This window comes from Kitasatospora sp. NPDC056446 (assembly GCF_042796115.1).
GTDB lineage: Bacteria > Actinomycetota > Actinomycetes > Streptomycetales > Streptomycetaceae > Kitasatospora.
Window position 1 is genome coordinate 1 of the sequence record NZ_JBHTRF010000051.1, and the last position, 55663, is coordinate 55663.

Consider the following 55663-nt stretch of genomic DNA (forward strand, 5'->3'; position numbering starts at 1 on the left):
ATGGTACTGCAGGGGGGACCCTGTGGGAGAGTAGGACGCCGCCGAACAATCATTCAGAAAAACCCCCATCCGGTATCCGGATGGGGGTTTTTCGCGTTTCCGGGCGGATTACGGGAGCGCGAGCATCGCCGCGGCGACCTCCTCGGCGGCCGCGTCGGGGATCGCGGTCGCGGCCTGTTCGAGCACCAGCAGCCGTGCGCCGGGGATCTCGCGCGCGAGCGCCTCGCCGTTGCCGACCGGGAAGAAGCGGTTGTGGCGACCGTGCACCACGAGCGCCGGCAGCGCGAGCTCGGGCAGGCGCTCACGCCACCGCGGCTCACAGTCGAGCTTGGCGAACGCCATGCCCATCTGGTTGGCCGTCTGGAGCGCGGGGTCCGTGCCCGGTGTGCGGTCGAAGACGCGCTCGGCGGTGGCGCGTGCGGCAGCCGGATCGTCACCGAGGAGCTGTGCCCTGGCGGCGGCGAACTCCGCCACGGCGGCGCGGTCGGACCAGTCGGGCATCGGGAGCGCGAACCGCTGCTTCAGGACCGCCTCGTCGTGGTCGGGCAGGTCGTCGTCGACCGGGCCGGGGGCGACGGGCCGCGTCCCGGCCAGGGTGAGCGCCGAGAACGCGTCCGGATGGTCGAGCGCGGCGACCTGCCCGACCATCCCGCCGACGCCGATGCCCGCCAGGTGCGCCGGCCGGTCGGCGAGTCCGCGGGCGAGCGCGGCCGCGTCGGCGGCGAGGTCCCGGAGCGTGTACGCGGGAGCCCCGGGGTCGACGGTCGTCGACGCGCCGGAGTCGCGCAGGTCGTAGCGGACGACGTGGCGTCCGCCGCGCGCGAGCGCCTCGCAGAGCGCGTCGGGCCACGACAGCATCGTCGTGCCGCCCGCGAGCAGGATGAGGGGCGCCGCCGCGTCGCCGAAGTGCTCGACCCCGAGCGTGACGCCTCCGGGTGTGCGGAACGAATGGACCGTCGAACGCATCGTCAACCTTCCGGGCAGGTGCGTGGGCGAGGCCACGCTACTCCGCACCGCCGACACCGCCCGCCGGCGCTGCACCCGCAACGGCGAGGAACCCGCAAGGAGCCCGACAGGCGTCAGGCGGGCGGTGCGGGTGCCGGGTCCGGGCCGACCCGGTGGCCGTACCGCCCCACGAGGGCGGCGGCGAGCAGGGCCACGGCGCCGCCGAGCAGCATGACGGTGGCGGGGGAGCCGTGGTCCACCACGACGCCTCCGGCCAGGGCGCCGATCGACATGGTGGCCTGGAACCCCGAGGTGAACACCACGCCGGCCGCTTCCGGGGCGTCCGGGGCGGCGGCGAGGAACCAGCTCAGGGAGCAGACCGGGACGGCGCCGTACGCCAGGCCCCAGAGCGTCAGCAGGACGGCGGCGCCCGGACCGCCGGCACCGAGCAGGGGCAGCAGGAGGGTCGCGGTGGCGAGCAGCACGGTGACCGTGGCGAACACCGGGCGCAGCGCCCGTGCCGCGCGGCCGCCGGCGAGGAGGTTGCCGAGCAGTCCGGCGGCGCCGTAGGCGAGCAGGAGGCCGGTGACCAGGCCCGGTCCGGCGTGGGTGGTGGTCATGAGGAACGGGGTCACGTAGGTGTAGCTGCCGAAATGGGCCAGGACGATCAGGAAGGTCACGGCGAGGCCGGTGCGGGTACCCCGGCGGGCCAGCAGCCCGCGCAGCGCGTCCGGGCCGGTGGTGGTCAGCGGGGGGAGCGGCGGCAGGGACCGGAGGAGGGCGGCCAGGGCGATCAGGGTCAGCGCGGTCATCGCGTGGAAGGCCGTCCGCCAGCCGGCGAGGGAGGCCAGGAACACGCCCGCCGGGACGCCGAGGACCGAGCCGAGCGGGACGGCGGAGAAGATCACGGTGTTGGCCAGGGCCCGCCGGTGCTCCGGGACGAGGCGCGGGGCCAGCCCGGAGCCGATCGACCAGAACGCCCCGATGACCAGGCCGAGCGCGATCCGGGCGGTCAGGACGGCCCAGTAGGCGGGGGCGAGCGCGTTGAGGAGGTCCGCCAGTGCCAGGAGCAGCAGCAGTGCGCAGAGCATGGTCCGCCGGTCGGCGCGCCGGGTCGCGACGGTCACCGCGGGCGCGGCGACGGCGGCGACGATGCCGGGCAGCGTCATCATGAGCCCGGCCGTGCCGTCGGAGATCCGGAAGGCGGCACCGATCGGGGTCAGCAGTCCGATCGGCAGGATCTCGGTGGTGACGATGGCGAACACGCCCGTCGTCACCGCGGCGACCGCGAGCCAACCACCCTTCCCTGGAGGGGAGTCGGGCCGGGGTGGTGTGGGGCCGGGCGGGCGGGGGGAGGAGCGGAGGGCTGTGGTGTCGGCCATGCCGGCGGGTCCTGTCCGTGAGTGCGTGCGGTAGGACGAAGTCCACCAATCCGCCGGGGTCCGGGTCTGGCGTGAATCCGACCTCGACGTCCGGCCTCGACGCCCGGGCCGCGCGGTCGGGCGGCCCGGTGCGCCGGGCATCGGCTGCCGGGCCGGGCGGCTGTCCTGACGGGTTTCGGACAAGGTGATCCCGGGGGCGGAATTCTTGGAATCTCCACTGAATTCTCATCTCATCCGCCCATAGGGTGATTCTCGTTCCGCCCGCCGGGAACCCGGTCGGCGGGACGCTTCCTCGCACCCCGATCCGACTGGAGTGGTTCGACTATGAATGTCCGTCAGCTGTGGAAGCGTGCGGCGGCCGCGGTCGCCGGCAGGGGGATCGGTGCCGTCGCGGCGGCGTTCGCGCTGGTCGCGGCCGTCGTGCTGGGCGGCACGGTCGCCGGTGCGTCGACGGCGGAGGCCAAGGCCTCGTGGGGCGGGTGGTCGGGCCGGTGGGCCTGCTCCGGGCAGCCCGTCGACGCCGGGAACGTCATCACGGACCACGACAGCTCGGGTTGCGGCGGCTACGGCTCCTGGTACCAGCAGCCGGCGAAGGACGGGATCTGGACCTGTTCCGGCTCCCCGGTGGTGGCCGGCTACGTGATCACCGACCATGTGACGACCGGTTGCCGGGGCATGGGCGCGTGGCGCCACAGCCTGGTCCGGGACGGCATATGGACCTGCTCCGGCTCGCCCGTCGTGCCCGGCTACGTCATCACCAACCACCTGCGGGCCGGCTGCGGCGGCATCGGCTCCTGGCAGCACGGCCTCCCGCACGACGGGATCTGGACCTGTTCCGGCTCCCCGGTGGTGGCCGGCTACGTGATCACCGGCCACATGACGGCGGGCTGTGACGGCGCCGGCGCCTGGTACCACAACACCGCCCGCGCCGGCCTGTGGACCTGCCCCGGTTCGCCCGTCCCGGCGGGCTTCCGCGCCAGCAGCTACTCGGCGGCGGGCTGCAACGGCCTCGGCGCCTGGATGCTCGTCCGCGCCTGAGGTTCTGAACGCCTGAGGTACTGACGGCCTTGGGTTCTGAAAATCCAACGGCCCGTCCCTGTCCCCGCGTCCGCTTCCGGGCGCGGGGACCGGCCGTCGGCGGGGCCGTCAGGGCAGCGCGTCGTAGGACCAGTCCGGGTCGCGGCCGGTGAGCGCCAGCAGCCGGTTCTGGACGTCGGCGCCCGGTACGGCGGTGAGCGGCGGGTCGAACATGCCGGTGCCGGCCAGGTTGCGGTAGCCCCGGAACTCGTCGAGCGCGTACCGGGCGGCGCCCGGCGGGATCCGGCCGTCCTCGCCCAGTGCCCGGGCCAGGTCCCAGCCGTGCACGACGGTCTCGGCGGTCAGCTCGCGGGCGTACCCGCCGGCGTCGCGCACCCCGTACGGCAGGTGCACCAGCAGGTCCGGCGCGCCCTGCTGGTGGAGTGCGCGGACCGCGGTGTCGGCGGCCATCGTCCAGACGCCGACGGGGTTGCGGCCCAGCACGTCGCCGCCGAAACGGTGGCCGATCGCCTCCGGGGTGTAGCCGGCCACCGCCTGGCAGACCCAGAGGTGTTGCGCCGCGAGGTGGTTCACCAGCGTGCGGACGTCCCAGTCCCGGCACGGCGTGGGTGCGGTCCAGCCGTCTTCGGGAACGGCCTTCACCATGCGGGTCACCTCCGCCACGGCGGCGACGTAGCGTTCACGGACCTCGACGTGGAACCCGGGTGGATGCGGACATTCCATCGGAGGGCCTCCCTCCTGCCCTGCTTACTCTCAGTAAACCGCCACCGGGAGTGACCTGCCAGACGTGGGACCGCACCGCTGCCCCGGGTGTCCGGGCCGTTCCGCCGGGTGCCCGCCCCGCTGCCCCCGGTGCCCGGACGGCTCCTCCCCGTCAGCGCCCGGCCGGGGGCGACGGACCGGGGGCTCCGCTGTCGGAGCCTGATGGGAGCATGGGGCCGCCGGGCGGCGTCGCGCGGGGCAGCCGAGACAGGAGTCGACAGGTGGGGGATACCCGGCGGGGCGTCCGGAAGGCCAGGGCGGTCCTCGCCGCCGCCGACCGGCTGCGGCAGGCGGCCGACGCGGTCCTCGACGACCACCGCAACGCCGTCGACCAGGTGCGTCGCCCCTTCGTCGACCTGCGGAACCGGCTGGTCGGCGACGAGCTGGCGGCCATCCCGGTCGCCCGGCTCAACGACGTGACCGAGGGGCGGCTGAGGGTCGGCGCCCTGGAGGCCGCCGGACTGGCCAACGTGCGGCAGGTGGTCGAGGCCTCGGCCTACGCCCTGCGCCTGATCCCGGGCGTCGGGGCCCGGACGGCCGCTCAGACGGTCGCCGCCGCCGGGCAGATCGCCAGGGCCGTCGAGCAGTCGGTGGCCGTGCGGCTGGACGTCGACCGGCCGGACCCGCTGAGCACCGCGCTCGTCGTCGCGCTCCACCGGCTGGTGGCCGCCGGGCTCGACGCCCGGCGCGCCCGGGACCTCGCGGAGCGGGTCAGCGCCGAGACCGGGCCCCTGGTGGCCGCCGCGCGGCCGGCCCGGGGCAGGCTGCACGGGCTGCTCGCCGGGCGGCAGCGCAGGACCGAGGCGCACGAGGCGGTCGAGCGGCTCGACGTGCTGTCGGCGGCGTACGAGGAGCAGGCCGTCCTCGTGCTCTTCGCCCAGACGTCCGTCGACCTGCTGCGCCCGTCGGCCGGTGACGCCGAGGCGTGGACGGACTTCGAGCTCCGCTCGGCCGAGTACTACGGAGTCCTCGGCGGGATCGCCGAGGACGGCGCCGCCCCGCCCGCCGCCGCCGAGGGCTTCCTACCGGAGGGAATGTCCGAGCGGATCCGGGCCGAGCCGCTGGACGACACCCACTGCCGGGTTTCCCTGCGCGGCTACCAGGCGTTCGGGGCGCGGTTCGCGCTGGCACGGAAGCGGGTGATCATCGGGGACGAGATGGGTCTCGGGAAAACGGTGCAGGCGATCGCCGCGCTGGCCCACCTCCGGGCGCGCGGGAGCACGCACTTCCTGGTCGTCTGCCCGGCCGGCGTCCTGGTCAACTGGCTCAGGGAGGTCGAGGCGCGCAGCACGCTGCGGGCGTACCGGGTGCACGGCGCGGAACGGGAGGCGGCGTTCGCCGAGTGGCTGCGGCACGGCGGCGTGGCCGTCGTGACCTTCGACGGCCTGCGCCGGCTGGACGTCCCGCAGGAGGCCGCCGTCGCCATGGTCGTGGTCGACGAGGCCCACTACGTCAAGAACCACGACGCGCAGCGCTCCCGGGCGGTGGCCTCCTGGACGGACCGGGTCGAGCGGGTGCTGTTCCTGACCGGGACCCCGATGGAGAACCGGGTGGAGGAGTTCCGCAACCTGGTGGGCTACCTCCAGCCCGAGCTGCTGCGGGGGCTCGACGGCGGTACGGCCGCCGCCGGACCGGTGGCGTTCCGCAAGGCGGTGGCCCCGGCGTACCTGCGCCGCAACCAGCAGGACGTGCTCCCCGAACTGCCCGAGGCCGTCCACGTCGACGAGTGGGAGGAGTTCACGCCGGCCGACCTCGCCGCGTACCGGGCGGCCGTCGCCGCCGGGAACTTCCCGGCGATGCGCCGTGCCGCGTACGCGGATCCGGAGCGGTCGGCGAAGTTGAGGCGGCTGGTGGAGATCGTCCGGGAGGCGGCCGACGAGGGGCTGAAGGTCGTCGTCTTCTCGCAGTTCCGCGACGTGCTGGCGGCCGTGCGGGCGGCCCTGGGCCCGGGCGCCTTCGGGCCGATCGACGGCGCCCTGGGGGCCGCCCGGCGCCAGGAGGTGGTGGACGGGTTCGGCGCGGTGCCCGGTCACGCGGTCCTGCTGAGCCAGATCCAGGCCGGGGGCGTGGGCCTCAACATCCAGGCGGCCTCGGTGGTGATCCTGTGCGAGCCGCAGGTCAAGCCGACCGTGGAGGCCCAGGCGATAGCCAGGGCCCACCGGATGGGGCAGGTCCGGCGGGTGCGGGTGCACCGCCTGCTGGCCGCCGACAGCGTCGACCAGCGGATGCTGGACATCCTGCGGGCGAAGGACCGGCTGTTCGACGACTACGCGCGCCGCAGCGAGGTGGCGGAGTCGACCCCGGAGGCCGTCGACGTCTCGGACCAGTCGCTCGCGGCACTGATCGTCGAGGAGGAGCAGGCGCGCCTGGCCTCCGACCGGCCCGGCTGACGGCCCGCCGGTCCTGCGTCCTGAGTCCCGGTCCCGGTCCCGGTCCCGGTCCCGCGTCCTGGTCGTGGTCCCGCGTCCCGGCGCCGGTCCGCGGCGTGCGGTCGCGGATCCGGCCCACCCGTCGGACCGGTCGGAGGCGATCACCTAGGCTGGCGCGGTGACTGATGAGCAGGAGCGGGTGCAGCCGTCGGGAGTGTGGGCCACGGCGGTGGGGGTGGCCAGGGTGCGGGCGCTGGAGACCGAGCGGGCGGACGCGCTGTTCCGTGACCCGCTGGCCCGGGCCTTCGCCGCCGCCGGCGGACTGTGGCCCTCCTCGCCGCCACCCGCTGACGAGGCCGCGCGCCGCCGCAGACTCGCCGTGTCGTTCTCCGTCGTCATCAGGACGAAGTTCCTCGACGACCTCTTGCTACGGGCCGCCGCGTCCGGGGTCCGGCAGGTCGTGCTGCTCGGCGCCGGCATGGACAGCCGGGCCTTCCGGATGGACTGGCCCGAGGGCACCCGGCTGTTCGAGGTCGACACCGCCGAGCCCCTGGACTTCAAGGCCTCGGTGCTGCGCCAGGAGCGGGCCGTCGCACGCTGCGAGCGGATCACCGTCGCGGCTGACCTGCGCGAGGACTGGCCGGCCGCGCTGGCCGCCGCAGGGCACGACCCGGCCGAGCCGACCGTGTGGATCGCCGAAGGGCTGCTGATCTACCTGCCCGAGGAGGCGGTGGAACTGCTGCTGGCCCGGATCGGCGCGCAGTCGGCGGCAGGCAGCCGGATGGGGCTGACGCTGGGTTCGCGCGGCGTGATCGAGCGCTTCGGCGCGGACGCCGTGCCGGGATCGGCGGCGGCCATGTGGGTCTCGGAGATGCCCGACGACCCGGTGGACTGGCTGGCCGGGCACGGCTGGGAGGCCGACAGCCACACCCTGCGCGAACGCGCCGCCGCCTACGGCCGCCCGGTCACCACCCCTCCGCAGCGCGAGGAGCGCCCCGGCGGGCTGATCTCGGCGGTCCGCCGGTAGCGCGCCCCGCCGGTCCGCCGGCCGTCCGCTGTCGGCCTCGCTACCCGTTCGCGAGGGTGCGCAGGTAGGTGAGGACGGCGAGGACGCGGCGGTGTCCGGTGTCGGGGGTGGGCATGCCGAGCTTGGCGAAGATGCTGCCGATGTGCTTGTTCACGGAGCTCTCGGCGAGGAAGAGGAGGGCCGCGATGGTCGGGTTGTTGTGGCCCTCGGCCATCAGGGCGAGGACCTCGCGCTCGCGCGGGGTCAGTGCGGCGAGCGGGTCGTCGGCGGTGCGGCGGGCCATGAGGTGGGTGATGACCTCGGGGTCCATGGCGGTGCCGCCGTCGGCGACCCGCCGCAGGGCCTGGAGGAACTCGTCGGCGCGGCCGACCCGGTCCTTGAGGAGGTAGCCGACGCCGCTGGCGCTCTGGGCCAGCAGCTCGGTGGCGTAGGCGCGTTCGACGTACTGGGAGAGGATCAGGACGGGCAGCGAGGGCAGCCGGCGGCGCGCCTCGACGGCGGCCCGCAGGCCCTCGTCGCGGAAGCCGGGCGGCAGCCGGACGTCGACCACCGCGACGTCGGGGCGGTGGTCGAGCAGGGCGGGCAGCAGGGCGTCCCCGTGCTCGACGGTCGCGCACACCTCGTGGCCCTCGCTGGTCAGCAGCAGGACCAGGCCCTCGCGGAGCAGGGCGTTGTCCTCGGCGATCAGGATCCGCATGGGATGTCCACTTCCAGTACGGTCGGGCCCCCGGGCGGGCTGGACAGGTGGGTGGTCCCGTCGAAGGCGGCGACCCGCTGACGGAGGCCGGGCAGGCCGCTTCCGGCGCCCTCGGCGGCTCCGCCCCGGCCGTCGTCCTCGATCCGGACGGCGATCGCGTCGGCGGTGACCCGCAGCCGGACCAGGGCACTGCGGGCGCCGCTGTGCCGGGCGACGTTGGTGAGCGCCTCGGCGACCACGAAGTAGGCCGCGGCCTCGGCGGCGGCGGGTGCGCGGGGCGGCGGGCCCGGGGTGTCGTCGAGGTCGGTGCGGGTGGGCACGGCGCAGTGGGCGGCGAGCGAGCGGACGGCCTCGGCGAGGCCCCGGTCGGCGAGTACGGGAGGGTGGATGCCGCGGACGAGCGAACGCAGCGACTCCAGGGCCTGCTCGGCGACGAGTTGGGTGCTGTCCAGCAACTCCGCGACCTGGTCGGGGCGATGGGCGAGCGCCCGCCGGATCACGCCGAGCCGGAGCGAGACGGCCACCAGGTCGGCCTGCGCGCCGTCGTGCAGGTCCCGTTCTATGCGCCGCAGTTCGGCGGCATGCGCGTCCAGCGCCGCGGACCGGCTCACCGTCAGCTCGTGGACGCGCCGCGCGAGCGAGGCGCGGCGGCGGGCGACCAGCAGCGGGCGGGACGCCCGGGCGTGCAGGTCGGCGAGCCGCGGCAGGGCGGCCAGCGCGACGGCGGCGTAGCCGAGGCCACCGGCCGCGGCCGTGCCGGCCACCGCCCAGGAGTCGACGTCCAGGAGGATGATCGAGTCCCGTTCGGCCGGCAGCAGCCGCCACCACACCGGCGCCGTCAGCCAGTTGAAGGCGTGGCTGCACAGGGTGAGGGCGGCGGCGCACAGGACGGTACCGGCGGTGCCGTGGGCGAGGAGCCAGAGCAGGTCCTTGCGGACGGCGGGGTCGCGCGGGGACGGCCGGTCGCCGGGACGGTTCCGGTCGCCGGGACGGCTCGGGTCGCGATACGGCGTGCGCACCCCGGCGCCCAGCCGGCGGCCGACCAGCCTGCGGTGGAACTCGGCGTAGCGGCGCAGCAGTCGCAGCGCGGGGCACAGCAGCGGGAGGCCCGCTCCCACCAGGCAGAGGGCGAGGACGGCGGCCAGGAGGGACAGTGCGACCAGTGCACCCAGGCCCGTACCGAGGCAGAGCAGCAGGTAGCCGGCGGCGGAGGGGAAACGGCGGACCGTGGAGCGGGCGGCCGCGGCGGCGGAGGCGGCTGCCCGTACGGGAATTCCGGGCGCCCACACGATCGTTCAGTGCCTCCGGGCCTCCGAGTCGACTTTTCGGTCACCCTAGCACCGGCTCCGGCGCCGAACCTGGCTGCGGCCCTTTCCCCGGGCGTCCGGCGACCCCACAATGGGGCGGGCAGATCATGAAGGTGGGGGACGCGCGGTGGAGTGGCTGCTGGGGATCGGCGGAGCGCTGTTGCTCGGCGTGGTGACCAACCTGGTGTACGACTTCGCCAAGTACGGCGGCTCGCGCCTCGGTTCACGGGTGCCGGCGCCGCACGTCCGGCGGACCAGCCTGACGGCGGCGGCGCGGGCGCACGACGTGCGGGCGGACGGACTGGCGCCGCTGGTGACCTGGTCGGCGGCCCGGCCGCTGAAACCCGGCACGCTGGTCACGGGGTACCGGGGGCGGGTCGTCCGGCCGCACGTGCTCGACGGGGCGGGGTGGGCCGACGAGGTGGCGCGTCAGCGGGCGGCGGGAGCGGCGGGCCGAACGGCGTATGTCTCGCGGCTGACGGTCGATCACGGCGAGCACGGCGCCGCCCGGGTGTGCGAGGTGGACATCGCCGAGAGCGACTACGCGGAGTGCATGGCCACCACCCGGCTGGGCCGGGAGGAACCGGCGGCGACCCGGCTGCTGCGCGAGGCGCTGGACGAGGGCCTGACGAGCTTCGTGGCCGTCGCGCCGCCCACGATGATGAGCGCCTGCGTCGCGGTGCGGGACCGCGCCGGCCGACTGCTGCTGCTCCGCCGCTCACTGGCGGTCACGACGTTTCCGGCGCAGTGGACGGTCGGGATCAACGAGACGATGAAGTACCGCGACGAGCCGGGCGCCGCGGAGGACTTCTACGCGCTGGTCCACCGGGCGCTGGAGGAGGAGCTGGGGCTGCTGCCGGCCGATGTCGGGCCGACGGTGATCACCTGGCTCGGCTGGAGCGAGCCGGCCTCCTGCTACACGCTGGTCGCCACCGTCCGGTCGCGGCTCGACGCGGCGGAGATCGACCGCCGCCGGGAGGCCTGCCACAGCACCTTCGAGCACGACATGGCGGTCTGGGTGCCGTTCACCCGCCGCTCGGTGTCCGAGCTGATCGAGGGCGGCACCTGCCCGGACGGCTCGCGGCGCTGGTCGTACCTGGCGCTGGTGGCCTGGGAGGCCTGGCGGGCGGCCCAGCAGGAACGGGCGTAGGCCGCCGGGTGAGGTTGCGTCATGAGCAGGTCTCATGACCGAGCCTCATGAGCGGGTCTCATAACCGAGCCTCATGAGCAGGTCTCATGAGCGCGGCCCATGAGGTTCTCTCATGAGGACAGCCGGATGAGTGCGCTTCATGGGCCGCGTCATGAGGTTGTCTCATGGGCCGCGTCATGAGTCCGTCTCATGAGTTGCGGTCATGAGGCGCGCTCATGACCGCAGCTCATGAGGGTCTCTCATGACCACCGCCCCGCCACCCTGCATGAGTCCTCCTCATCACGTCGCCGTCAGCGGACGGCGGCCTGCCAGTCCGCGGGGCCGCCGGCCGGGAGGTGGCCGGGCAGGCCGGAGGTCCAGCGTTTGCTGCCGTCCGGCAGGACGGCGAGTGCCTCGATGCCGGGTTGCCGGGCGGCCCAGGTGAGGGCGCGGTCGGGGCCCATGGCGAAGGCGGCGGTCGTCCAGGCGTCGGTGCGGGCGATGCCGGTGCCCGGAGCGCCGACCAGGGTGAGGGAGGCCAGTGCGGTGGCTGGGCGCCCGGTGTACGGGTCGAGGATGTGGGCGCCGCGCTCGGCGGTGCCGGAGGTGGCCACGGCGAGGTCGCGGCCGGCCAGGACGGCGGCGAGCAGGCCGGGCCGGCGGGGGTCGGCGACACCGATCCGCCACGGTCCGCCGCTCGTCTGGACGTCCCCGCCGCCGCTGACGCAGTACTGCCGGGCGCCCGAGGACCGCAGCAGATCAGCCGACTCCTCGACCGCCCATCCCTTGACCCAGCCGCTGGGGTCGAGCCGGCCGCCGGGCCGTTCGGTGAACCAGCCGTCGGTCTCGGCGGCCACCTCCCGGCAGGCGGCCAGGACGACGGGGACGTCCGGGTCGCAGCCGTCCGGGGTGAGTTCGCCCCGGCCGAGGCGGCTGATGTCGCTGTCCGGCCGGTAGGTCGAGAAGACCGCGTCGATCCGGTGCAGCCGTCGGACGATCCGGTCGAGGGCGGCGGCGGTGCGCGGGCCCGGGTCGCGGACGGTGATCGAGAAGACGGTGCCCATCACGGGTTCGGCGTGGCGGAGCACGGCCGACTCAGCCCTTGGCCCGGTCGAGTGCGCTCTGCAGGGAGCGGACGTACCCGTCGCTGGTGTAGGTCGCGCCGCTGACCACGTCGATCCCGGCGCTCTGCGCGGAGATCGCCTCCTGGTTGAGGACGGGCAGCGCGGAGGTGTTGATCTCGCGGTCGCGCCGTTCGGAGGAGGGGTACTTGACCACGTCGACGGCGGTGATCCGCTTGCCGGAGAGCGTGACCTCCACCTGGACCGGGCCGTACCGGGTGTTGACGGTGTCGCCGCTGACCTTCCGGGTGGCCCCGGACGGTGCGGTCGTGGCGGCCGCTGACGGTGGGGAACCGGCCGGGCTGCTGGCGCCGCCGGCGGCGCCGCTGTCGGAACTCGCGGCGCTGCCCGAGCCCGAGCCGATCACCGGGGCGGGCCCGGCCGCTTCGTGCGGTTTCAGGGAGAGCAGCAGCACCACCCCGGCGGCGGTGGCGGCACTGGTGACGACGGCTCGGCGCATGGAATCGACACTCCTCGGGGCTCGGGGCTCGGGGTCCGGACTGGTTCAGAAGGTGAAGCTCTCGTGGTGGATGCGCCCGGGCCGCACCCCCGCCGCCCGCAGCGCGCGGACGGCCTCCCCGGTCAGCGGTTCCGGGCCGCACAGGTAGACCTCGTGCTCGGCGAGGTCCGGGACGAGCCGGGCGAGCGCGGCGCCGAGGTCGCCGACCTGCTCCCGCGAGCCGAGCAGCTCGTGGACGGCCGCGCCGCGCCGCCGCCCGATGTCGGCGAGTTCCGCCCGGAACAGCACGTCCTCCGGCCGCCGGGCCCGCTGGACCAGCGTCAGCTCACCCGGCAGCGTCTCGAACAGGGCGCGCAGCGGGGTGATCCCGACGCCCGCCCCGAGCAGCAGCACCCGGTGCCGGCGCAGGACCCGTCCGGTGAACGCGCCGTACGGCCCCTCGGCGCGCACCTTGGTCCCCGGGCGCAGCGCGGCGACGGCGGCGCTGTGCCCGCCGAGGTCCTTGACGGTGAAGCGCAGGAACCGGGGGTGTGGTGGTGCGGACAGCGAGTACGGGTTGGCGGCCCAGCGCAGCCCGGGCGCCTGGAACTGGAGCCGGAAGAACTGGCCCGGTTCGGCACGCAGCTCGTCCAGCCGCTGCCCGGTGAGGAACAGCGACACCACTCCGGGCCCCTCCGGTCGTACCTCCGCCACTCGCAGCCCGTGCCGCCGGTCGAGCAGCCACGGCCGGGCCAGCCGGTACCAGCCGATCAGTGCCGCCGTCCCGAAGTACAGCGCGTACCAGGCGGCCCGGCCGGGGCCGCCGCCGAGGTCGGCGCCGGTGGCGAGCTGGTGGGAGAAGGCGAGTGCCACGGCCAGGTACGTCGCCAGGTGCAGGTAGTACCAGGCCTCGTACGGGAGGCGGCGGCGCGCGGCCCGGGCGGAGACGGCGCCGGTGCCGAGCAGCAGCAGGGTGCCCAGGGTGGCCTTGATCATCTCGGGGTAGTGGAAGACGATCTCCACGCCCTCGCCGACCGGCCCGCGCCCGTCGGTCAGCGCGTAGCCCCAGACGACGGTCAGCACGTGCACCGAAACGGCGGCCACCAGCCAGCGCCCGCCGAACGCGTGACAGCGCGCCAGCCGGTCCGCGCCGACCCCGCGCTCCACCGGCGGCAGCCGGGCCATCAGCAGGAGCAGGACCGGCGCGGCGTACCCGGCGAGCAGTCCGGTGATCCGGCCGGCGCCGGTCAGCCACCCGGCCGCGCCGACGACCTCCGGGGTGCCCGTCCACCACACCGCGAGCACGCCCAGCGCACCCGCGGCGACCAGGCCGAGTGCGACGGCCGGGTCGAGCGCGAACGGCGGGCGCGGCGCCGCGCGGTGCCGTCGGCCGCCGGGTGCCGACGCGGTCCCGGTCGCGGCCCCGGTTCCGGGCCGGGGCTCGGACGCCCGGGATCCGGGCCGCGGCTTCCGTGCGGCGGCAGTGCTCATCGGAACCTCCTCAGCGCCCGGCGGCTGGTGCCGCCGAGGCCGCCCACGATCGCACCGCAAGCTCTGAGCCGCCTCTGAGCGGGATCGCCGGCCGTGCCCGCGTTCGGCCACATCACCGCAGGTCAAGAGAGATATGACGGTCTACGAACGGTTCGCCGGGGTCTCAGGGGTTTCTCATCGCGGCGGTACAGAATGAACGCCGCGCGGCACGAGCCCGAGGGACCCGAGGGAGCAGCATGGACGACACCGCCGACCGCCCGGAGTGGCGGGTCCTGGTGGTCGACGACGAACCGGACCTGGTCGACGTGGTCTGCGGCGCCGTCCGCTACGAGGGCTGGCAGGCGCGCGGCGCCGTCACCGGCCTGGCCGCCGTGGAGCTCGCCGCGGCCTGGCGCCCGCACGCCGTGGTGCTCGACGTGATGCTGCCCGACCTCGACGGCCTGGAGGTGCTGCGGCGCGTCCACGCCGGGCAGCCCGAGGTGCGGGTGCTGTTCCTCACCGCCCGGGACGCCGTCGAGGAGCGGATCGCCGGCATCGCGGCGGGCGGCGACGACTACGTGACCAAGCCGTTCAGCCTGGCCGAGGTGGTGGTCCGGCTGCGCGGACTGCTGCGCCGGGCCGCCCCGCCCGCCGGATCCCGGCAGCCGCCCCCGCACGCGCTGGTGCTCGGCGACCTGGTCCTGGACGACCGGGCCCGCGAGGTGACCCGGGGCGGCGAGACCGTCGAGCTCAGCCCGACCGAGTACGCGCTGCTCGCCCACCTGATGCGCCACCCCCGCCAGGTGCTCAGCAAGGCGCAGATCCTGGACGCGGTGTGGTCGTACGACTTCGGCGGGCAGGCGCACATCGTCGAGCTGTACATCAGCTACCTGCGGAAGAAGGTGGACGCGGGCCGGAGCCCGATGATCCACACGGTGCGCGGCGCGGGCTACCTGATCAAGGCCGCGACGTGAGGCCTCGGTCCCCGGACGGCAAGCCGGGCTCCGGGGACGGGGGACCCCGGACGGGCGGCACGCGGCCACTGCCCCGCGCCCTGCGCACCCTGCGTACCCGCGCCGCGCGCCTGGCGCCCCGCACCCTGCGGGCCCGACTGATCGCCGGCCTCCTGGTGCTGCTCGTCGTCACCTGCGCCGCCGTCGGCTTCGCGACCGCCGCCGCGCTGCGCCACTTCCTGGTCGACCGGCTGGACCAGCAGCTCGCCGAGTCCGGCGGCCGCTACGCCGCGAGCCTGGAGCACACCGGCCAGGGCACTGGCCCCGACACCCGCGCGCAGACCCCGGGCACCCTCGGCGTCCGGCTGCTCGGCGGCCGGGTCACCGCCGCCGGCGTGGTCGACGGCGACGCCGACGACACGAGCGCCCCCGACGACGAGGATGACCGGATCACCTTCACCCCCGCCCAGCAGCGGGCCCTCGCCGCCCTGCCGGTCGGCGGCCCGGCCCGCAGCCTCGACCTCGGCGCGGCCCAGGGCCGCTACCGGGTCCGCGCGGTCGCCGGCCGGGACGGTGACGTGCTGGTCAGCGGTCTCCCGCTGCGTTCGGCGGAGGACACCGTCCGGCGGCTGGAGACCCTGGAGCTGACGGTCTTCGCGATCGCGGTCGCCGCGGCCGGCACGGCCGGGGCGCTCTGGGTCGGCTGGTCGCTGCGCCCGCTGCGACGGGTGGTGGGCACGGCCGAGCGGGTCAGCGCGATGCCGCTCGCCAGCGGCGAGGTCCTGCTGGCCGAACGGGTGCCGGACGACGATCCGCGCACCGAGGTCGGCCGGGTCGGCGCGGCGCTCAACCGGATGCTCGGCCACGTGGGCGACGCCCTGGCCCGCCGCCACACGGTGGAGGAGCGGCTGCGCGCCTTCGCCGCCGACGCCAGCCACGAGCTGCGCACCCCGGTCGCGGCCGTCCGCGGCCACGCCGAACTGGCGCTGCGCCACCCCGGTGCGGTCCCGCCGCCCGTCCGGCACTCGCTGGAGCGGATCGACGCGGAGGCGGTGCGGATGGGGACGATCGTCGAGGACCTGCTGCTGCTCGCCCGCCTGGACGCGGGCCGGCCGCTGGCCGTCGAGGAGGTGGATCTGACCCGGATCGCCCTCGACGCCGTGGCCGACGCCCGCGCCACCGGGCCGGACCACCGCTGGCGCCTGGCCCTCCCCGAGGATCCGGTCCTGGTGCGCGGCGACGAGCACCGGCTGAGCCAGGTGGTGGCCAACCTGCTGGCCAACGCCCGGACCCATACCCCGCCCGGCACCGGGGTCGAGCTGCGGATCGCCCGTGAACGGGACAACGGGCAGGTCGAGTTGAGCGTCACGGACGAGGGGCCGGGGATCCCGCCGGAGCTGCTCGACCGGGTCTTCGAACGCTTCGTCCGGGGCGACCGGGCCCGCTCGCGGGCCACCGGCTCGACCGGGCTCGGGCTGGCGATCGTGCGGGCCGTCGTGCGGGCGCACGGCGGCACGGTCGACGCGGCCGCCCGGCCCGGCCGCACCGTGTTCACCGTACGGCTGCCGTGACACCGCCTTGGGGGTCGGCAGGGGCGGCCGGGGGCGTGGCCGCGGTGCGGAAGCGCTGCCGGTAGTCGGTCGGCGTGGTGCCGAGGCGGCGGCGGAAGGCGCGCACCAGCGTGTCGGTGGTGCCGAACCCGCAGGCGGCGGCGATGCGTTCGAGCGTGGCGTCACCGGATTCCAGCCGGTGGCGCGCGAGTTCGACCCGGGCCGACTCCACGTAGGCGCTCGGGGTGGTGCCCAGCTCGGTCTTGAAGATCCTGGTCAACTGCCGTTCGCTGACGTGGGCGTGGGCGGCGAGGTCGGGGACGGTGAGCCGCCCGGAGAGGTTGCGCAGGATGTGGTGGCGCAGCTCCTCGATCCGCCGGGTGGTCGAGACGGGCTCCAGCGGGACGCTGAACTGGCTCTGGCCGCTGGGGCGTTTGAGGTACATCACGAGCTGGCGGGCGACCCGCAGGGCCAGCTCCTCGCCGAAGTCCTCGGCGACCAGGGCGAGCGAGAGGTCCAGGCAGGCGCTGATGCCCGCGCCGGTCCAGACCTCGCCCTCGCGGATGAAGATCGGATCGGGGTCGACCTCGACCTCCGGGTGGTCGGCGGCGAGCTGGCCCGCGGTGGACCAGTGCGTGGTGGCGCGGCGGCCGTCCAGCAGCCCGGCGGCGGCCAGCAGGTGCGCGCCGACGCAGACGCTCGCCACCCGGCGCGAGCGCGCGGCCAGCAGGCGGACCCGCTCGACCACCTCCGGGGCGGCCAGCGCGCGGACCCGGCGCAGCTCGTCCACCTCGACCGAGCCGGGCACCAGCAGGGTGTCGATGCCGCTCTCGGCCGCCTGGTCGAAGGTGAGGTCGGGCAGGATCCGCACGCCCGCCGCGGTGGTGACCGGCGCCGTGGTCTCGGCGGCGAGCACGACCCGGTAGCCGGTCGCGTCGTCGGTCTCCCGCCGGACCAGCGAGAACACCTCCGGCGGTCCGGTCACGTCGAGCAGGTCGACGCCCTCGAACAGGACGATGACGATCAGCCGCTGCACGGCCTCGGTCTCCACGGGTGCCTCCTCGCTCCGCCGGTCCTCCGACTCGCCGACTCGCCGCTTCGTCGAGTCCTCGATGTCGGAATCTGCATGTTAGACGGCATTGCCGCCATGGGAGGACCGCCCGTAGCGTCTCAGGAGGCAGGGCGCACCCCGCGTGACCTGCGAAACCCCCCCTCCTCCGGCCCCCCGGAACCGAAAGGTGGCACCACCATGCCCACGACGACCCTGCGCACCCTCAATGGACTCGACGAGCGGCCCGCCGCGCTCGGTGACGCGACCCTGGTCCTGATCGACTACCAGAACACCTATGTGCGCGGCGTGATGGAACTGGAGGGCTGGCAGCAGGCACTGGACGCCGCCGCCGACCTGCTCGCCCGGGCGCGCGCGGCCGGCGCCACCGTCATCCATGTGGTCAACGACGGCGGCGAGGGCACCCCGTACGACATCCGGGCCGAGATCGGGCGGATCCACCCGAGCGTGGCCCCGGCCGAGGGCGAGCGGGTGGTCGTCAAGCAGGCCCCGGACGCTTTCGTCGGCACCGACCTGGGCGAACTGGTCGACGCGGCCGGGCACCGGGACCTCGTCCTCGCCGGGTTCATGACCCATATGTGCGTCGCCTTCACCACGGCCGGCGCCTTCCTGCGCGGCAACCGCCCGACCGTCGTGGCCGCCGCCTGCGCGACCCGGCCGCTGGCGTCGGCGGCCACCGAACTGACCGCCGAGCAGATCCACCGCAGTGCGCTGGCGACGGTCGGGGACCTCTACGGCGTGGTCGTGGAGTCCCCGGCGGACCTGGGCTGAGGCGCCGCCCGGCGCCCGCTTTACGGTCGCCCCGCCCCCGTCCGCCACCGAACGGCCCGCGCCTCGTTGGACCGGACGGTGTACGGCGGCGTACAGCGGCGGTCGACCGGAGGACGGGGCAGCGACATGGCGGAGAACGGGACGGCGGACGACGGTCCACCGGAACTGCGGGAGTCGTACCGGGCCTGCGCGGCCGAGGTGGGGCGTTCCCTGCCGCCGATGCGGGCGGCCGCCGAGGTGCTGCCGAGCGGTCTGCGGCCGTACCTCCACGCGGTCAGCGCCTTCGGCTGCGGCTCCGACCGGGTCGCCGACGAGGGCGACCGGGCGGGGCGCGGGCGCCGCTTCGCCCGCTGGCGGACCGAGACCCTGGCGGAGCTGGCCGCCGGCCGCAGCGCGCACCCGCTGCGCCGGGCGTTCGTCGACACGGTGCTGCGCTGGGACCTGGACCGGTCGCTGATCGAGGAGTTCCTCACGGCGATGCAGGAGGACAGCGGGTCCGCGCCCGTCATCGAGACCTTCGCGGACCAGCGGCGCCACATCCGCCGCATCGCGGGGACGATGACCGAGCTGTGGGCCCCGCTGCTCGGCGCGTCGGGTGCCGGGGCGGCCGACGCGCTCTCCGCCCTGGGGGAGGCCTGTCAACTGGCGGACCACATGCAGGACTTGCCCGCCGACCTGGCGGAGGGCCGCTGCTACCTGCCGCGTGCCGAGCTGCGGCGCCTGGGCCTGGGCCTCGCCGACCTGGCCGACCACGCCGACCACACCGATCCGGCGGAGCGGCCCGAGCAGCCCGCGCGGTCCGCCGACCCGGCCGGGCCTACGGGCCTCGCGGACCGGCGGACGGCGGCCCGGGAGGAGCTGATGGAGGCCCAACGGGCGCACTGGCACGCCCTGTTGGAGCAGGCGACGCCGGCCACCTGGCTGGCCGCCCCGGCGTGCCGGCCGTTCCTGCACACCCTCCTCCTGGGCGCCCAACTCCAGTACGACGAGCTGGCGCTGCTGGGCTCCCGCGTGCTGACCGAGGGCCTGGCGCCACTGACCACCGACGGCGCCCTGCCACACCGCCGCACCCGGACGAGCGAGCCCCGCACCGCCGAGTCCCGCGCCGCCGGGCCGCGCGTCCCCGGGCCCCGCGCCGCCGGGCCGCGTGCCCCCGGAGTCGACCGCCTGCCCGCCCACGTCGCCGTCATCATGGACGGCAACCGCCGCTGGGCCGAGGCCCGGCGGCTGCCCGCCGAACAGGGGCACCAGGCCGGTCAGCGGGCCGCGCTGCGCCTGGTCAACGCGGCGCTGCGACTGGGCGTGCGGCACCTGAGCATCTACGCCTTCTCCACCGAGAACTGGGACCGCCCGCCCGAGGAACTGACCGCGCTCTTCGACTCCCTGGCCGACGGCATCGCCCGGAGCACCGAGGGGCTGCACGCGCTCGGCGTCCGGATCCGCTGGTGCGGCCGGCGCGACCGGATCGACGAGTCGCTCGCCTCCTCGATCGCGCTGGTGGAGAGCCTCACCTCGAACAACGCGGTCCTGACCCTGACGGTCTGCGCGGACTACGGCGGACGGGAGGAACTGGCAGCGGCCGCCCGCGCGTTGGCCGCCGAGGCGGTGGCCGGCACGATCCACCCGGGGGCCATCGGCCCGGCCGACCTCGCCCGGCACCTGTACGTCCCCGACCTGCCGGACGTCGACCTGCTGATCCGCACCTCCGGAGAGCAGCGGATCAGCAACTTCCTGCCCTGGCACCTCGCCTACGCGGAACTGCTCTTCGACCCGACGCCCTGGCCGGACTACGACCTCGCCCGGCTGCGCGAAGCCGTCCGGGCCTACGCGGCCCGCGAACGCCGCTTCGGCGGCAGCCTGCCCGCCCAGGCCGGGCCCCTCCGGGCCGACGGGGCCGACGGTGCCGACCGGGCCCGGGTGCCGCCCGCCGCCCCGGTCGCCCCTGCGGCTCCTGCGGCTTCTTCCGCCCCCGTTACTCCCGGGCCGGCGGGGGAGGGGTGTACAGCCCCTCGGCCGTGACGTACGCCAGCACCGTGTCCACGGTGACCGGGTGCGGGCCGAAGCTGGTGGTCAGCGTGTCCAGCACCTCCTGGGTGGCGCGCAGCGGCACCTGGCTGACCCGGACCCGCACCGGCTGCCCCGGCGGCGCCGGCTCCGCCGTCAGGGTCCCCTCCTCCAGCCCGCAGCGGAACACCGAGCGGTGCCCCATGTCCGCCCCGCCGACCTCGCACCGGCCGGAGGCCACGCCGTCCGTGAGCGCGCCGGCCACGTTCACGATCCGGAAGGTGCCCTCGGAGGTCCGGAGGGTGACCCCGCCGTCCAGCGACCCGTCGCCGTGCGCCTTGGCCGGGTCGGCGGTCGACGGGTCGCCCTGGGCCGTGCGCACCGGGAGGCGGACCGCCGCGCCCCGCTCGTCGTGGACCATCCGGGCGGGGGCGATCTCCTCCACCACCGCCTGGTAGCGGTCGAGTTGGGCCTGCGCCGCCGGGGTCCAGCGGACCTCCACCCAGCCCTCGGAGAGCGAGCCCAGTCGTGCGGCCCGTGCGGCCCGTGCGGCGCGCCCGGTGGGGCCGTCCTGCCCGGCCGGGGCGGCTCCGGCCGCCGTGCCGGTGAGCTGTCCCAGCAGCGGGGCGGCCAGCGCCGCGCCCAGCACCGTACGTCGAGTCGTGCTCATCGTCCCGTTCCCGTCCTTTTCCGGCCGCCGATACGGCCCCGGGACGGATCATCCGTTCACCGACGAACCCTGTCGCCGGTCCGGACGCCGAAACCACCCCCACGGGGGGAGCGGGGAGCGGATCCGGGTGGCTCGCCCCGGGCCGTGCTCCCCGGGGCGCGGACCGCCGTCCGAGGATTCGGTTCCCGCCGAACGGTCTTGCGGCGGTGCCGGGCGTCAGGGGTTGGTCGGCAGGGCCGGGGTGCGGCGGGGCTGGCGGGGGAGCGGGAGGGTGAGGGCTTCCGGTGAGGCGGGGGGCAGGGCCAGCGCGGAGGCGGTCTCGGCGGGGAGGGGGTGGAGGCCGAGCAGGGCGGTGGTCAGGCGGGTGGTGGCGCGGTGCCAGTCCGGGACGCGTTGCAGCATGGCGTGGCCGCTGCCGGTGACGGTGTAGCCGCAGACGCGGGCGCCGGCGGCGCGGCTGCGGGCGGCGAAGGCGCGGGTGTCGGCGGGCGCGGTGACGGTGTCGCGGTCGCCGTGCAGCAGGAGGACGTCACGGCCGGCGAGCTGTTCGCAGGGGTCCTCGGCCGGGCACCAGGGGGCGAGGGCGACCAGGCCGGTGACGGTGGGGTGCCCGCCGGCCCGGAGCGCGGCGCGGCCGCCCATCGAGTGGCCGATGAGGACGGTGGGGACCGGGCCGAGGTCGGCGGTGAGTTCGTCGAGGGCGGTGAGCGCGTCCCGGGCGGCGTCGGCGCGCGGGCCGTTCCAGCCGCGGTGGCGGTAGCGGACGGTGCCGACGGCTACGCCGGCGTCCGCGGTGGCCTTGGTCAGCGCGCGCAGGAAGCCGCGCATCCGCAGCAGGGGGAGGTTGAGCCGGCCGGGCCGGGCGAGGTTGTCCTCCTCGCCGCCGTGCAGCACCAGGACGGCGGCCGTCGCCCGGTCCGGGCGGGTCCGCCAGTGCAGCGCCGGGTGCCCCACCGCGCTGTCCGCCGCCGTACCGCTCACTGCCGCACCGTCCCGTCCGTCGAGCCCCCGCCGAGAGTCCTCAGGACCGCCACTGTACGCGTGCGGACGGCCGGACCGTTCACCCGAGGGAACCATCCCGGACACCGGGCGCGCGCGGTCCGGGCGGGGGCCTGCTATCCACAGAGGGTGGGGGGCCGCCCGCGCCCGCTCGTGGCGCCGTGTCATCGAGTGGAGGACTCCGTGGCTCAGCAGCTCGCACTGTCGGTCGACTTCGGGTCTGGCTTCACCCAGGCCTGGTCCAAGATCGCGAAGGTCATTCCGCAGTTCATCGCCTTCCTGGCGATCCTGGTCATCGGCTGGTTCGTGGCCAAGGCCATCGCCAAGGTGCTCGACCGGGTGCTGCGCCGGGTCGGTTCGGAACGGGTCGCGGAGCGCTCCGGTCTGGCCGCCCGGCTGAGCGGCTCGAAGTACGACATGACCGGGATCGTCTGCAAGGTCGTCTACTACATCATCCTGCTGATGGCGCTGCAGCTGGCGTTCGGCGTCTTCGGCCCGAACCCGATCAGCGTGATGATCCACAGCATCGTCGCCTGGCTGCCCAGGGCGATCGTCGCCGTCGTCATCGTGGTCGTCGCGATGGCCATCGCCAACGGTGTGCGCGACATCGTGGGCAGCTCGCTCTCCGGCGCCTCGTACGGCCGGACCGTCTCCACGCTGGTGTGGGGCTTCATCGTGGCGCTCGGTGTGATCGCCGCGCTGGGCCAGGCCGGGATCGCCACCGCGATCACCGGGCCGGTGCTGATCGCGGCGCTCGCCACCGTGGCCGGTGTGCTGGTGGTCGGTGTCGGCGGCGGTCTGATCATCCCGATGCGCCAGCGCTGGGAGCGGTGGCTGGACAGCGCGGAGCAGGAGACCGCCCGACTGCGCGGCAACGCGTACCAGGCCGGCCGCTCGGACGCGCTGTCCAACCAGCCGGTCCGGCCGACGACCCAGACCGGCCCGGGCGCTCCGCCGGCTCCGGGGATCGACCCCGGTGAGACCAGGTGACGCGGGCCGGCGGTCACCGGCGGCGGTGACGGGGAGGAGCGGTCAGACCCCCAGCAGGCCCTGGTCGCGCACCAGCCAGCAGATGGCGGTGAGCCGGAGCACGGCGTAGTCGTAGCCGACCGGTTCGCGCCAGCCGATCTCGGTGAGCGCGTCCAGGAAGCCCAGCGCGTAGTCCGACAGTTCCTCACGGTCCAGGGGCCGGGGCGCGAGCTCCGGCCCCTGCGCGTACAGCAGTTCGCGCAGCATCGCCGCGTGCTGGTCGACCGCCGCGACGAAGCCGGGCTCGAAGGCGAATTCGGCCAGCCGCGGCGTGAAGGCCGCGACGATGCCGGGCAGCGGGCAGCCGGCCGGCTCGTCGGGGGAGTGCCGGAACGATTCGTCGGGGGTCGCGAACATCCGTCCACCGTAGGCGAGCCCGGGGGCGGGAACGGGCGGCTGTGACGGTTCCGTGCTGAGACCTTGGCCACCCGCGGCGGGTGCCCGGTACGTTCCGTGGTCCGGCCGGTTCCCTGCGTTCACGGGCGGGGCGGTCCGTACCAGAATGGCCCGCATGGATCTCCGCATCTTCACCGAACCGCAGCAGGGCGCGAGCTACGACACCCTCCTGAAGGTCGCCCGCACCGCCGAGGAGCTCGGGGCCTTCAGCGCCTTCTTCCGCTCCGACCACTACCTGAAGATGGGCGACGTCGACGGCCTGCCGGGGCCCACCGACGCCTGGATCACCCTGGCCGGCCTCGCCCGCGACACCCGCACCATCCGCCTCGGGACCCTGATGACCGCCGCCACCTTCCGGCTGCCGGGCGTCACCGCGATCCAGGTCGCCCAGGTCGACGCGATGAGCGGCGGCCGGGTCGAGTTCGGCCTCGGCGCCGGCTGGTACGAGGCCGAGCACACCGCCTACGGCATCCCCTTCCCCAAGGAGAAGTTCGGGCGGCTGGAGGAGCAGCTGGCGATCATCACCGGGCTGTGGAACACCAAGCTCGGCGACACCTTCGACTTCGCCGGGGAGTACTACACCCTGACCGACTCGCCCGCGCTGCCCAAGCCCGCCCAGGAGCGCATCCCGGTGCTGGTCGGCGGCCTCGGCCCGAAGCGGACCCCGGCCCTGGCCGCCCGCTTCGCCGACGAGTTCAACCTGCCGTTCGCCTCGGTGGACGACTCGGCCGCCCAGTTCGGCCGGGTCCGCGCCGCCGTCGAGCAGGCCGGGCGCTCGGCCGGTGACCTGGTCTACTCCAACGCCCTGGTCGCCTGTGTCGGCCGGGACGACGCCGAGGTGGCCCGCCGGGCCGCCGTCATCGGCCGAGACGTCGACGAGCTGAAGGCCAACGGCCTGGCCGGCACCCCGGACGAGGTGGCCGACAGGATCGGCCGGTTCGCGGCCGTCGGCAGCGAGCGGATCTACCTCCAGATCCTCGACCTGGACGACCTCGACCACCTGGAGCTGATCGCCTCCCGGATCGCCCCGCAGCTCGGCTGACGGTCGGAGCCGGCGGCCGCCTCCGACCGCGCCCGTGCCCGCCACGGGCCCGGGCCCGGTCGGGGCGGCCGCCCGTACCCGCTCCGACCTCCGCCCTTTACTCGCTCTTGGGAATGCGCCATGCTCCTGAGGAGGGAACGGCGGGGGGAGCACCGGTGAGCGGGACGAGAACGGCGCGGGCGGCGGAGCCGAGGGTGCCGCCGCCGCGCACCGCCGGGGAACGGGTCGTCCTGCCCCCGCCGCACGACCCGCCCGCCCTGCACGAGCTGCGCGGCCCCGGCCCGGCCGCCCTGCGCTACCCCGCCGGGGACCTGCTGGTCGTCACCGGCCTGCCCGGCAGCGGCAAGAGCACCCTGATGCGCCGCTGCGTCCGGGCCCCGCTGGTCGACTCCCAGCTGGTCCGCGAGGAGTACGCGGCCCGGCTGCCCGGCCGCCTCCCGTACGCCCTGTACCGCCCGGTCGCCCGGCTCGCGCACTACCGCAGGCTGCGCCGTGCCGTACTGGACGGCGGTCCGCTCGCGGTGCACGACTGCGGCACGCTGCCGTGGGTGTGGGCGTGGCTCGCCCGTGCCGCCGCCCGGCAGGGCCGCCGGGTGCACCTGCTGGTGCTCGACGTCGACCCGGCCGAGGCGCTGGCCGGGCAGGCGCGGCGCGGGCGCGGCGTCTCGCGCTACGCCTTCGCCCGGCACCGGGCCGGCGTGCTCCGGCTGCGCCGCCGGATCCTGGGGGACGGGCGGTTGCCGGCGGGCTGTGCGTCCGCCGTGGTACTCGACCGGGCCGCCGCGCGCGCCCTGCGGGAGATCGACTTCACGGCGTCGTAGTCTCGGCGAGTCCGCGCCGGGCACGTGCCGGGCACCACGCCGGGCGCCGCGCCGGCGGGCCCGGCCGGAGCAGGCCCGGGGCGCGGCCGAGACTCCCTCGACTCCCCCCGTCAGGAGCGCAGATGCGCCGTACTGCCCGGGTGCGCTCGCGTGCCCCCCGCCTGTTCCCCTGCGCCGTCGCGCTGGTGGCCGCCGCCGGTCTGAGCCAGTTCGCCGCGCCGGCCCGGCCCCATGCCGCCGCCGCCCCGACGACGGTGTGCGACGGCTCCGAGGCCGTCGCCTTCTCCGGTGCCGGTGCCGCCGCCCGGAAGCCGGCCGGCGGCCACGCCGGGGAGGACCCGAACGCCGTCAGCCCGGCCGAGGCCCAGGCTATGCAGGCCGACCTGGACGACCGGCTCGCCGGACTCGGCGCCGACCGCACCCGGACCGGCACCGCCGTCACCGTCCCGGTCTACTTCCACGTGATCCACTCCGGCGGCTCCGGGAACCTGGACCAGGGCGCCGTCGCCGCCCAGATCGACCACCTCAACGCCACCTACGGCGGCCAGGGCGCGGGCAGTGCCCCCACCCCGTTCCGCTTCGAACTGGCCGGCACCGACTGGACCGACAACGCCTCCTGGTACACCGGCATGACCCCCGGCTCGGCCGCCGAAAAGGCGATGAAGACGGCCCTGCGCAAGGGCGACCAGGGCACCCTCAACCTCTACACCGCGCGCCTCGGGCAGTCCCTGCTCGGCTGGTCGACCTTCCCGAACGCGTACACGTCGAACCCGGTCGACGACGGCGTGGTCGTGCTCGACGCCTCGCTGCCGGGCGGCACCGCCACCCACTACAACGAGGGCAACACCGCCACCCACGAGATCGGCCACTGGCTCGGCCTCTTCCATACCTTCCAGGGCGGCTGCGCCTCCCCGGGCGACTACGTGGACGACACCCCGCCCGAGCGCACCGCCGCCTACGGCTGCCCCGAGGGCCGCGACACCTGCCCCGGCCCCGGGCTCGACCCGATCCACAACTACATGGACTACAGCTACGACTCCTGCATGAGCCAGTTCACCGCGGGCCAGGCCCAGCGGATGGCGAACTCCTGGGCCGCCTACCGGAGTTGATGCCTTGAAGCGTCAGCAGGAGATGTCGAGGTAGAGCAGCGTCCGGCCGTCCCCGGCCCGGAACTCGTACGCGAGGAAGTCCTCGTCCAGGGCCGCCGACCAGGCGGCCGGGCGCTCCTCGGGGGTGAGCAGCACCGGGACGAACCAGTCCGGGTAGTCCTCGTGCCAGCGGCCCCAGGGCCCGAGCGTCATCTCGTCGGCCCGGGCCGCCAGCCGCTTGGCGAGCCGCCGCTCCAGCGGGCCCCGGGCCAGCCGCCAGTAGCGGCCCCCGGCGTCCAGGAAGCCGCCCGCCGACACCGGGAACTCGCGGGGCCCGGCCGCCGCCCCGCTCCTGCCGTCGGTGTCCGGGCCGGGCGGCAGGGCGGACAGGACCTCGGCGAAGCCGCCGGTGCGGCGGCGGGGCTTGCTCGGCATGGGGGCATCGTCCCAGTCCGGCGGGGCAGCCGCACTCGAATTGAATGCGCTACGCCCCTTCGGCGTGGCAAATACCGATCGTATGTCCGATTTGATCTATGTTCGGAGGGTCGGGACCCCGCAGCACCACCCGGCAGCAGCATCAAGCAGCACCGAGCAACAGCACCGAGCAACAGCACCGAGTAGTACCGAGCAGCACCACCCAGCAGGAGCAACCGAAGGAGCAAGCCATGAGTGCCAGTCCCCGGATCGTCGTCGGCGTGGACGGCTCGCCCGCCTCGGAGGAGGCACTGCGCTGGGCGGTCGACTACGCGAAGGCCGTCGGCGGGACCATCAACGCGATCGCCGCCTGGGAGTACCCGGCCTTCTACGGCTGGGCCGGGGCGGGCGTGCCGACCGTCGAGACCTTCAACCCCGAGGAACTCGCGGGCAAGACCCTCTCCGAGACGGTCGTCAAGGTCGTCGGCGACGACCCGGCCGTCCGGATCAGCGAGACGGTGGCCCCCGGCAGCGCCACCGTGGCCCTGCTGGAGGCGGCCAAGGGCGCGGCGCTGCTCGTCGTCGGCAGCCGGGGCCTCGGCGGGTTCTCCGGCGTGCTGCTCGGCTCGGTCAGCCGCCACCTCACCGAGCACGCGCCGTGCCCGGTGGTCGTGGTCCGCGAGCGCGGGGCCGCGGCCGAGTAGGCGGCGGGGGCCGGTGCGCCGCCGGGCCGCCGCGCGGACGAGAATGGAGGCATGCCAGAAGGTGACTCCGTCTACCGCGTCGCGGCCCGGCTGCACGAGGCCCTCGCCGGGCAGCAGCTGACCAGCGCCGACCTGCGGGTGCCCGCCCACGCCACCGCCGCCCTCGCCGGCCGCCGGGTGCTGGAGGTCGCCCCGCGCGGCAAGCACCTGCTCACCCGCCTCGAAGGCGGCCTCACCCTGCACACCCACCTGCGGATGGACGGCCGCTGGGAGGTCTACCGCCCCGGCGAGCAGTGGACCGGCGGCCCCGCCTGGCAGATCCGCGCCGTCCTCGGCACCGACCGGGGCACCGCCGTCGGCTACCGGCTGCCCGTCGTCGAACTGCTGCGCACCACCGACGAGCGGCGGATCGTCGGCCACCTCGGCCCGGACCTGCTCGGCCCGGACTGGGACCCGGTCGAGGCCGTCCGCCGACTCCTCGCCCGCCCGAACCGCCCCGTCGTCGAGGCCCTGCTCGACCAGCGCAACCTGGCCGGGATCGGCAACGTCTACGCCAACGAGCTGTGCTTCGTGGCCGGCGTGACGCCGTGGACCGAGGTCGGCGGACTGCCGCACCCCGACCGGCTGGTGGAGCGCGCCCGGCAGATGCTGGAGGCCAACAAGCTGCGCCCCGGCCACATCACCACCGGCGACACCCGGCCCGGCTACCAGCACTGGGTCTACGGCCGGGCCGGGCGGCCCTGCCCGCGCTGCGTCACCCCCGTGGCGACCGGGCGCCAGGGCGCGCCCCCGAGGGACCGGGCGGTGTTCTGGTGCCCGTACTGCCAGCGCGGGCCCGCCCCGGAGGCCGCCGCGCACCGCCCCGGCCCGGGCAGGCGCTGAGGCCGGTCGGCGGGCGACTGGCGACTGGCGACTGGCGGTGGGCCGGGCGGCGGGCGGCGGGCGGCGGGCCGGGCGGTGGGCGGCGGGCCGGGCGGTCAGTCGGGCTGGACCAGGGCCGGGTGGCGGGGGTCGTCCATCCGGACGGTCAGGTCGGCGGCCTCGGCGGGGACGGTCTCGGCGTCGTAGCGGGCGAAGGCCGGGAGCGTCCACTGCCGGTCGGCGGGGGTGCGGCGGGCCAGCGCGGCCGGGGTGAGGGAGAGGTGGACGGTCAGATCCAGGGGCAGCCAGCGGCCGAGCAGCAGCGGGCCGTCCAGCAGCAGGACCCCGCCCGGCGGGAGCCGGGTGTACGGGGCGCGGGTGGAGCGGTCGGTGACCGGGTCGCGCAGCGAGGGCAGGACCTCGCCGGTGCCGCCCGGCTCCAGCGGGTCGAGGACCTCGCGCAGCAGGGCGCCGTCGTCCAGCCAGAGGTCGTGGAAGGCGTCCGCGTCGTGGTGCCCGTACTCCAGCCGGATCGACGCCGGGCGCAGGAAGTCGGCCGCCGACACCCGGACCGTGGGCCGGCCGCGCAGCCGCAGCGGCTCCACCAGGGCGTCGGCGAGCGCCCCGGGCCGGGCGGCCTCGGCGCCGTCGACGGCCACCCGCAGCCGGCGCCCGTCGGCGTCGGGCAGGGCGGTGATCCGGTCGGCGAGCAGTTCGGCGAGGTTGGCGGGGGAGATCGGGCGTACCTGCATCGGGCCATCCTGCCGTGGGCGGGTGCGGTGGGGGCCGGACCGGGGCCCGGCCGGGGGTCAGTGCAGCGGGAGCGCGTGCAGGATGTCGTCGTGGCCCGCGTAGAGGCGGTCCGCGTCGGCGGCGAGGCTCCAGACGTCCCGGCCGGGGCCGGAGTCGCGGAAGGTCCAGCTCAGGGTGCCGGTCGCGGTGTCGATCGCGCTGACCCCGCCGATCGCCGTCCCGGGGACGAACAGCGTGGGCCCGGAGACCGCCGGATGGCTGCGGCGGTCCAACAGGTACGGGAGGCGGCAGGTCCACTGGACCGCGCCGGTGGCCGCGTCGTGGCCGGTGACGATGCCGTTGTCCCGCAGGAGGTAGACCCGCCCGCCGTCCGGGACCGGCGGCAGCGCCCGCCAGGACTCGCCGGCGGCGGGGGAGAACGTCCAGCCGGATTGGCCGTCGGGGCGAAGCGCGCGGACCCCGCCGTTGCCGTCGGGGACGTAGACGTTCGTGGTGCCGGCGGTGCACCAGCGCAGGTCCTCGTCGCCGGGGGCGGTCCACAGTTCGCGGCCGTCGGCGGCGTCCCGGACGACCAGCAGGGCGCGGTTGCCCAGGAAGCGGACGCAGGCGAGGTGGTTGCCGTCGGTGCTGGTGGCGGGGGTGACCGGCTGCTCCTCGTGGTCGGTGCCGACCGACCAGAGCAGGGCCCGGTCCGCGACCCGCAGGGCGAAGAGGCGGTTGAAGGGCGGCTTGTCCTCCGGCCGCGGGCGGCCCCAGGAGTAGCCGTAGAGGACGCCCCGGTCGTAGCCGGTGAGGCGGGTGGTGTCCTGGAGCCCCTCGGGCAGCGGCAGGCTCCAGTCGGCGGCCGGGTCGGTGAAGTGGCGCGCTTCGAGGTGGCCCTCGTAGGTGGTGGTGAACAGGCGGTCGGGCCCGATCACCACCTTGCCGAGCATGTCGAGGTCGTTCGGCCAGTTCCGGGTCTCCGGCGGGTCGAAGACCAGCAGCCGGGCGGCGGTGCCCCGGGCCGGGTCGAGGACCTGGAGGCCGTTCTTGGAGAGGTAGACGGGACGGCTCGGCGGGTCGGTGAGCCGCTCCGGGGTCATCGCCTCGGGGCCGCGGTAGGTCCAGGCCGGGGTCGGCCCGGAGAGGGGGGTCGGCTGCGGCCGGGGCGGCCCCGGCGAGGGCAGCGGCGCGTCGGCCCCCGAACGGCCGAACGCCCACGCGGCCCCGCCCGCCGCGAGCAGCCCGCCGCCGATCAGCAGGCGGCGCCTGGTCAGCCGCGGCCCGTCCCCGCCGCCGCCGATCACGTCCTGGGGCGCCTCGCCGTCGCCGCCTTCCTCCCCGTCCCACTGCCACGACGCCTCGGGCGCGGCCCCCTCGGACGACGGCGACTGCATACGCTCTCGCTTCCCCACCGGCGGCCTCGCGCCGCCACCCGTCCGGAGGATATCGAACGGATGCCGGACCGTCCGACCGCCCGGTGGCGGCGGTGGAGGGTGCGCGGGTCCGACGTTTTGGCAGGTCCGCGACGGTCCGGCGCGGAACGGCCGGGCCGGGGCCGGGCCCCGTCGGGCCCCGTCAGGGCCCGGGCGCGGGGTCCGGGAACAGGCCCGGGGTCACGGCCCCGCCGGGGGGTGGTCGGCGAGGTCGGCGAGGACGTCGGCGTGGCAGGGGAGCGGGGCGCACCAGCAGCCCAGGCGGCGGCCGCGCAGCGGCGGGACCAGGGCGAGGAGGTCGGGGCGGGCGAGGAGGTGGGCGCGGTACGCGGTGACCATCTCCTCGCGGCTCAGGTCGGGGCCCGGGCGGTACGGGCAGTGCAGGGCGGACTCGGCGAGGTGCCAGCCGCCGCGGTGCATGGCGCGGCCGACGTAGACGACGTCCTCGTAGCCGGGGTCGTCGCGGTGGCCCTTGAGGTTGACCACGGTGGTGCGGCGGGATGTGCTCGGCATGGCGTCCATGCTGGTGCAGGCGGGGCGCTCCGGCAGCCCGGGGCGGGGCGGGCTCGCCTTGACACGGTTCCGGGCCCGGCGTAGCAAAAGAGCATGCACCATCCGCATGCGACCGGTGGGGCCCCCGGGGCGGGGCCCGGGCCGGACCGGCCGGGGGAGCCCGGTGCCGGCGCGGAGGTGCGTCCGGTGCTCCCCCCGTCCGGCCGGGGCCCGGCGCGGCCGGACGGGCACCGGCGGGACGGGCTGCTCGCGGAGGCGGTGCGCCGGGTGCTCGGGTCCACCGGGGCGTACGGCGCGATGGTGTACCTGCGGTCGCGGGACCGGCGGTCGCTGGTGCTGCGGACGATCGCGGGGGTGCCGCTGTCGGTGATGAGCCCGTTCCGCCGGGTCGCCGCCGCCGGGCCGCTGCCGGTCGCGGTCTGCTTCCGGACCGGGCACGGGATCGTGCTGTCCGACACCGAGGACACCATGCGGCGCTTCCCGCAGCTCGCGGTCGGCCTGCCGTACGACTTCGCGTCCGCCTGCGTGCCGGTCGGGCACGGGCACGAGCGGTTCGGGGTGCTGAGCGTGCTGTGGCCCGCCTCGGACGACGGGGTGCCGGGGCCGGCGGGCGGTCAGCTGGCCGCCGTCGCGTCCGAACTGGGCGCGGGGCTGGCCGAGTTGGCGGAGGACTGGCAGTCGGTCGAGCCGGGCGGGGAGGCGGCGGTCGTCGAGCTGGCGCCGCCGTCGGTGCCGACCACCCGGGTCGGGCTGTTCGACTGGAACGTGGCCACCGGGGCGCTGTCCGCCGACACCCAGTTCCGTGCGATCTTCGGTTTCGGGCCGGGCGAGTTCGACGGCACGGTGGCCGCGCTGACCGGCCGGATCGCCCCCGGCGACCTGCCGGAGTTCCGGGCCGCCGCGCGGACCGCGCTGGAGCGCGGCGAGGTACTGGCCGCGCGGGTCCGGGTGCTGGGGCCCGACGGCCTCCCGTACCCGGTGGAGCTGTGGGCGCGGGTGCCCTCGGCGATCTCCGACGGCCGGAGCCACCTGGTCGGCGCGGTGCTGGACGTCCGGAGCCTGGCCGCCGCCGCGGCCGCCGTCGAGCGGCTGCCCGAGGGCGTGTTCTCGCTCGACCCGGACGGCCGGATCGGCTACGCGAACCGCGCCGCCGAGCCGCTGCTCCGGGCCCGCCGCGAGGACCTGGTCGGCCACCGCCCCTGGGACGTGCTGCCCTGGCTCGCCGACCCCTTCTACGAGACCCGCCACCGGGCGGCGCTGCTCTCCCAGCGGCCCACCGCCTTCCTGGCCGCCCGCCCGCCGGACGGCTGGCTCGCCTTCTCGCTCTACCCCGACGCGCACGGCGTCACCGGCCGGGTGGTCGCGGCCGAGGCCCCGCCGGACGCCACCGCACCGGACGCCGCCGGGCCGCCCGCCGCCGCGCCGCCCGCCGCCAGGACCGGGGTCGGCGGCACCCACCACCTGCTGCAGCTGGCCAGCGCGCTCACCGAGGCGGTCACCGTGCGCGACGTCTGCCGGGCGGTGGCCGAGGAGATCCTGCCGGCCTTCGGCGGCCAGGAACTCGCCATCTACACGGTGCGCGACCAGCAGCTCCAGCTGGTCTCGCAGACCGGCTACCCGGACGGCTTCCTCGACTCCTTCGAGGGCACCCCGATCGACGCCCGGGTCCCCGGCGCGGAGACGCTCAGCACCGGCACCCCGATCTTCTTCGAGTCGGTGCGCGAACTCGCCGCCGCCTACCCCGGCCTCGCCCTCGACGAGATGGGCGCCTGGGCCTTCCTGCCGCTGATCGCCTCCGGGCGCCCGGTCGGCAGCTGCATCCTCGGCTTCGACCGGCCGCGCCCCTTCACCGTCGAGGAGCGCGGCCTGCTCACCGCCCTCGGCGGCTTCATCGCCCAGGCCCTGGAACGCGCCCGGCTGTACGACGCCGAGTTCGCCCTGGCGCGCGGCCTCCAGCAGGCGCTGCTGCCGCACCGGCTCCCCGAGGTGCCCGGCATCCGGATCGCCGCCCGCTACCTGCCCGGCACCCAGGGCATGGAGATCGGCGGCGACTGGTACGACGCGATCGTCACCGGCGGCGACGTCACCCTGGTGATCGGCGACGTCGAGGGGCACAGCGTCGCCGCCGCCGCCGCGATGGGGCAGCTGCGCAGCGCCGTCCGGGCCTTCGCGACCGGCGGCGACCCGCCCGACCAGGTGCTCGCCCGCACCAACCGGCTGCTGCTCGACCTCGACCCCGGGCTGCTCGCCAGCTGCTGCCTGGTCCGGCTCACCCCCGCCGACGGCGCCGCCCGGATCGCCCGCGCCGGGCACCTGCCGCCGGTGCTGCGCCACCCGGGCGGGCGGACCGAGGCGCTGTACGTGGCGGGCGGGCCGCTGCTCGGGGTGGACGAGCGGGCCGAGTACCCGGTCAGCGAGCTGCGGTTGCGGCCCGGCGCGGTGCTCGCCCTCTACACGGACGGGCTGGTCGAGGACCCGGCGGTGTCGATCGACCAGGGCGTGGACCGGTTGCGGGCCGCGCTGGCCCGGGGCCCGGCGGGGGAGGGGCTGGAGGAGGCGGCCGATCGGCTGCTGCGCGAGGTCGGCTCGACCCGCCGGGTGGACGACGTGGCGCTGCTGCTGACGGCCTTCGGCTGAGCGGGCGCCGGGCGCCGGGCGGGGAGCGGGCGGGGCCGGTAGCCGGGCGGGGATCGGACGCAGGGCAGGGGTCGGCCGGGGATCCGCGTGTGCTCCGGGTGCGCTCCCGGCGACCGGGGGTGACCAGGCGACTTTCGTCGCCGTCGGGGGCGACGAAGGAGGACGGCGCGGGTTCCGGCCGGCCGGTTAGCCTCGACGGGTGGATGCGATCGCGCGGGCCTGGAAGAAGGCGGTACGGACGGCGCTGCCAGGGCCCTGGAGGCCCCGGCGGGTGGCGGGCGAGGCCGCGCTCGCGGTGCTGATGGGCGGGGTCGCCTGGCTGCTGGAGATTGCCGCGGGGGGCGGCCTCGCGGTGCCCTTCGCGGTGGGTGTCGCGGTGGGTGTCGCGGTGCTGTGGGTGCTGCGGCGGGGGCTGCCGGTCACCGTGCTGCTGCTGGCCGCGGCGGCGACCGGCTGGTCGGCCGGGCCGGTGCTGCTGCTGATCTGCGCGGGGTGGGTCGCCGGGGCGAGGATCCAGCGGGTCTGGGCGCTGGTCGGCACCTTCGTCGCGGGCTGGGTGCTGTTCACCGTGACGGGCGTGCTGAAGGACGCCGCCTCGGTGTCGCCGAAGCTGGTGATCGGCCTGTCGCTCGGCGGCTTCCTGGTGCTCGCCGTGCTGCCCGCGCTCTACGGCCGCTACCGCGCGCAGCGGCGCGCCCTGCTGGTCGCGCTGCGCGAGCGCAACGACCAGCTGCTGCGCGAGCGGGCGATGGTGGTGCACCAGGCGCGGCTGCGCGAGCGGCACCGGATCGCCCAGGACATGCACGACAGCCTGGGCCACCAGCTGGCGCTGATCTCGGTGCACTCGGGCGCGCTGCAGGTGGACCGGACGCTCGGCGACCGGCAGCGGGAGGCGGTCGGCGTGCTGCGCGAGGCCGCGGTCGCGGCGATGCGCGAGCTGCGCGAGGTGGTCGGGGTGCTGCACGACGAGTCGACGGCGGTGCCGCCCGCGGTGGGGGTGGCCGCCGGGGCGCCCGCCCGGGGCGGGGTGGAGGGGATCGACGGACTGGTGGAGTCCTCCCGGGCCGCCGGGGTGGAGGTCGCCCTCACCCTGGAGGGCGAGCGGCGCGCACTGGCGGCCGCGGTCGACCACGCGGCGTACCGGATCGTGCAGGAGGCGCTCACCAACGCGCACAAGCACGCCCCCGGCGCGCCGATCGGCGTCGCACTCCGGTACGAGCCGGACGCGCTGGTGGTGGAGGTGACCAACACGCGTGCGCCGGAGCTCGTGGGCGCGCGCGTCGGCGCGGGACAGGCGGTCAGCGGCGGTCAGGGGCTGACCGGGTTGCGGGAGCGCGCCCGGCTGGTCGGCGGGATGGTGCACGCCGGGCCCACGCCCGCGCAGGGCTTCCGGCTGGCGGCCGTGCTCCCGTACGAGGGCGCGGAGGGCGCCGGGGAGGGCGCGGAGGCCGGGGCGGACGACCTGGTGTTCGAGGGCCTGCCGCCGGTCGGCGGGGCGGAGCGCAAGCGGCGCAGCCCGGCGCTCGGCTGCGCGGTCGGCGTGGTGGCGGTCGGGCTGACCGTGCTGGGACTGATGGTCTGGGGGGTGGTGGCCTTCGTCGGCGGCGCCCGGGACGCGACGGTGAGCAAGCCGCGGTACGACGGGATCCGGGTCGGCATGGCGGAGGCCGAGGTGATGGGCGAGCTCCCCGCCGGCAACGGCTTGTTCACGGACGAGTACAAGGGCACCGGGCCGACCCCGCCGGAGGGCGCGCAGTGCCGCTGGCACCTGCTGGCCGACTCCGGCGACGAGGGCTGGAACGAGCAGCACGTGGCGCGTTTCTGCTTCAAGGACGGGGTGCTGGTGGACAAGCAGGAGTACGTCGCCAAGAGCTGACCCCGGGAGGCGGGACCGGCTGGCCGGGAGGGGCCGGCACCGGCTGTCGCGGAGGGGTCGGGACCTGCCGTCCCGGTGGGTCGGCCGGACGGCGGGGATGTGAGGATGGTGCCGCAGCCGAAGCACCGTCCGAGGGGAATGACCAGCGTGATCCGAGTCCTCGTCGCCGACGACGAGCCGCTGATCCGGGCCGGGATCAGGATGATCCTCGGTTCCGCCGACGACATCGAGGTGGTCGCGGAGGCCGCCGACGGCCGGGAGGCGCTGGAGCTGGCGCGGGCCCACCGGGTGGACGTGGTGCTGCTGGACATCCAGATGCCGGTGATGGACGGACTGACGGCGCTCGGGGAGCTGGCCAGGGTCGCGCCCGGCGCGCGGGCGCTGATCCTCACCACCTTCGGGGAGCGCGAGAACGTCCTGCGCGCCGTGACCGAGGGCGGCGCCGGCTTCCTGCTCAAGGACACCGCGCCGGACGAGCTGATCCAGGCCGTCCGGGCCGCGGCCGGCGGGAACGCCTTCCTCTCCCCGGCCGCCACCCGGCACATCGTCGACTCGCTGGCGGCCGGGCACAGCGGCTCGCTGGCCGCCCGCAGCGCGGCGGCGCGGCGCCGGCTGGAGGTGCTCACCGCGCGCGAGCTGGAGGTGTTGGCGCTGCTCGGCGAGGGCCTGTCCAACGCGGACGCGGGGGCCCGGATCCACATGAGCGAGGCGACGGTGAAGACGTACGTGAGCCGGATCCTGGCCAAGCTGGGCTGCGAGAACCGGGTCCAGGCGGCCCTGCTGGCGCGGGACGCGGAGCTCGGCGGACGCGACTGAGCGCATCCGCGCGAACGCGGAGAGTGCCGGGTGTGGCGGATGCCACTCGGCCGGCGCGTGTAACCCCGGGCCCTCGCCCGATTGGTGACGGTGCGTCAGTACGTGACTGCGCTGCGTCGATGGTGTGCCGGCGGTTACGAATGGACAGATGTGAGCGAGGGCACGGAAGTTGACCATTTGATCTTGAAAATGCCGTCAAACCTGGTCGAACCGGGCGCCCTTTCTTGATCGATACCGCCGGTAACAGTCAACTGACCTGCGTCGTCCAAGAATTGCTTGCTGCGCCCCGAGGTTGCCCCTAGCTTCAGTGGCGGCGCAACGAGCGCCACCCGGGTTCACCCCGACGCACCGCCCGCCGACTGACCCACGGCGCACGGGCGGTGCCCGCCGACCGGACCGGCTCCAACGGTCCGCCGGCGAGCGGAGGTGACCACGGCGGCACGGCACGTCCGACGCGTGCCCGGCCGCCCGTCGAGTGAGGTGAGCGGAACCGACCGGCCCGTGTCCCGGGCCTGGTTCCGCCTGCCCGCCCGGGGCTTGTCGAGAGGATCCGCATGAATCCCCGTCACGAGACCGCCGCTGCCACCGACACCACTGCCACCAAGCGCCACCGCGTGCGGATGGCGGTCGTCGCGGGCGCCGCTGTCGCGGCCCTGCCGGTGGCCGGCCTCGTCACGGCCACCTCGGCCTCCGCCGCTACCACCTCGACCTGGGACGCCGTCGCCCAGTGCGAGAGCGGCGGGAACTGGAGCACCAGCACCGGCAACGGCTTCAACGGCGGACTCCAGTTCTCCCCCGGCACCTGGAAGGCGTACGGCGGCACCGCTTACGCCCCCCAGGCCCACCAGGCGAGCAGGGAGCAGCAGATCGCGGTCGCCGAGAAGGTCCTCGCCTCGCAGGGGCCGGGCGCCTGGCCGGTCTGCTCGAAGAAGGCGGGCCTGGGCAAGGGCGGCGCCCCCGCGGCCGTCGACACCTCGAAGGGCTCGGGCGCCCCGGCGGCCAAGCCTGCCACCAAGCCCGCCGCGAAGCCCGCCAAGCCGGCGACGAAGGCGGCGAAGCCCGGCGCCGGGTCGGCCCCGGCCGCCAAGCCCGCGGCCAAGCCCGCCGACACGGCCGCGGGCCGCCCGTCGGCCAAGCCGGCGCAGTCCGCGCCGGCCGCCGCGACGAACACCACCGCCGGCTCCTACACCGTCCGCAGCGGTGACACCCTCAGCGGCATCGCGGCCAAGTTCGGCGTCGACACCGACAGCCTGTACGGCAAGAACGTGCGCACCATCGGCGGCGACCCGGACCTGATCTTCCCCGGGCAGACCCTGACCGTCTGACGGAGCCCGACCGCCTGACGGAGCCCGACCGCCTGACGGGCCCGTCCGTCCGGCGGGGCCCGACTGCCCCCTGGGGCCCGACTGCCCCCTGGGGCCCGTCCGTCCGACGGAGCCCGATTGTCCGCCGGGGTCACTGACCCGGTCCCCGGCGGAGCCTCGCGACCCCGGCCGAGCGGCTGCCCCCTGTGCGGGGGCGGTCGCTCGGCGCGGTGCGTTCCGGGCCGCCGGGCCGAACCGGAGGGGGCGGCCGGCGGTCGGCCCGTACTGCCGGTGGGCGGCACGCGCGCCGGAGTGCGGAAGCATTCCGGCGCATGGTTGAAGGTTCAACGCAACGTCCGAATACCGCCGGAGGTTTGTAACGCCTCAGACCAGGATCGAGTCATGTCCGAGATCGGAACGAGGAGTTCTGGAGATATGACGATGAACGGTACGACGGCGCTCGACGGCAAGGTGGCCCTGGTGACCGGCGGCAGCCGGGGGATCGGGGCGGCGACCGCGCTGCGGCTCGCCGAGGACGGCGCCGATGTGGTCGTGACCTACCAGGGCGGCGCGGAGGCGGCCGAGGAGGTGGCCGCGAAGATCACCGCGATGGGCCGGACCGGCTGGGCGCTGCGGGCGGACAGTGCCGACCCGCAGGCCGTGCGGGACGCGGTGACGGCGGTCGCCGAGCGCTTCGGGCGCCTCGACATCCTGGTGAACAACGCCGGCGTCGGCGTGCTCGGCCCGATCGGCGAGCTGACCGACGCCGACGCCGACCGGGTCCTGGAGGTGAACGTCCGGGCGCCCTTCCTGTTCGCCCAGGCGGCCTCCGCGCACCTGGCCGAGGGCGGGCGGATCGTCACCATCGGCAGCTGCATCGCCAAGCGGGTCGCCTTCCCCGGCGCCACGCTGTACGCGACGAGCAAGGCCGCGCTGATCGGGCTCACCAAGGCGCTGGCCCGGGAGCTCGGTCCGCGCGGGATCACCGCCAACCTGGTGCACCCGGGGCCGATCGACACCGACATGAACCCGGCCGGGGGCCCCTCGGCGGACTTCCAGCGCGAGCTCACCGCGCTCGGCCGCTTCGGCGCCGGTGCGGAGGTCGCGGCCGCCGTCGCCTACCTGGTGGGCGAGGACGGCCGGTACGTGACGGGCGCCGAGCTGGCGGTGGACGGCGGCTTCGCGGCCTGACGCCCGGCAGGGCGGGTCCGGTGTCGTGCCGGGCGGTCGTCGGCGTTCGCGCTTACGATCGCCCGGCAGGACCCGTGCCCCGACCGGAGAGGTGTGCCATGACCACAGCGGACGACCCGATCGGACTGCTCGCCCGGGCCCTGGCGCAGACCGCCGGGCTGATCGACGGCACCGGCGTCGAACTGGCCGGCCACCCGACGCCCTGCCGCTCCTGGGACGTCGGCGACCTGGTCGGCCACCTGCTGTTCGACCTGCGGCAGTTCACGGTGCGGGCGCGGGGCGGTCAGCCGGACTGGTCGCAGCCCTTCGAGCGGGTCGAGGAGGACTGGCTGCACGCCTTCGAGGCCGGGGCCGAGGAACTGGTCGACGCCTGGCGGGCCGCCGGCGACCTCGGCGGCACCCTGGAGGTGCCCGGCGTCGGCACCCTGCCGGCCCGCTTCCCGGTGGACCAGCAGATCGCCGAATTCGCCGTCCACGGCTGGGACTTGGCCCGGGCCAGTGGTCAGTCCACCGAGGGCCTGGACCACGAGGTCGCGCTCGCCGCCCTGGACTGGGCCCGCGGCGCGCTCAAGCCCGAGTACCGCGGCGAGGAGTCGGAGCGCCACGCCTTCGGCCCCGAGGTCCCGGCGCCCGAGGACGCCCCGCCGTACGACCGGCTCGCCGCGTTCTTCGGCCGCGACCCGGCGGCGGACATTCACTAGCTTCCCCGGACTGCCGTGCCCTGTGCGGTCCTTGGAGGTGCCCCTACCCCCGGCTCCAGCGGAACTCGACCTCGGGGTGGCGCGGCGACGGGCCGTCCAGGAGCGGCCCGGGGCGGTCCCGTAGGAAGCGGTCGGCGAAGGCGCGGACGTAGCGGCGGGTGAGGGCGGTGGCGCGGTCGGGGGCGAGGGTGCCGAGCAGGGTGGTGTACAGCTCGGCGGGGATGTGGCCGGCCAGGTTGCCGGGCAGGGCGGTGTGCGGCAGGTCGGTGAAGCTGAGGTGGCCGGCGCCGCGGGTGTGCAACTGGCGGCCCCAGGCCTGCTGGTGCTCGCGCCAGCGCCGCCAGGTGTCGTGGTCGTCGAGGGCGGTGAGCAGCAGGAAGGGGCGGTCCAGGCCGAGGTCCGGGACCGGGGAGCCGAACAGGCCGCCGTCGAGGTCGAGGCCGATCCGGAAGCGCTCGTCCTGCCGCACTGCCTCCGCCGCCGCCGCTCCGCCCATCGAGTGGCCGAGTACGCCGATCCGCCGCCCGTCGACGCGCAGCGGCGAGCCCTTCGCCGTCAGCCGGGTGGTGACGAAGCGCAGGTCGCCGACCCGGGTGGCGGTCTCCAGGCGGTCGGCGGCGTCCCAGTCGGGCGGGTCCGTCGGCAGGGCGCTGCGGATCAGCCGGCCGTCCGGGAACTCGACGGCGGCGGCGTCGTAGGTGTGGTCGACGGCCGCGACCAGGTAGCCGTGGGCGGCCAACTCCTCCGCCAGAGCGGTGCAGTTGCTGCGCCCGCCGGTGCGGCCGTGACTGAACAGCAGCAGCGGGAGCGGCCCGGGCAGGGCCGGCGCGCCGAGCCGGGCGGTGGGGCGGACGGCGGCGATGGTGCCCGGGTCCAGCGGCAGGGCCCGGTCGATCACGTCCGCGACCCGGGGGGTGGTGTAGGGGGCGCGGGGGCGGCCTGCGGCGCCGCGCGCCGGGTACCAGAGCTGCACCATCAGTTCGCGCGGGCCGGGGATGGGGGCGAACGGGTCGGGGCGGTCGTGGTCGACCAGGTGCAGGCTCGTCGTGCCGACGGGCAGCCCGTTGGTCGGGGCGGGCAGGTCGACCGGTCGGGGTGGTGCGGCCTGCGCGGCGCCGGCGGGCAGCAGGGCGGTCGCGCCGCCGAGGCCCGCGAGTGCCAGCAGTGCGCGGCGCCTCAGCATGCGTCCTCCCTGGGGTGACGGGTCGGGCCAGCCTAGGTGGTCTGGACCGGTCGGGCCAGGGGGCGGGCCTTCGCGCGTCCGCCGGGGAGCGCGTCTGCCGGGGAGCGCGTACCGGAGAGCGTGTGCCGGGGGTCGGTGCGCCCGCCGGGGTCAGCGCGCCTGCCGGGCCGCCGCCTGCTTGATCGCCTCGCGGATGCGCGGGTAGGTCCCGCAGCGGCAGACGTTCTGGATCCGGTCGATGTCCGCGTCCGTCGGGTTGGGGGTGCGGCGCAGCAGGGCGACCGCGGCCATGATCTGCCCCGGCTGGCAGAACCCGCACTGGGCGACGTCGCAGCCGAGCCAGGCCTCCTGGACGGGGTGCAGGGTGTCGCCGTCGGCGAGGCCCTCGATGGTGGTGACGGCGTGGCCCGCGCAGTCCTTGACGGAGCGGGTGCAGGGCTGGAAGTCCTGGCCGTCGAGGTGGCTGGTGCAGGCGCGGCAGACGCCCACCCCGCAGCCGTACTTGGGGCCGGTGACGCCGAGCTTGTCGCGCAGCACCCAGAGCAGGGGCATGTCGTCCGGGGCCTCGACGGTGACGGGCTGCCCGTTGAGGACGAAGGTGTGGCTGGGCATGGGGAGTCGGGGTTCCTCGGGCTCGGGTGGCGGATCGCGGCTGGTCAGAAGTTCACGGGGAAGGAGCGCGGGTTGGTGCCGGTCGCTCGGGCGTAGGCGTTGGCGACCGCCGCGCAGGCCGCAGGGACGCCCAACTCGCCCGCGCCGCCGGGTGATCCGCTCGGCGGCATCAGGTGGATCTCCAGCACCGGCGGGGTGTGCCGCTGCCGGGCGTAGTGGAAGTCGCCGAAACTGCCCTCCCGGAAGGCCCCGTTGTCGAGGTGGTTGCCGGCTTGCAGGATCACCGAGATGCCGTCGACCAGCGCGCCGGTCAACTGGGCTTCCAGGCCACGGGGGTTGATGATCCGGCCGACGTCGGCGGCGATCACCGCCTTGGTGACCCGGGGTTCGGCCCGGTCGGTGGCGTCCAGTTCGACCAGGTAGGCGGCGCAGCTGCCGTTCTCGTCGTGGTAGCCGATCCCCTGGGCCTGGCCGGCGGGCATCGGGCGCCCCCAGTTCCCCTTGGTGGCAACGGTGTTCAGGACGGCCTGGCCGGCGGCGCTGCGCAGCCGGGCCTGCCGGAAGGCGACCTCGTCCCGGCCCATCCGGCGGGCCAGTTCGTCCATCACGATCTCGTCGCAGACCCGGACGGTGCCGGAGAAGACCGAGCGCCAGCTGCCGGTGGGCAGCTCCAGCGGTACCTCGGTGAGCTGTTGGGCGGGCAGGCCGACGTTGTACGGGATCTTCTCGGTGAGCAGGAAGAACAGCTCGGAGGCGGTGAGTCCGGCCAGTGGGAGGTTGTAGCCGGCGGCGGTGAACGCGTCGCCGAGGCCGTGGCCGAGGTCGGTCCGGACGCCGGCGACGCGGTGCTCCCAGCTGAGGACGCGGTCGACGCCGTAGGTGGCCCGGACCCGGTGGTGGGAGGCCGGTCGCACCCGGCCGTGGCGCATGTCGTCGTTGCGCGTCCACATGAGGGTGACCGGGCGGCCGGCGGCCTTGGAGATCCGGGCGGCCTCCAGGGCGGCGTCGGAGAACAGCCGGCGGCCGAAGGAGCCGCCGCCGCGCACCACGTGGACGGTGACGGCGTTCTGCGGCAGGCCGAGTTCGGCCGCGACGACCTGCTGGGCGAGGATCGGGCTCTGCGCGGCGAACCACAGCTCGGCCCGGTTGGGCCGGACGTCGGCGACGGCGGTGAGCACCTCCATCGGGGCGTGGTTGACGAAGGCGAAGTCGAACTCGGCGTCCAGGTGCTGCGTGAACAGCGGCGGGGGGAGGAACGGCGCGTGCGCGGCGCGCAGCCGGGCCCGGACGTCGCTGTCGGACAGGCCCGCGACCGGGCCCGGGTTCCAGGTGGTGCGCAGCGCGTCGCGGGCCTTGAGCGCCTGGTCGAAGGTCTCGGCGAGGACGGCGACGCCGCTGGGGATCCGGACCACGCCGAGCACGCCGGGCATCGCGCGGGCGGCGGTGGCGTCCAGGGACTTGAGGGTGCCGTTGACGGTGGTGGGGCGGGCGACCACGGTGGGCACGGCGCCCGGGATCCGGAGGTCGCCGGCGTACTGGGCGCGGCCGGTGACGATGTCGCGGGCGTCGATCCGGCCGGTCGGGCGGCCGACCAGGCGCAGCCGGGCGGGGTCCTTGGGGACGACGGGGATGGCGGGCGCGGTGACGGTGGCGGCCTCGGCGGCGAGTTCGCCGTAGCCGAGCCGGCGGCCGTCGGGGGCGAGGACGGCGGAGTCGGCGGTGCGCAGCGAGGACGCGGGAACGTTCCAGCGCCTGGCGGCGGCGGTCACCAGCCGGGCCCGGGCGGCGGCGGCCGCGCCGCGTACCGGGTCGTACAGCGAGCGGATGGAGTTGGAGCCGCCGGTCAGCTGGTTGAAGACGAGTTCGGGGCGGCTCTCGGAGAGCGGGACGTCCACGTCGGCGAGCCGGGCGTCGAGCTCGTCGGCGACCAGCATGGCGATCGCGGTGGTCAGGCCCTGGCCGACCTCCAGCCGGGGCAGGTGGAGGGCGGCGCGTCCGGCGGGGGTGATCTCCAGGACCAGCAGGTGGGAGGTCGGCCGCGCGGCGAGGATCATCGCGTCGCCGAGGTCGGCGATGTCGGGGATGCCGGGCAGGCCGAGCAGCTGCGGGGGCAGGGAGCCGCCCCGGGCGGACGCGGCCGTCGACGCGGCGGCCGCGGCGGCGCGGGCGGCGGCCGGTCCGGGGCCCGGGGTGGCGGCGCGGGCCGCGGCGGTGTCGAGGCCGAGGCGGGCGGCGACGGTGAGGGTGGGGGCGGCCAGCAGGTAGGTGAGGAAGCGCCGGCGAGCGGTGGGCCCGGAGTCGGACGCCTCGTCAGGATGGCGGGTGGTGGCCGGGTTGACGGGGTGCTCCGGGTGGTCCGCGCGCTCGGGGTGCGTGGGGGGCTTCAGGTGCTCCGCGTGCTCCGGGTGCTCCGCGCGCTCGGGGTGCTCGGCCGCGCCGCCGGGGGTGTGGTGCGGGTGCCCGGCGCCGCCCGGGCGGCCGGTGGAGTCCGAGGGCGCGATGGAGGTGCTGATGGGAGGAACCCTTCGAGCCGAGGCGGCGCCGGATCGGGTGGGCACGGCGGCCCCGGCCCCGGTGCCGGATCGCGAACGCCGTTGAGCATAAAAGGGCTCTACTGACGGGTCAACACGGTCAAAGTTGGCCCCCGGATTGGCTGATCGGGCTTTTGCAGCGATTGGCGGGCGCGGATTCGGAGCGGGTACGGACGGCACTGCGGAGGCCCGGGAAATCCCCGGGTGGGGTGCTCCCAAAGCATCCTGAGAGCCCAACGAGCCGTTGTCGTACGCGGGTTCAGCGCTCGGTCGGCGGTGCGGCGACGGCCGAAAGTGGCCCAAGGAATTCCTTGATCACTGGATCTGTCGGATGGGCCAGTTCTTGCCTAGGGTAGGGGCCGAACCGTCGCCGACGGTTGTGAACTCCCGGCCCGCGCGCCGCCCGTCCGTGGGTCGGTGCTGTCGCCCGTCCGTGGGTTCACGACCGGCCGTCAGGGGAGCGGTGACGGTCCGTGACCCGTGGAGGAGAGCAGTGCCGAACGACCGAGCCGCCCGGTGGGCGAGCCTCCCGCCCGCAGGCCCCCAGCGGACCCTGGCCGCCGCCCAGTTGGCGGGCGCGGTGGGCGACGGCGCGTACTACACCTGCTCCGCGCTCTACTTCACCCGCGTCGTCGGGATGTCGCCGGCCGCCCTCGGCCTCGGCCTCGCCGTCGCCTGGGCGCTCGGCTCTATCGCCGGCGTCCCGCTCGGCCACCTCGCCGACCGGCGCGGCCCGCGCCGCACCGCGGTGGCGCTCGCGCTGGCCGCCGCGGCCGTGGTCGCCGCCTTCCTGGTGATCCGCTCCTACCCGCTGTTCATGCTCGCCGTCTGCCTCTACGCCACCGCCCAGTCCGGGCTGACGGCCGCCCGCCAGGCGCTGGTGGCCGGACTGGTGCCGCCCGCGGAGCGGACCGGGCTGCTCGCCCACCTCCAGTCGACCCTGAACGGGGGACTGGCCGTCGGCGCCGCCATCGGCGGCATCGCGCTGAGCGTCGGCACCCGGGAGGCCTACCTGGGCGCCTTCGTCGTCACCACGATCGGCCTGCTGGCCGGCGCCCTGGTGCTCCGCCGGCTGCCCGAAGTCCCCGCCCCGACCGGGGAGTCCGGCAGCGGCTCCCGGCTGGCCGTGCTGCGCGACCGGCGGTACGCCGCCGTCACCCTGGTCAACGCCGTGCTGCTGCTGCGGATGCCGCTGCTCAGCCTGATCATCCCGCTCTGGATCGCCCAGCGCGCCCCCGGCATCGGCTGGCTCGGCTCGGCGCTGTTCGTGCTCAACACCGTGGCGGTGCTCGCCTTCCAGGTCCGGGCGGCGCGCGACGTCACCGGGCTGGACTCGGCGGCGCGGGCGGTCCGCTCGGCCGGGGTGCTGCTGCTCGGCTCCTGCGCCGTCTTCGGGCTGTCCGCGCTGGACGTGCCGGTCTGGGCCGTCGGCGCGCTGCTGGTCGCGGCCTCGGCGCTCCAGGTGGCCGGTGAGATGCGGCAGTCGGCCGGCTCCTGGCAGATCGGCTTCGACCTCGCGCCGCCGGAGCGGATCGGCCAGTACCAGGGCTTCTTCGGCACCGGCGTCGCCGTCGCCCGCACCCTCGGGCCGCTGCTGCTCACCACACTGCTGCTGGACGGCGGCCTGGCGGGCTGGCTGGTCCTGGGCGGGGTGTTCCTGGTGGCCGGGTACGCGATGGGGCCGGTCTCCCGCTGGGCGGCCCGGGACCGCGGCCACGCGGCGGCACCGTCCGCGCCGGTGGCCGCCGGGACCCGGTAGCACCGGCGTCCTCCGGGCCGGGACCGCCGCCGGGACATCGTGGCACCGGCGCCCCGGCCCGGGACCCGCCGGAAACCGCTGGCATCCGCCCGCCGACCGCTGGCATGCTGGCCGCGTGGACCGACCCCAGATCTGGCTCGACTTCGCCCCGGAGCTGCACCTCTTCGTCTCCGCGCCCCGCCGGGCCGGCCGCAGCACGCTGCGCACCGACGGCGCCGCCACCCTCGGCCACGTGGTCGAGTCGCTGGGCGTCCCACTCACCGAGGTCGGCGCCCTACTGGTGGACGGCCGGGCCGTGCCCGAAGCGCACGTCCCCGCCGACGGCGAGCACGTCGCCGTCCGGGCCGTGACCAGGCCGCAGCCCTCACCCGGCCCGCCGCGCTTCCTGCTGGACGTCCACCTCGGCACCCTCACCCGCCGGCTGCGCCTGCTCGGCGTGGACGCCGCGTACGAGAACCCCGACATCGGCGACGCCGCGCTGGCCGCCCGCTCAGCCGCCGAGCAGCGGATCATGCTCTCGCGCGACCGAGGCCTGCTGCGCCGCCGCGAGCTGTGGGCCGGCGCCTACGTCTACAGCCACCGCCCCGCCGAGCAACTGCGCGACGTGCTCTCCCGCTTCGCGCCGCCGCTGGTCCCCTGGAGCCGCTGCACCACCTGCAACGGCACCCTGCACGCCGCCACCAAGACCTCGGTGCGCGAACAGCTGCGGGACGGCACCGAGCGCTCCTACGACGCCTTCGCCCAGTGCGCGGACTGCGGCCAGGCCTATTGGCGCGGCGCCCACCACGCCCGGCTGGAGTCCATCGTCACCGAGGCCGTCCGCGACTTCGGGGAAGGCCGGGGCCGTCTCGGGGTCGTCTCCGGGTAGCGGCCCCTGGCGGACGGCCGGGTAGCCGTGGTCCCATCGGCGGTGGGGGACGGGACCACGCTACTCGCTCGCACGAGAGAGGCCAGGTCGTCGGATGAACGATCAGACGGGGCAGCAGCCCTTCGACACCGCGCACCCCGGGGACACCCCCGCGGTGACCGCCCCGGACGGGGCCACGGTGTACCCACTGCTCGTCCTGGAGGGGCGGGGGAGCCTCGCGGTGTTCACGCTCGATCCCGGACAGGTGACCCACGCGGTGTCGCACGCCACCGTCCAGGAGCTGTGGCACGTCGCCGCGGGCAGCGGCGAACTGTGGCGCCGCCAGGACGGACGGGAGGAGACCGTACGGCTCACGCCCGGCACCGCCGTGTCGGTGCCGCTGGGCACCGCCTTCCAGTTCCGGGCCGACGAGGACTCCGACGGGCCGCTGAGCATCACGGCCGTCACCATGCCGCCCTGGCCCGGGACGGACGGCGAGGCGCGCCCCGAGCAGGGCCCCTGGAAGGCCACCGCCCGATGAGGCGGGGAGCGCTGCGCCGCCCGCTGGCGGCGCTGGTCGCGGCCGCGGCGGTGCTCGGGCTCGCGGTCGCCCCGGCGGCCGCCGCGCCCGGGCCGGCCGAACCGCAGCTGCGGTCGCGCTACGTCACCATGCCGGACGGCGTGCGCCTCGCCGTCGACGTCTACCTGCCCGAAGGCACCCGGGCCGGCGCCGCCCTGCCCACCGTGCTGGTCACCCAGCGCTACTGGCGAGGCACGGTCCGGCCCGGCCAGCCCGGCGGCAGCAACGGCGAGGCCGAGAAGTGGACCGCCCGCGGCTACGCCTACGTCGTCGCCGACCTGCGCGGCACCGGCGCCTCCTTCGGCACCCTGACCTCCGAGCTCGGCGCCGACCTGGTCGCCGACAGCGGCCCGCTCAGCGACTGGATCGCCGCCCAGCCGTGGTCCAACGGCCGGGTCGGCACCACCGGTGTCTCCTACGGCGGCGACACCGCGATCCTCGCCACCGCCCTGGGCGACCACCACATCACCGCCGCCGCCCCGATCTCCTACGACTTCGACCCGTACGAGGACCTGGTGCGCCCCGGCGGCGCGCTCATCGAACCCCGGCTCGCCCCGTACGCCCTGCTGCTGCGCATCCTCGACCGGACCGGCGGCACCACCTGCGCGACGGACGAGCAGACCAGGCAGCTCTGCGACCTCACCGGCCTCACCGGCCTGGAACCCCGGCCGGTCGACGGCCCGGACGGACCGGCCCTGCTCGCCGCCGCCCGCGCCGAGCACGCGGGCAACGCCAACCTGGTCGAGATGGCCGAGTCCGGCGCCTACCGCGACTACCGGGACGGGCCGAAGAGCTGGACGGTCGGCAGCGTCGGCGAGAAGACCGACGCCGTCGAAGCCGGCCGGGTGCCGATCCTGACCAGGGCCGGCTGGCTCGACGCCGGCACCGCGAACGGTGTGCTCTCCCAGTTCGGCAGCCTCTCCAACACCCAGGACGACTGGATCGGCCCCTGGAACCACGGCGCCGGCTGGATCGCCGACCCGTTCCGGCCGGCCCGCCGGCTCACCGCCCAGGAACACGCCGTCCTCGACCAGCGCACCTTCGACTTCTTCGACCGCTACGTCCGCGGCACCGCCCGCCCCGACGGGCAGCGGCAGGTGCACTACTACACCTTCAACGAGGACGTCTGGCGCACCACCACCCGCTGGCCGGTGCCCGGCACCCGCACCCGGCCGTTCTACCTCGCGGCGGGCAACACGCTCGGCCCCCGGCCGGAGGACCGCCGCACCGGCTCCGACCTGCTGACCCTCGACCCGACCGCCGGCACCGGCCCGCTGGACCGCTGGAACACCAACCTCAGCGGCGCCCAGGTGAGTTACCCCGACCGGGCCGCCGTCGACGCCAAGCTGCTCGGCTACACCACCGCACCGCTGACCGCCGACACCCGGGTCACCGGCAACGGGAAGGTCACCCTCGAAGTGACCGGCCTGGCCGGCTCGGCACAGGGCGCACTGCACGCCTACCTGGAGGACGTCGCACCGGACGGCCGGGTGACCTATCTGACGGAAGGTCAACTCGCCCTGGTCGACCGGGCGGTGGCCGACCGTGACGACAATCCCGACTGGCGCCGGCTGCGCACCCCGCGCAGCTACGCGGCGGAGGACGCCGCCGACCTCCCGCAGGGGAAGGCGCAGCGCGTCACCATCGACCTCCAGCCGGTCTCGGTGCTCTTCCGGGCCGGCGACCGGATCCGGCTCACCGTGGCCGCCGCCAACCCCGACTCCTTCCAACTGCTCCCGGCCGACGGGCGGGCGAGCTACCGGATCGGGTGGGGCGGGGACCGCGCGTCGGTCCTGGAACTGCCGGTGGTGCGCTGAGGCCTGACGCACCGGGCCCCCGGCCGGGGTACTCCGCGGCCGGGGGCCTGTCGGCTAGGCCTCCTCGACCTCCAGGCCGTACGCGACGACGGCCTGGCGCAGCCCGCCGGGGTAGCCGGCCAGGGCCGGGGTGAACTCCCAGTCCCCGGAGGCGGCGCGGTCGAAACGGCCGAGCCGCATGGCCGTGTTGGTCTCGGCGCCGTCCGCCAGGTGCACGACGGCGGCCTCCTGGTCCTCGCCGGCCTCCAGGATCAGCGCCGGTCCTGCGAACCCGGCCATGGTGGCGTCCGGGTGGTTCTCGGTGTCGGCCGCGGCGATGACGACCAGCCGGTCGACATCGGCGGGCAGCGCCTCGAAGTCGACCATCAGACAGGCGTTGGCGTCGCCGTAGCCGGTCACCAGCCGAACGGAACCGTCGGGCGTCGAACCGTTGTTGTAGAACACCAGGTGGTCGTCCGAGACCGCGACGTTCCCCCGGCAGACCAGGGCGGCGATGTCGTACTCCTCCTCCCCGGTCCAGTGCAGCAGCAGCCGGGACGGCTCGGGGGCGACCTCGATCGCGGGCAGCGCGTCCAGGCCGGAGGCCCCGGCGGCGGCGTCCCCGTCGGCGTCCGCGAACACCTCGTGGAAGCCGTGGTGCTTGAGCAGTCCGACCAGCTCGGCGCCGTTGATCAGGGTCACCGCCTTGCCGGTGACGAACTGGTGCGAACTCGGCCCGAACCTGCTGGTCGTGACGAGGACGGCCTTCGTCGCGGCCTCGTCGGCCCGCAGCGTCCCGTACAGGTCCCGCACGGCGGAGGGCGGCACCGTGTCCCGGTACCGCTTCACCTGGACGACGACGTTCCCGCCGCGGAACGGGTCGCTGTCGATCCCCCGGACGTCCACCCCGCCGTCGCGGGAACGGGCGGTGAGCTCGACCTTCAGGCCCATCGCCTCCATCAGGCGGGCGACGAGCTGCTCGAACTCGATCGGGTCCATCGCCAGGAGGAGTTGGAGCTCGCGGACGCGCCTGGACATCCGGCCGCGGTCGGCGGTGGTGTCGTCGCGCAGATGGCGGAACAGCACGCGTTGGGCGCGGCGTTCGTCGGTGTCGGGGTTGCCGAGGCGATGGAGCTTCCGGCTCCGGGACATGGGTGTGCCCCCCTTGCAGATGACGAGTGTTGCAGGCGTCACCGTAGGGGAATCGTGGGCGAAGCACCGCCCTGCCGGTGCTTCCGCCGCACAATCGAGACCTGGAGGCGGCGCGGGCGGCCGCCGACCGCCCACCTCGGCCGACGACCGCTCCGGGAGCCCCGGGCTCCCGCCCCGCTCCGCCGTGGCGGCCGCGGCGGCCGCTCAGAGTCGGGCGCTGCTCAGGATGGCGCGGACCTGGTCGCCGATCGCGGCCTCGTTCTGCTCGAACTCCGGTGCGGTCAGCCGGTCCTGGTCGGCGGGGAGGCCGGTGAGGACCGGGGTGTGCAGGTGGCCGCCGGGAAGGTCGGGGGCGAGGTCGAGGCGCAGCCGGTTGGAGCGGTAGGCGACCTCGTTGGAGAGGTACCCGCCGCCGCCTCCGGCGACCGCGCGCGAGCCGGGGGTGGGCCCGTCGGCGCGGACGACGGGGTCGGTGGCACCTGCGGGGATCTCGGTCACGGGGGTGTTGAGCAGCACCGGGTAGGGCTGCTGGACGGCCGTCATGGCGTCGGTGGGCAGGGTGGTGCGGATGAACTGGGGGCCGTCGGCCAGGCCCGGGGCGTCGACCGGGTGCCGGGTCGTCCCGCCGGAGAGCACGCCGACGTTGTCGGTGGCCGGGTCGGCGGAGCGGGCCCGGCCGGCCCAGGCCTCCAGGGTGAACTTGCCGGGGTAGCCCTGGCTGATGCTGGTGATCAGGTCGGCGGACTGCGGGCCGGGCAGCAGGTGCGGGCCGAAGGCGCGTTCCACGATGCCGTCGGTGAAGTCGGCGTAGCGCACCGGCAGCACGACGGCCCGCACCTCGGCGGTGCTGCCGTCGGCGAGGGTGATCCGCCGTCCGTCGAGCCGCAGGACGGCCGAGCCGGACGGGTTGGCGCGGCGCGGTTCGGTGTCCAGGCCGTACGGGTCGAAGCCGCTGACGAAGATCCGGCGGAGGCCGGGCGCGGCGCTGAAGCCGCCGTCCAGTCCGCGCGAGGCGTCCTCGAAGCGGGCCCGCAGGGCGGCCCGGTCGATGGTGAACCCGGGCTGCCAGCCGGCCAGTCGGACGGTCATGGCGAGCCTGGTCCAGTACAGCGGGCGGTCGTCGAGGGCGGGCAGTTCGCCGCTCGGCCGCCGGCCCTGGGCGCGGTCCACGCCGGCCTGCCAGAGGGCCCGGCCCCAGGCGTCCACCACCTGCTCGGCGCGGTGGGCGTTCCGGGCGGAGCACAGGGCGGCGGGGAAGCCCCGGAGCAGGTCGCGCAGGCCGGAGCGCTCGGTGAACGCGGCCGTGCGGGCGTCCTGGAGGCGGGCCTGTTCGGTGTCCGGTGCCACCGCGGCGGTGGTGCGGCAGCCGGCCGGACCGGTCTGGGCGGCTTGGGCGGCCTGGGCGGCCGTCGGGGCCAGCAGGGCGGCGAGCGTTCCGGTGACGGCGGCGGCCAGTGCGGCGGCCCGGCGAATGGATGTCATGTCACCTGACAATAGATCCGGTCCTGACGTCCCGCCAGGGCGCCGCCGGGGCCTCGGCCGGCCGATCCGGTCCTGACGCGATCTTGCCGGTGGGACCGGGAACCGGGGTGACCTCTACAGCGTTGTCGTATTCGAACAGCGGTACTCGTACGGTCGTGGAGGAAGTCCCATGAGTGTGGCCCTGACGAAGGGCGGCAACGTCTCCCTGGGCAAGCAGGCCCCCGGGCTGAAGGTGGTCCGGGTCGGCCTCGGCTGGACGGCCGGGTCCGGCTGCGACCTGGACGCCAGCGCGTTGCTGTGCGGGGCGGACGGGAAGGTCGGCTCGGACCAGAACTTCGTCTTCTTCAACAACCTGCGGAGCCCGGACGGCTCGGTCCGGCACCAGGGCGCCGCGGGCGGCGGGGCCGACCGCGAGCAGATCGAGGTCCGGCTCGCGGAGGTCTCCGGCACCGTCGAGAAGATCGTCTTCGCGGTGGCGATCTACGACGCGGCGCAGCGGCGCCAGACCTTCGGCCAGGTCCGTGGCGCCTCCATCAGGCTCACCGACCCGGACGGCGGCGCCGAGGTGGCCCGCTACGACCTGGCGCCCGAGGGCAGCGAGACGGCGATGGTGTTCGGCGAGCTGTACCGGCACGGCGCGGACTGGAAGTTCCGGGCGGTCGGGCAGGGGTACGCCGCCGGGCTCGCGGGCATCGCGGCGGACTTCGGCGTGGACGTCCTGCAGCCCGCCCCGGCGGCGCCCGCGCCCGCCCCGGCCCCCGCGCCCGCCCCCGCTCCGCTCAAGCCGGCCGTGCCGCCGGCCCCCGTGACGGCACCCGCCGTACCGCAGATCCAGCCGGTGACAGGGAGTTCCCCCGTGACGTGTTTCTTCGACCCCTCGCACGGCGCCGGGACCACGGCGGTGCTGTGGTCGCCCCAGTGGGGCGTGCCGCGCCAGATCGAGACCTGCGCGGCCTGTGCCCAGCGGGTGCAGACCACCGCACCGCCGTTCTACACCCCGCAGCAGGGCTACCCGCAGCCGGTCCCGCAGCAGGGCTACCCGCAACAGGCGTACCAGCAGCAGGGCTACCCGCAGGCGCCCGGCCAGCAGGCCCAGGGCGGCGGGCGCCGCTTCGGCACCGGTGCCCTGATCGGCGCGGGCGCGGCCGGCCTGGTCGGCGGCGCGCTGCTGAACGAGGCGTTCGACGACGGGCCCGAGGTGGTCGTCAACAACTACTACGAGGACGATGGCATGTTCTGACGGACCGGGAGACCGGACGAGGACCGACCGGCCGGGGGTTCCCCCCTCGGACCGACGGCCGCACAACGCGCTTGCGCTGTGCGGCCGTTCGCATGTCCGGGCGGTTCGCGTGTCCGCTGGTCGGCCGTCCGCTCGGCGCGGGTCTCCGGGTCTCCGGGTCTCCAGGCTTCCGGATGTCCGGCCGTCCGCGTCTGCTCAGCCGTCCTGGCGCCCGCGTCGGTACGCCCCGGCGCGGGCGGCGGCCTCGGCGGCGGCGGCCGCCCGGTCGGCGGCGTCCTCGTCCAGCGGTTCGGCGGTGGTCAGCATCCGGTAGTAGAGCGGCGCGGAGACGGCCCGGACCACCTCGGACGCGTCGGTGTCCGGGGGGAGTTCGCCGCGCTCGACGGCCTCGGTGACGCACGGCGCCCATTCCTCGACCCGGCGCCGGTAGAAGTGCCGCAGTGCCTCGGCGGCGTCCGCGTCGCAGTTCGCGGCCACGATGACGGCGCGGAAGAGCGCGCCCTGGCGGGGGTCGGCCAGGGTGCGGCGGACCAGCCGGGCGTTGGCCCGCAGGTCCTCGCCGAGGGAGCCGCTGCGGGTGCGCGGCAGGGACTGCTCGGCCATGTCCGCGAGCAGGTCGGCGACCAGGGCGGTGGTGCCGCCCCAGCGGCGGTAGACGGTGGTGCGGCCGACCCCGGCCCGCTGGGCGATGTCGCCGAGGTCGAGGCCGCTGAAGCCGTGCTCGACCAGGGCGTCCTCGGCGGCCCGCAGGACGGCGGCGCGGACCCGGGCGGTCCGGCCGCCGGGGCGGACGGTGCCGGGGGTGGACGGGTCGGCAGAGTCGGCGGGCTCGGCGGGGTCGGCGGACGTGGCGGGGTCGGCGGTCATTAACGGGATTCCTGTTCCATTAGGCGGGAGGAGTCTGTTAGGTTCAAGGCATCCTAACGGAACAGGAGTCCCATTAGGGGCTTCGAGGGGAGCACTGCCATGGCCATCGCCACCGACATGGAATACCGCCGACTGGGCGCGTCCGGACTCCAGGTCCCCGCCCTCAGCCTCGGCACCGGCACCTTCGGCGGCCGGGGCCCGCTGTTCGGCGCCTGGGGCACCACCGACGTCCAGGAGGCCCGGCGCCTGCTCGACATCGCCATCGACGCCGGGGTCACCCTCTTCGACACCGCCGACGTCTACTCCGACGGCGCCTCCGAGGAGGTGCTCGGCCAGGCGGTCCGGGGCCGCCGCGACCGGGTGCTGATCTCCACCAAGGCCGGACTGCCCACCGGCGACGGCCCGCAGGACGCCGGCACCTCCCGCGCCCGCCTCACCCGGTCCGTGGACGACGCCCTGCGCCGCCTCGGCACGGACTACCTGGACCTCTTCCAGCTGCACGCCTACGACGCGGGCACCCCGATCGAGGAGGTGCTGGCCACCCTGGAGGACCTCGTCCGGGCCGGCAAGATCCGCTACACCGGCGTCTCCAACTTCTCCGGCTGGCAGCTGATGAAGTCCCTCGCCCTCGCCGACCGGCACGGCCGCCCCCGCTACGCCGCCCACCAGGTCTACTACTCCCTGGTCGGCCGCGACTACGAGTGGGAGCTGATGCCGCTCGCCCATGAGGAGGGCGTCGGCGCCCTGGTCTGGAGCCCGCTCGGCTGGGGCCGGCTCACCGGCAGGATCCGCCGGGGGCAGCCGCTCCCGGCCGGCAGCCGGCTGCACGACACCGCCGACTACGGCCCGCCGGTGGAGGACGAGCTGCTGTACCGGGTGGTCGACGCCCTGGACGGGGTCGCCGCCGAGACCGGCCGCACCGTCCCGCAGGTCGCGATCAACTGGCTGCTGCGCCGCCCGACCGTCTCCTCGGTCATCATCGGCGCCCGCAACGAGGAGCAGCTGCGCCAGAACCTGGGCGCGGTCGGCTGGTCGCTGACGGACGAGCAGGTGGCCCGGCTGGACGCGGCGAGTGCCCGTACGGCGCCCTACCCGTACTTCCCGTACCGGCGGCAGGAGGCGTTCGCCCGGCTCAACCCGCCGCTGGCGGGCTGAGCGGGGGCTGAGCCGGGCGGGCCGGGGCGGGCGGTGCGCGGGCGCGGGTCCTACGGCCGGGCCCGCACCGCCCGGTACGCGTCCACCACCGCGAGCACCGTCGGCAGCTCCGCCAGCCCGAAGTACTCGCGCCCGCGCACCGGCGCCCTGCCCTCGGCCCGGAGCGCCTTCAGCACCGCCCGCTCCAGCTCGGGCGCGTCCTCCCCGGGGAGGTCGGACATCACCCGGAGGACCCGGGTGAACCCGGCGGCGGCATGCGTCCTGAGCCGTGGCCGGGGGTCGCCGGACGTGATGCCGAACTTGACCTGACCGGCCGCGTCGTCGGTGACCACGTAGAAGGCGTCCCAGGCGTGGCCGGCGCAGAACCGGCAGATCCCCTGCCCCTGCTGGACGCCGGCGGGGCGCACCCGGGTGACGTGGCCGTCGGCGCACTCCAGCAGGTGCGGCTCCTGGCTGCCCAGCCAGGCGCCCTCCAGGACCGTTCCGCCGAGGTCCGCCACCAGCGCCGTGAAGTTCCGCCAGGCCGTGGCCGGGTCCTTCCCGGCGCAGGCCCGGCAGAGGGTGTGGCCCTGCTGGACGTCGTTCGGGCGGGGCGAGGTCAGGTGGCCCTCCGGGCAGCGGACCAGGTGGGGGGTGTTGACGCCCTTCCAGGCCGGGTAGAGGCACGTCCCGCCGGCACCCGTGACGGCGGCCCGGAACCCCTTCTCGGCCTCGGCGGGGTCGAGCCCCGCGCAGATCCGGCAGATGCCCCTGCCCTTGCCGGCCCCGCTCGGCCAGACCCGGATCAGGTGGCCGCCCCGGCAGCGCACCCGGTGCGGCACCTCGGAGCCCTGCCAGGAGTCCTCCAGGACCTCGGCCCCCAGGGCGGCCATCCGTTCGAGGAACCCCTGCCAGGCCGTCTCCGGCGTGCCCCCGGAGCAGGTGGGACACATCCCCTGGCCGTTCTTCAGCGAGGCCGGCCTGGGGGTACAGGCATGCCCCCGGGGGCACCGGCACCGGTGCGGGGACGCCGCTCCCTGCCAGGACTCCTCCTCCAGCGTCCCGCCGAGCGCCCGGACGAGCTCCCTGAACCCGTCGAGCTGCTGCCGGGCGCGCTCCTGCTTTCCGCAGACCGAGCACATCCCCTCCCTGCTCAGCAGGTTGGCCGGTCGGACGGCGGTCTCGTGACCGGCGGAGCACCGGACGCGGTAGGCACG

The 55663-nt window shown here is 75.7% G+C and carries 48 protein-coding genes and 1 pseudogene (1 of these 49 cut by a window edge); 26 read left to right on the forward strand and 23 right to left on the reverse strand.

Translation table 11 applies throughout. From position 1 onward, the window contains the following. Nucleotides 1–108: 108 nt before the first annotated feature. The gene (locus tag ACFQ6N_RS27180; protein ID WP_380654226.1) at nt 109–966 is read right to left on the reverse strand and encodes an alpha/beta fold hydrolase; all 858 of its coding nucleotides are present in this window, start codon (nt 964–966) and stop codon (nt 109–111) included. A gap of 113 nt (nt 967–1079) precedes the next feature. Beyond that, nucleotides 1080–2327, reverse strand: a complete 1248-nt coding sequence (locus ACFQ6N_RS27185) for an MFS transporter (RefSeq protein WP_380654228.1) — start codon at nt 2325–2327, stop codon at nt 1080–1082. Nucleotides 2328–2651: 324 nt separating this feature from the next. Between ACFQ6N_RS27185 and ACFQ6N_RS27190 the strand changes: the two genes are divergently transcribed. Then, nucleotides 2652–3365, forward strand: a complete 714-nt coding sequence (locus ACFQ6N_RS27190; protein ID WP_380654231.1) for a hypothetical protein — start codon at nt 2652–2654, stop codon at nt 3363–3365. A 108-nt stretch (nt 3366–3473) separates the two neighbouring features. On the opposite strand, the gene ACFQ6N_RS27195 is transcribed toward ACFQ6N_RS27190, so the two are convergent. Beyond that, the gene (locus ACFQ6N_RS27195) at nt 3474–4088 is read right to left on the reverse strand and encodes a TIGR03086 family metal-binding protein (protein ID WP_380654233.1); all 615 of its coding nucleotides are present in this window, start codon (nt 4086–4088) and stop codon (nt 3474–3476) included. A 209-nt stretch (nt 4089–4297) separates the two neighbouring features. Between ACFQ6N_RS27195 and ACFQ6N_RS27200 the strand changes: the two genes are divergently transcribed. Together ACFQ6N_RS27200 and ACFQ6N_RS27205 are read left to right on the forward strand one after the other, a co-directional pair. Continuing rightward, complete coding sequence (locus tag ACFQ6N_RS27200) at nt 4298–6517, forward strand: DEAD/DEAH box helicase (protein ID WP_380654236.1); 2220 nt, start codon at nt 4298–4300, stop codon at nt 6515–6517. A 193-nt stretch (nt 6518–6710) separates the two neighbouring features. Next, a complete protein-coding gene (locus ACFQ6N_RS27205) occupies nt 6711–7523 on the forward strand; it encodes a class I SAM-dependent methyltransferase (protein WP_380654336.1) in 813 nt (270 codons plus the stop codon). A 40-nt stretch (nt 7524–7563) separates the two neighbouring features. Here ACFQ6N_RS27205 and ACFQ6N_RS27210 read toward each other — a convergent pair whose 3' ends face one another. Then, complete coding sequence (locus ACFQ6N_RS27210) at nt 7564–8220, reverse strand: response regulator (protein ID WP_380654239.1); 657 nt, start codon at nt 8218–8220, stop codon at nt 7564–7566. Beyond that, entirely contained in the window at nt 8208–9509 is a 1302-nt protein-coding gene (locus tag ACFQ6N_RS27215; protein ID WP_380654242.1) for a sensor histidine kinase, read from the reverse strand. The genes ACFQ6N_RS27210 and ACFQ6N_RS27215 overlap by 13 nt, the downstream gene beginning before the upstream one ends. Before the next feature lie 145 nt (nt 9510–9654). Here ACFQ6N_RS27215 and ACFQ6N_RS27220 point away from each other — a divergent pair, with 145 nt between their 5' ends. Then, on the forward strand, nt 9655–10677 hold the full coding sequence (locus ACFQ6N_RS27220) for a hypothetical protein (RefSeq protein WP_380654245.1): 1023 nt from the start codon (nt 9655–9657) through the stop codon (nt 10675–10677). 290 nt (nt 10678–10967) lie between these two features. Here the strand turns inward: ACFQ6N_RS27220 and ACFQ6N_RS27225 are convergent, their stop codons facing one another. The 3 genes from ACFQ6N_RS27225 to ACFQ6N_RS27235 are packed head-to-tail and all read right to left on the reverse strand — an operon-like array spanning nt 10968 to nt 13707. Beyond that, nucleotides 10968–11720 (reverse strand): FAD:protein FMN transferase, encoded by a 753-nt coding sequence (locus ACFQ6N_RS27225; protein ID WP_380654338.1) that lies wholly within the window; start codon nt 11718–11720, stop codon nt 10968–10970. A 31-nt stretch (nt 11721–11751) separates the two neighbouring features. Further along, a complete protein-coding gene (locus tag ACFQ6N_RS27230; protein WP_380654247.1) occupies nt 11752–12237 on the reverse strand; it encodes an FMN-binding protein in 486 nt (161 codons plus the stop codon). Between the two features lie 45 nt (nt 12238–12282). Next, nucleotides 12283–13707, reverse strand: coding sequence for a ferric reductase-like transmembrane domain-containing protein (locus ACFQ6N_RS27235; protein WP_380654250.1), 1425 nt, complete (start codon nt 13705–13707; stop codon nt 12283–12285). Nucleotides 13708–13943: 236 nt separating this feature from the next. On the opposite strand from ACFQ6N_RS27235, the gene ACFQ6N_RS27240 reads away from it, so the two are divergent. Together ACFQ6N_RS27240 and ACFQ6N_RS27245 are read left to right on the forward strand one after the other, a co-directional pair. Further along, the gene (locus ACFQ6N_RS27240) at nt 13944–14660 is read left to right on the forward strand and encodes a response regulator transcription factor (RefSeq protein ID WP_380654252.1); all 717 of its coding nucleotides are present in this window, start codon (nt 13944–13946) and stop codon (nt 14658–14660) included. Between the two features lie 80 nt (nt 14661–14740). Continuing rightward, complete coding sequence (locus ACFQ6N_RS27245) at nt 14741–16210, forward strand: sensor histidine kinase (protein WP_380654340.1); 1470 nt, start codon at nt 14741–14743, stop codon at nt 16208–16210. Here ACFQ6N_RS27245 and ACFQ6N_RS27250 read toward each other — a convergent pair. Next, entirely contained in the window at nt 16191–17240 is a 1050-nt protein-coding gene (locus tag ACFQ6N_RS27250; protein WP_380654254.1) for a GlxA family transcriptional regulator, read from the reverse strand. The genes ACFQ6N_RS27245 and ACFQ6N_RS27250 overlap by 20 nt on opposite strands. A 198-nt stretch (nt 17241–17438) precedes the next feature. Between ACFQ6N_RS27250 and ACFQ6N_RS27255 the strand changes: the two genes are divergently transcribed. Together ACFQ6N_RS27255 and uppS are read left to right on the forward strand one after the other, a co-directional pair. Next, nucleotides 17439–18029, forward strand: a complete 591-nt coding sequence (locus ACFQ6N_RS27255; RefSeq protein ID WP_380654257.1) for an isochorismatase family protein — start codon at nt 17439–17441, stop codon at nt 18027–18029. 126 nt (nt 18030–18155) lie between these two features. Next, nucleotides 18156–20048 (forward strand): polyprenyl diphosphate synthase, encoded by a 1893-nt coding sequence (gene uppS, locus ACFQ6N_RS27260; RefSeq protein ID WP_380654260.1) that lies wholly within the window; start codon nt 18156–18158, stop codon nt 20046–20048. On the opposite strand, the gene ACFQ6N_RS27265 is transcribed toward uppS, so the two are convergent. Both ACFQ6N_RS27265 and ACFQ6N_RS27270 read right to left on the reverse strand, forming a co-directional pair. After that, nucleotides 20002–20703, reverse strand: a complete 702-nt coding sequence (locus ACFQ6N_RS27265) for a hypothetical protein (RefSeq protein WP_380654263.1) — start codon at nt 20701–20703, stop codon at nt 20002–20004. The genes uppS and ACFQ6N_RS27265 overlap by 47 nt on opposite strands. 216 nt (nt 20704–20919) lie before the next feature. Continuing rightward, nucleotides 20920–21684 (reverse strand): alpha/beta hydrolase, encoded by a 765-nt coding sequence (locus ACFQ6N_RS27270; RefSeq protein WP_380654266.1) that lies wholly within the window; start codon nt 21682–21684, stop codon nt 20920–20922. A 201-nt stretch (nt 21685–21885) separates the two neighbouring features. Here ACFQ6N_RS27270 and ACFQ6N_RS27275 point away from each other — a divergent pair, with 201 nt between their 5' ends. Continuing rightward, nucleotides 21886–22692, forward strand: a complete 807-nt coding sequence (locus ACFQ6N_RS27275; RefSeq protein ID WP_380654268.1) for a hypothetical protein — start codon at nt 21886–21888, stop codon at nt 22690–22692. 42 nt (nt 22693–22734) lie between these two features. Here the strand turns inward: ACFQ6N_RS27275 and ACFQ6N_RS27280 are convergent, their stop codons facing one another. Continuing rightward, nucleotides 22735–23088: a DUF6401 family natural product biosynthesis protein gene (locus ACFQ6N_RS27280; protein ID WP_380654270.1), complete on the reverse strand. Its 354-nt coding sequence runs from the start codon at nt 23086–23088 to the stop codon at nt 22735–22737. Nucleotides 23089–23242: 154 nt separating this feature from the next. Between ACFQ6N_RS27280 and ACFQ6N_RS27285 the strand changes: the two genes are divergently transcribed. From ACFQ6N_RS27285 to ACFQ6N_RS27295, 3 genes are all read left to right on the forward strand, one after another. Beyond that, nucleotides 23243–24169, forward strand: a complete 927-nt coding sequence (locus tag ACFQ6N_RS27285; RefSeq protein ID WP_380654272.1) for an LLM class F420-dependent oxidoreductase — start codon at nt 23243–23245, stop codon at nt 24167–24169. 113 nt (nt 24170–24282) lie between these two features. Then, nucleotides 24283–24990 (forward strand): AAA family ATPase, encoded by a 708-nt coding sequence (locus tag ACFQ6N_RS27290; protein ID WP_380654275.1) that lies wholly within the window; start codon nt 24283–24285, stop codon nt 24988–24990. Nucleotides 24991–25112: 122 nt separating this feature from the next. Beyond that, on the forward strand, nt 25113–26099 hold the full coding sequence (locus ACFQ6N_RS27295) for a zinc metalloprotease (RefSeq protein ID WP_380654278.1): 987 nt from the start codon (nt 25113–25115) through the stop codon (nt 26097–26099). A gap of 12 nt (nt 26100–26111) precedes the next feature. On the opposite strand, the gene ACFQ6N_RS27300 is transcribed toward ACFQ6N_RS27295, so the two are convergent. Then, nucleotides 26112–26513, reverse strand: coding sequence for a hypothetical protein (locus ACFQ6N_RS27300; RefSeq protein ID WP_380654281.1), 402 nt, complete (start codon nt 26511–26513; stop codon nt 26112–26114). 230 nt (nt 26514–26743) lie between these two features. Here ACFQ6N_RS27300 and ACFQ6N_RS27305 point away from each other — a divergent pair, with 230 nt between their 5' ends. Further along, nucleotides 26744–27196: a universal stress protein gene (locus tag ACFQ6N_RS27305; protein WP_380654284.1), complete on the forward strand. Its 453-nt coding sequence runs from the start codon at nt 26744–26746 to the stop codon at nt 27194–27196. A gap of 51 nt (nt 27197–27247) precedes the next feature. After that, nucleotides 27248–28078 carry a DNA-formamidopyrimidine glycosylase family protein gene (locus tag ACFQ6N_RS27310; RefSeq protein ID WP_380654287.1) on the forward strand — a complete coding sequence of 277 codons (831 nt, stop codon included), beginning with the start codon at nt 27248–27250 and terminating at the stop codon, nt 28076–28078. 95 nt (nt 28079–28173) lie between these two features. Here the strand turns inward: ACFQ6N_RS27310 and ACFQ6N_RS27315 are convergent, their stop codons facing one another. The 3 genes from ACFQ6N_RS27315 to ACFQ6N_RS27325 all read right to left on the reverse strand — a co-directional run bounded on the left by ACFQ6N_RS27315 (nt 28174) and on the right by ACFQ6N_RS27325 (nt 30738). Continuing rightward, complete coding sequence (locus tag ACFQ6N_RS27315) at nt 28174–28809, reverse strand: uridine kinase (RefSeq protein ID WP_380654290.1); 636 nt, start codon at nt 28807–28809, stop codon at nt 28174–28176. Nucleotides 28810–28866: 57 nt separating this feature from the next. Then, nucleotides 28867–30186, reverse strand: coding sequence for a PQQ-binding-like beta-propeller repeat protein (locus tag ACFQ6N_RS27320; RefSeq protein ID WP_380654293.1), 1320 nt, complete (start codon nt 30184–30186; stop codon nt 28867–28869). Nucleotides 30187–30405: 219 nt separating this feature from the next. Next, nucleotides 30406–30738, reverse strand: a complete 333-nt coding sequence (locus ACFQ6N_RS27325; protein ID WP_380654295.1) for a DUF4326 domain-containing protein — start codon at nt 30736–30738, stop codon at nt 30406–30408. Between the two features lie 186 nt (nt 30739–30924). On the opposite strand from ACFQ6N_RS27325, the gene ACFQ6N_RS27330 reads away from it, so the two are divergent. From ACFQ6N_RS27330 to ACFQ6N_RS27355, 6 genes are all read left to right on the forward strand, one after another. Continuing rightward, nucleotides 30925–33375, forward strand: coding sequence for a SpoIIE family protein phosphatase (locus ACFQ6N_RS27330; protein ID WP_380654298.1), 2451 nt, complete (start codon nt 30925–30927; stop codon nt 33373–33375). A 199-nt stretch (nt 33376–33574) separates the two neighbouring features. Further along, complete coding sequence (locus tag ACFQ6N_RS27335; RefSeq protein WP_380654300.1) at nt 33575–35251, forward strand: sensor histidine kinase; 1677 nt, start codon at nt 33575–33577, stop codon at nt 35249–35251. Nucleotides 35252–35398: 147 nt separating this feature from the next. Further along, a complete protein-coding gene (locus tag ACFQ6N_RS27340; RefSeq protein WP_380654342.1) occupies nt 35399–36067 on the forward strand; it encodes a response regulator in 669 nt (222 codons plus the stop codon). Between the two features lie 554 nt (nt 36068–36621). After that, nucleotides 36622–37392 (forward strand): transglycosylase family protein, encoded by a 771-nt coding sequence (locus tag ACFQ6N_RS27345; protein WP_380654302.1) that lies wholly within the window; start codon nt 36622–36624, stop codon nt 37390–37392. A 414-nt stretch (nt 37393–37806) separates the two neighbouring features. After that, entirely contained in the window at nt 37807–38562 is a 756-nt protein-coding gene (locus ACFQ6N_RS27350; protein WP_380654304.1) for an SDR family NAD(P)-dependent oxidoreductase, read from the forward strand. Between the two features lie 98 nt (nt 38563–38660). Further along, nucleotides 38661–39263, forward strand: coding sequence for a TIGR03086 family metal-binding protein (locus tag ACFQ6N_RS27355; RefSeq protein WP_380654306.1), 603 nt, complete (start codon nt 38661–38663; stop codon nt 39261–39263). Between the two features lie 43 nt (nt 39264–39306). On the opposite strand, the gene ACFQ6N_RS27360 is transcribed toward ACFQ6N_RS27355, so the two are convergent. The 3 genes from ACFQ6N_RS27360 to ACFQ6N_RS27370 all read right to left on the reverse strand — a co-directional run bounded on the left by ACFQ6N_RS27360 (nt 39307) and on the right by ACFQ6N_RS27370 (nt 43616). Further along, complete coding sequence (locus ACFQ6N_RS27360) at nt 39307–40446, reverse strand: alpha/beta hydrolase (RefSeq protein WP_380654308.1); 1140 nt, start codon at nt 40444–40446, stop codon at nt 39307–39309. 150 nt (nt 40447–40596) lie between these two features. Then, nucleotides 40597–41058 (reverse strand): (2Fe-2S)-binding protein, encoded by a 462-nt coding sequence (locus ACFQ6N_RS27365; RefSeq protein ID WP_380654310.1) that lies wholly within the window; start codon nt 41056–41058, stop codon nt 40597–40599. Nucleotides 41059–41102: 44 nt separating this feature from the next. Next, nucleotides 41103–43616 (reverse strand): molybdopterin cofactor-binding domain-containing protein, encoded by a 2514-nt coding sequence (locus ACFQ6N_RS27370; protein WP_380654312.1) that lies wholly within the window; start codon nt 43614–43616, stop codon nt 41103–41105. Between the two features lie 466 nt (nt 43617–44082). Here ACFQ6N_RS27370 and ACFQ6N_RS27375 point away from each other — a divergent pair, with 466 nt between their 5' ends. The 4 genes from ACFQ6N_RS27375 to ACFQ6N_RS27390 all read left to right on the forward strand — a co-directional run bounded on the left by ACFQ6N_RS27375 (nt 44083) and on the right by ACFQ6N_RS27390 (nt 48592). After that, entirely contained in the window at nt 44083–45348 is a 1266-nt protein-coding gene (locus tag ACFQ6N_RS27375; RefSeq protein WP_380654314.1) for an MFS transporter, read from the forward strand. 115 nt (nt 45349–45463) lie between these two features. Next, on the forward strand, nt 45464–46216 hold the full coding sequence (locus tag ACFQ6N_RS27380; RefSeq protein WP_380654316.1) for a Mut7-C RNAse domain-containing protein: 753 nt from the start codon (nt 45464–45466) through the stop codon (nt 46214–46216). 94 nt (nt 46217–46310) lie between these two features. Then, complete coding sequence (locus tag ACFQ6N_RS27385) at nt 46311–46736, forward strand: cupin domain-containing protein (protein ID WP_380654318.1); 426 nt, start codon at nt 46311–46313, stop codon at nt 46734–46736. Continuing rightward, the gene (locus ACFQ6N_RS27390; protein WP_380654320.1) at nt 46733–48592 is read left to right on the forward strand and encodes a CocE/NonD family hydrolase; all 1860 of its coding nucleotides are present in this window, start codon (nt 46733–46735) and stop codon (nt 48590–48592) included. Before ACFQ6N_RS27385 ends, ACFQ6N_RS27390 begins: the two co-directional genes overlap by 4 nt. 54 nt (nt 48593–48646) lie before the next feature. On the opposite strand, the gene ACFQ6N_RS27395 is transcribed toward ACFQ6N_RS27390, so the two are convergent. After that, a complete protein-coding gene (locus tag ACFQ6N_RS27395) occupies nt 48647–49723 on the reverse strand; it encodes a restriction endonuclease (RefSeq protein ID WP_380654322.1) in 1077 nt (358 codons plus the stop codon). Between the two features lie 204 nt (nt 49724–49927). Next, on the reverse strand, nt 49928–51205 hold the full coding sequence (locus tag ACFQ6N_RS27400; protein ID WP_380654324.1) for a pyroglutamyl peptidase: 1278 nt from the start codon (nt 51203–51205) through the stop codon (nt 49928–49930). Between the two features lie 169 nt (nt 51206–51374). On the opposite strand from ACFQ6N_RS27400, the pseudogene ACFQ6N_RS27405 reads away from it, so the two are divergent. Continuing rightward, nucleotides 51375–51923 (forward strand): annotated as a pseudogene (locus ACFQ6N_RS27405) (TerD family protein); the annotation flags it as partial. Nucleotides 51924–52640: 717 nt separating this feature from the next. Here ACFQ6N_RS27405 and ACFQ6N_RS27410 read toward each other — a convergent pair. Further along, nucleotides 52641–53312 carry a TetR/AcrR family transcriptional regulator gene (locus ACFQ6N_RS27410; protein WP_380654326.1) on the reverse strand — a complete coding sequence of 224 codons (672 nt, stop codon included), beginning with the start codon at nt 53310–53312 and terminating at the stop codon, nt 52641–52643. Between the two features lie 117 nt (nt 53313–53429). Here ACFQ6N_RS27410 and ACFQ6N_RS27415 point away from each other — a divergent pair, with 117 nt between their 5' ends. Then, nucleotides 53430–54467, forward strand: coding sequence for an aldo/keto reductase (locus ACFQ6N_RS27415; RefSeq protein WP_380654344.1), 1038 nt, complete (start codon nt 53430–53432; stop codon nt 54465–54467). Between the two features lie 50 nt (nt 54468–54517). Here the strand turns inward: ACFQ6N_RS27415 and ACFQ6N_RS27420 are convergent, their stop codons facing one another. Beyond that, nucleotides 54518–55663, reverse strand: the 3' portion of a protein-coding gene (locus tag ACFQ6N_RS27420; protein WP_380654328.1) for a GIY-YIG nuclease family protein. The gene runs 276 nt beyond the window's last position; the window shows 1146 of its 1422 coding nt (coding positions 277–1422); the start codon falls outside the window, past its right edge — the gene reads right to left on this strand; it ends in the stop codon at nt 54518–54520.

Bases quoted from the DNA above. Each gene is read 5' to 3' on its own strand.
- ACFQ6N_RS27310 (WP_380654287.1), top strand. From the start codon at position 27,248: ATGCCAGAAGGTGACTCCGTCTACCGCGTCGCGGCCCGGCTGCACGAG.
- ACFQ6N_RS27280 (WP_380654270.1), bottom strand. From the start codon at position 23,088: ATGTTCGCGACCCCCGACGAATCGTTCCGGCACTCCCCCGACGAGCCG.
- ACFQ6N_RS27230 (WP_380654247.1), bottom strand. From the start codon at position 12,237: ATGCGCCGAGCCGTCGTCACCAGTGCCGCCACCGCCGCCGGGGTGGTG.
- ACFQ6N_RS27355 (WP_380654306.1), top strand. From the start codon at position 38,661: ATGACCACAGCGGACGACCCGATCGGACTGCTCGCCCGGGCCCTGGCG.
- ACFQ6N_RS27240 (WP_380654252.1), top strand. From the start codon at position 13,944: ATGGACGACACCGCCGACCGCCCGGAGTGGCGGGTCCTGGTGGTCGAC.
- ACFQ6N_RS27390 (WP_380654320.1), top strand. From the start codon at position 46,733: ATGAGGCGGGGAGCGCTGCGCCGCCCGCTGGCGGCGCTGGTCGCGGCC.
- ACFQ6N_RS27410 (WP_380654326.1), bottom strand. From the start codon at position 53,312: ATGACCGCCGACCCCGCCACGTCCGCCGACCCCGCCGAGCCCGCCGAC.
- ACFQ6N_RS27305 (WP_380654284.1), top strand. From the start codon at position 26,744: ATGAGTGCCAGTCCCCGGATCGTCGTCGGCGTGGACGGCTCGCCCGCC.
- ACFQ6N_RS27235 (WP_380654250.1), bottom strand. From the start codon at position 13,707: ATGAGCACTGCCGCCGCACGGAAGCCGCGGCCCGGATCCCGGGCGTCC.
- ACFQ6N_RS27395 (WP_380654322.1), bottom strand. From the start codon at position 49,723: ATGTCCCGGAGCCGGAAGCTCCATCGCCTCGGCAACCCCGACACCGAC.
- ACFQ6N_RS27210 (WP_380654239.1), bottom strand. From the start codon at position 8,220: ATGCGGATCCTGATCGCCGAGGACAACGCCCTGCTCCGCGAGGGCCTG.
- ACFQ6N_RS27415 (WP_380654344.1), top strand. From the start codon at position 53,430: ATGGAATACCGCCGACTGGGCGCGTCCGGACTCCAGGTCCCCGCCCTC.
- ACFQ6N_RS27365 (WP_380654310.1), bottom strand. From the start codon at position 41,058: ATGCCCAGCCACACCTTCGTCCTCAACGGGCAGCCCGTCACCGTCGAG.
- ACFQ6N_RS27180 (WP_380654226.1), bottom strand. From the start codon at position 966: ATGCGTTCGACGGTCCATTCGTTCCGCACACCCGGAGGCGTCACGCTC.
- ACFQ6N_RS27400 (WP_380654324.1), bottom strand. From the start codon at position 51,205: ATGACATCCATTCGCCGGGCCGCCGCACTGGCCGCCGCCGTCACCGGA.
- ACFQ6N_RS27345 (WP_380654302.1), top strand. From the start codon at position 36,622: ATGAATCCCCGTCACGAGACCGCCGCTGCCACCGACACCACTGCCACC.
- ACFQ6N_RS27200 (WP_380654236.1), top strand. From the start codon at position 4,298: ATGGGGCCGCCGGGCGGCGTCGCGCGGGGCAGCCGAGACAGGAGTCGA.
- ACFQ6N_RS27290 (WP_380654275.1), top strand. From the start codon at position 24,283: ATGCGCCATGCTCCTGAGGAGGGAACGGCGGGGGGAGCACCGGTGAGC.
- ACFQ6N_RS27315 (WP_380654290.1), bottom strand. From the start codon at position 28,809: ATGCAGGTACGCCCGATCTCCCCCGCCAACCTCGCCGAACTGCTCGCC.
- ACFQ6N_RS27225 (WP_380654338.1), bottom strand. From the start codon at position 11,720: ATGGGCACCGTCTTCTCGATCACCGTCCGCGACCCGGGCCCGCGCACC.
- ACFQ6N_RS27360 (WP_380654308.1), bottom strand. From the start codon at position 40,446: ATGCTGAGGCGCCGCGCACTGCTGGCACTCGCGGGCCTCGGCGGCGCG.
- ACFQ6N_RS27325 (WP_380654295.1), bottom strand. From the start codon at position 30,738: ATGCCGAGCACATCCCGCCGCACCACCGTGGTCAACCTCAAGGGCCAC.
- ACFQ6N_RS27385 (WP_380654318.1), top strand. From the start codon at position 46,311: ATGAACGATCAGACGGGGCAGCAGCCCTTCGACACCGCGCACCCCGGG.
- ACFQ6N_RS27195 (WP_380654233.1), bottom strand. From the start codon at position 4,088: ATGGAATGTCCGCATCCACCCGGGTTCCACGTCGAGGTCCGTGAACGC.
- ACFQ6N_RS27190 (WP_380654231.1), top strand. From the start codon at position 2,652: ATGAATGTCCGTCAGCTGTGGAAGCGTGCGGCGGCCGCGGTCGCCGGC.
- ACFQ6N_RS27185 (WP_380654228.1), bottom strand. From the start codon at position 2,327: ATGGCCGACACCACAGCCCTCCGCTCCTCCCCCCGCCCGCCCGGCCCC.
- ACFQ6N_RS27300 (WP_380654281.1), bottom strand. From the start codon at position 26,513: ATGCCGAGCAAGCCCCGCCGCCGCACCGGCGGCTTCGCCGAGGTCCTG.
- ACFQ6N_RS27350 (WP_380654304.1), top strand. From the start codon at position 37,807: ATGACGATGAACGGTACGACGGCGCTCGACGGCAAGGTGGCCCTGGTG.
- ACFQ6N_RS27320 (WP_380654293.1), bottom strand. From the start codon at position 30,186: ATGCAGTCGCCGTCGTCCGAGGGGGCCGCGCCCGAGGCGTCGTGGCAG.
- ACFQ6N_RS27285 (WP_380654272.1), top strand. From the start codon at position 23,243: ATGGATCTCCGCATCTTCACCGAACCGCAGCAGGGCGCGAGCTACGAC.
- ACFQ6N_RS27295 (WP_380654278.1), top strand. From the start codon at position 25,113: ATGCGCCGTACTGCCCGGGTGCGCTCGCGTGCCCCCCGCCTGTTCCCC.
- ACFQ6N_RS27255 (WP_380654257.1), top strand. From the start codon at position 17,439: ATGCCCACGACGACCCTGCGCACCCTCAATGGACTCGACGAGCGGCCC.
- uppS (WP_380654260.1), top strand. From the start codon at position 18,156: ATGGCGGAGAACGGGACGGCGGACGACGGTCCACCGGAACTGCGGGAG.
- ACFQ6N_RS27265 (WP_380654263.1), bottom strand. From the start codon at position 20,703: ATGAGCACGACTCGACGTACGGTGCTGGGCGCGGCGCTGGCCGCCCCG.